Annotated in this window: 52 protein-coding genes (1 of these 52 running past the window's edge); 25 read left to right on the plus strand and 27 right to left on the minus strand. The window is 44.2% G+C overall.

All coding sequences use genetic code 11. The annotated features are described in order from the left end of the window. Positions 1-145: 145 nt before the first annotated feature. Genes G337_RS0103630 through G337_RS0103650 form a run of 5 tightly spaced genes read right to left on the minus strand, consistent with a single transcriptional unit; the run spans position 146 to position 4083 of the window. Entirely contained in the window at positions 146-1324 is a 1179-nt protein-coding gene (locus G337_RS0103630; protein ID WP_028862661.1) for an MFS transporter, read from the minus strand. Next, positions 1324-2235 (minus strand): cyanophycin synthetase, encoded by a 912-nt coding sequence (locus tag G337_RS0103635; protein ID WP_028862662.1) that lies wholly within the window; start codon positions 2233-2235, stop codon positions 1324-1326. The genes G337_RS0103630 and G337_RS0103635 overlap by 1 nt, the downstream gene beginning before the upstream one ends. Next, positions 2232-3068: a D-alanine--D-alanine ligase family protein gene (locus G337_RS25545; RefSeq protein WP_037027059.1), complete on the minus strand. Its 837-nt coding sequence runs from the start codon at positions 3066-3068 to the stop codon at positions 2232-2234. Before G337_RS25545 ends, G337_RS0103635 begins: the two co-directional genes overlap by 4 nt. A gap of 4 nt (positions 3069-3072) precedes the next feature. Further along, entirely contained in the window at positions 3073-3585 is a 513-nt protein-coding gene (locus tag G337_RS0103645) for a hypothetical protein (RefSeq protein ID WP_028862663.1), read from the minus strand. Positions 3586-3627: 42 nt separating this feature from the next. After that, positions 3628-4083 carry a YHS domain-containing (seleno)protein gene (locus G337_RS0103650; RefSeq protein ID WP_084605272.1) on the minus strand — a complete coding sequence of 152 codons (456 nt, stop codon included), beginning with the start codon at positions 4081-4083 and terminating at the stop codon, positions 3628-3630. Between the two features lie 227 nt (positions 4084-4310). On the opposite strand from G337_RS0103650, the gene G337_RS0103655 reads away from it, so the two are divergent. The 5 genes from G337_RS0103655 (at position 4311) to arsB (ending at position 8616) form a co-directional block, all read left to right on the plus strand. Further along, on the plus strand, positions 4311-4856 hold the full coding sequence (locus G337_RS0103655; RefSeq protein WP_028862665.1) for a PepSY domain-containing protein: 546 nt from the start codon (positions 4311-4313) through the stop codon (positions 4854-4856). 260 nt (positions 4857-5116) lie between these two features. Next, positions 5117-5794, plus strand: coding sequence for a winged helix-turn-helix domain-containing protein (locus tag G337_RS0103665; RefSeq protein WP_028862666.1), 678 nt, complete (start codon positions 5117-5119; stop codon positions 5792-5794). Further along, the gene (locus G337_RS0103670) at positions 5733-7127 is read left to right on the plus strand and encodes a sensor histidine kinase (RefSeq protein WP_028862667.1); all 1395 of its coding nucleotides are present in this window, start codon (positions 5733-5735) and stop codon (positions 7125-7127) included. The genes G337_RS0103665 and G337_RS0103670 overlap by 62 nt, the downstream gene beginning before the upstream one ends. Before the next feature lie 110 nt (positions 7128-7237). Beyond that, the gene (locus G337_RS0103675; RefSeq protein WP_245597627.1) at positions 7238-7570 is read left to right on the plus strand and encodes an ArsR/SmtB family transcription factor; all 333 of its coding nucleotides are present in this window, start codon (positions 7238-7240) and stop codon (positions 7568-7570) included. Between the two features lie 38 nt (positions 7571-7608). After that, entirely contained in the window at positions 7609-8616 is a 1008-nt protein-coding gene (gene arsB / locus G337_RS0103680) for an ACR3 family arsenite efflux transporter (RefSeq protein WP_028862669.1), read from the plus strand. Positions 8617-8630: 14 nt separating this feature from the next. Here the strand turns inward: arsB and G337_RS0103685 are convergent, their stop codons facing one another. After that, on the minus strand, positions 8631-9146 hold the full coding sequence (locus G337_RS0103685; RefSeq protein WP_028862670.1) for a GNAT family N-acetyltransferase: 516 nt from the start codon (positions 9144-9146) through the stop codon (positions 8631-8633). A gap of 67 nt (positions 9147-9213) precedes the next feature. On the opposite strand from G337_RS0103685, the gene G337_RS0103690 reads away from it, so the two are divergent. Next, positions 9214-9459 (plus strand): DUF3820 family protein, encoded by a 246-nt coding sequence (locus G337_RS0103690; RefSeq protein ID WP_028862671.1) that lies wholly within the window; start codon positions 9214-9216, stop codon positions 9457-9459. A gap of 53 nt (positions 9460-9512) precedes the next feature. Here the strand turns inward: G337_RS0103690 and G337_RS0103695 are convergent, their stop codons facing one another. Then, complete coding sequence (locus G337_RS0103695; RefSeq protein ID WP_028862672.1) at positions 9513-10016, minus strand: hypothetical protein; 504 nt, start codon at positions 10014-10016, stop codon at positions 9513-9515. A 397-nt stretch (positions 10017-10413) separates the two neighbouring features. Here G337_RS0103695 and G337_RS0103700 point away from each other — a divergent pair, with 397 nt between their 5' ends. From G337_RS0103700 to G337_RS0103730, 7 genes are all read left to right on the plus strand, one after another. After that, positions 10414-12528: an alpha-amylase family glycosyl hydrolase gene (locus G337_RS0103700; protein ID WP_028862673.1), complete on the plus strand. Its 2115-nt coding sequence runs from the start codon at positions 10414-10416 to the stop codon at positions 12526-12528. A gap of 429 nt (positions 12529-12957) precedes the next feature. Continuing rightward, complete coding sequence (locus G337_RS0103705; protein ID WP_028862674.1) at positions 12958-15666, plus strand: Ig-like domain-containing protein; 2709 nt, start codon at positions 12958-12960, stop codon at positions 15664-15666. Between the two features lie 298 nt (positions 15667-15964). Next, positions 15965-17719, plus strand: coding sequence for an acetate--CoA ligase (acsA, locus tag G337_RS0103710; RefSeq protein ID WP_028862675.1), 1755 nt, complete (start codon positions 15965-15967; stop codon positions 17717-17719). A 30-nt stretch (positions 17720-17749) separates the two neighbouring features. Then, complete coding sequence (gene pdhA, locus G337_RS28860) at positions 17750-18739, plus strand: pyruvate dehydrogenase (acetyl-transferring) E1 component subunit alpha (RefSeq protein WP_028862676.1); 990 nt, start codon at positions 17750-17752, stop codon at positions 18737-18739. Further along, the gene (locus tag G337_RS28865; protein WP_028862677.1) at positions 18732-19733 is read left to right on the plus strand and encodes an alpha-ketoacid dehydrogenase subunit beta; all 1002 of its coding nucleotides are present in this window, start codon (positions 18732-18734) and stop codon (positions 19731-19733) included. The genes pdhA and G337_RS28865 overlap by 8 nt, the downstream gene beginning before the upstream one ends. Beyond that, positions 19733-20962, plus strand: a complete 1230-nt coding sequence (locus G337_RS0103725; protein ID WP_051302935.1) for a 2-oxo acid dehydrogenase subunit E2 — start codon at positions 19733-19735, stop codon at positions 20960-20962. Before G337_RS28865 ends, G337_RS0103725 begins: the two co-directional genes overlap by 1 nt. After that, positions 20944-21189 carry an acyl carrier protein gene (locus G337_RS0103730; protein WP_028862679.1) on the plus strand — a complete coding sequence of 82 codons (246 nt, stop codon included), beginning with the start codon at positions 20944-20946 and terminating at the stop codon, positions 21187-21189. The genes G337_RS0103725 and G337_RS0103730 overlap by 19 nt, the downstream gene beginning before the upstream one ends. 43 nt (positions 21190-21232) lie before the next feature. Here the strand turns inward: G337_RS0103730 and fghA are convergent, their stop codons facing one another. Together fghA and G337_RS0103740 are read right to left on the minus strand one after the other, a co-directional pair. Continuing rightward, entirely contained in the window at positions 21233-22108 is an 876-nt protein-coding gene (gene fghA, locus G337_RS0103735; protein WP_028862680.1) for an S-formylglutathione hydrolase, read from the minus strand. Between the two features lie 67 nt (positions 22109-22175). Continuing rightward, a complete protein-coding gene (locus G337_RS0103740; protein WP_028862681.1) occupies positions 22176-23306 on the minus strand; it encodes an S-(hydroxymethyl)glutathione dehydrogenase/class III alcohol dehydrogenase in 1131 nt (376 codons plus the stop codon). 141 nt (positions 23307-23447) lie between these two features. Here G337_RS0103740 and G337_RS0103745 point away from each other — a divergent pair, with 141 nt between their 5' ends. From G337_RS0103745 to torD, 5 genes are all read left to right on the plus strand, one after another. Then, positions 23448-24317, plus strand: a complete 870-nt coding sequence (locus G337_RS0103745; RefSeq protein WP_028862682.1) for a LysR substrate-binding domain-containing protein — start codon at positions 23448-23450, stop codon at positions 24315-24317. Positions 24318-24949: 632 nt separating this feature from the next. Continuing rightward, positions 24950-25123, plus strand: coding sequence for a trimethylamine N-oxide reductase system protein TorE (torE, locus tag G337_RS0103750; RefSeq protein WP_028862683.1), 174 nt, complete (start codon positions 24950-24952; stop codon positions 25121-25123). Between the two features lie 60 nt (positions 25124-25183). Further along, a complete protein-coding gene (torC, locus tag G337_RS0103755; protein WP_425414423.1) occupies positions 25184-26362 on the plus strand; it encodes a pentaheme c-type cytochrome TorC in 1179 nt (392 codons plus the stop codon). Positions 26363-26375: 13 nt separating this feature from the next. Beyond that, positions 26376-28841, plus strand: a complete 2466-nt coding sequence (gene torA, locus G337_RS0103760; protein ID WP_028862685.1) for a trimethylamine-N-oxide reductase TorA — start codon at positions 26376-26378, stop codon at positions 28839-28841. Between the two features lie 82 nt (positions 28842-28923). After that, positions 28924-29553 carry a molecular chaperone TorD gene (gene torD / locus G337_RS0103765; RefSeq protein ID WP_028862686.1) on the plus strand — a complete coding sequence of 210 codons (630 nt, stop codon included), beginning with the start codon at positions 28924-28926 and terminating at the stop codon, positions 29551-29553. 68 nt (positions 29554-29621) lie between these two features. Here torD and G337_RS0103770 read toward each other — a convergent pair whose 3' ends face one another. Beyond that, entirely contained in the window at positions 29622-31085 is a 1464-nt protein-coding gene (locus tag G337_RS0103770) for an SEL1-like repeat protein (RefSeq protein ID WP_028862687.1), read from the minus strand. A 99-nt stretch (positions 31086-31184) separates the two neighbouring features. Next, complete coding sequence (locus tag G337_RS0103775; RefSeq protein WP_028862688.1) at positions 31185-32060, minus strand: LysR family transcriptional regulator; 876 nt, start codon at positions 32058-32060, stop codon at positions 31185-31187. A 95-nt stretch (positions 32061-32155) separates the two neighbouring features. On the opposite strand from G337_RS0103775, the gene G337_RS0103780 reads away from it, so the two are divergent. Both G337_RS0103780 and G337_RS0103785 read left to right on the plus strand, forming a co-directional pair. Then, positions 32156-32596: a PACE efflux transporter gene (locus G337_RS0103780; protein ID WP_028862689.1), complete on the plus strand. Its 441-nt coding sequence runs from the start codon at positions 32156-32158 to the stop codon at positions 32594-32596. A 135-nt stretch (positions 32597-32731) separates the two neighbouring features. Further along, positions 32732-33799 (plus strand): FUSC family protein, encoded by a 1068-nt coding sequence (locus G337_RS0103785; RefSeq protein WP_028862690.1) that lies wholly within the window; start codon positions 32732-32734, stop codon positions 33797-33799. A 74-nt stretch (positions 33800-33873) separates the two neighbouring features. Here G337_RS0103785 and G337_RS0103790 read toward each other — a convergent pair whose 3' ends face one another. From G337_RS0103790 to G337_RS0103800, 3 genes are all read right to left on the minus strand, one after another. Further along, positions 33874-34401 (minus strand): protein disulfide oxidoreductase, encoded by a 528-nt coding sequence (locus G337_RS0103790; protein WP_028862691.1) that lies wholly within the window; start codon positions 34399-34401, stop codon positions 33874-33876. Next, positions 34401-36593, minus strand: coding sequence for a protein-disulfide reductase DsbD family protein (locus tag G337_RS0103795; protein WP_028862692.1), 2193 nt, complete (start codon positions 36591-36593; stop codon positions 34401-34403). Before G337_RS0103795 ends, G337_RS0103790 begins: the two co-directional genes overlap by 1 nt. 147 nt (positions 36594-36740) lie before the next feature. Next, entirely contained in the window at positions 36741-37100 is a 360-nt protein-coding gene (locus G337_RS0103800) for a hypothetical protein (protein WP_028862693.1), read from the minus strand. 470 nt (positions 37101-37570) lie between these two features. Here G337_RS0103800 and G337_RS0103805 point away from each other — a divergent pair, with 470 nt between their 5' ends. Further along, positions 37571-39343: a putative bifunctional diguanylate cyclase/phosphodiesterase gene (locus G337_RS0103805; RefSeq protein WP_028862694.1), complete on the plus strand. Its 1773-nt coding sequence runs from the start codon at positions 37571-37573 to the stop codon at positions 39341-39343. Between the two features lie 7 nt (positions 39344-39350). Here G337_RS0103805 and G337_RS28125 read toward each other — a convergent pair whose 3' ends face one another. After that, positions 39351-40598 (minus strand): ion transporter, encoded by a 1248-nt coding sequence (locus G337_RS28125; RefSeq protein WP_084605273.1) that lies wholly within the window; start codon positions 40596-40598, stop codon positions 39351-39353. 221 nt (positions 40599-40819) lie between these two features. Here G337_RS28125 and G337_RS0103820 point away from each other — a divergent pair, with 221 nt between their 5' ends. Further along, a complete protein-coding gene (locus tag G337_RS0103820; RefSeq protein WP_028862696.1) occupies positions 40820-41833 on the plus strand; it encodes a manganese-dependent inorganic pyrophosphatase in 1014 nt (337 codons plus the stop codon). Between the two features lie 50 nt (positions 41834-41883). Here G337_RS0103820 and G337_RS25555 read toward each other — a convergent pair whose 3' ends face one another. Next, entirely contained in the window at positions 41884-42909 is a 1026-nt protein-coding gene (locus G337_RS25555; protein WP_051302936.1) for a M48 family metalloprotease, read from the minus strand. Between the two features lie 291 nt (positions 42910-43200). On the opposite strand from G337_RS25555, the gene G337_RS0103830 reads away from it, so the two are divergent. Further along, positions 43201-43857: an HAD family hydrolase gene (locus G337_RS0103830; protein WP_028862697.1), complete on the plus strand. Its 657-nt coding sequence runs from the start codon at positions 43201-43203 to the stop codon at positions 43855-43857. 12 nt (positions 43858-43869) lie between these two features. Here the strand turns inward: G337_RS0103830 and G337_RS0103835 are convergent, their stop codons facing one another. Continuing rightward, the gene (locus G337_RS0103835; protein ID WP_028862698.1) at positions 43870-45738 is read right to left on the minus strand and encodes an HD domain-containing phosphohydrolase; all 1869 of its coding nucleotides are present in this window, start codon (positions 45736-45738) and stop codon (positions 43870-43872) included. A gap of 394 nt (positions 45739-46132) precedes the next feature. Between G337_RS0103835 and G337_RS0103840 the strand changes: the two genes are divergently transcribed. Next, positions 46133-47584 carry an alpha-amylase family protein gene (locus G337_RS0103840; RefSeq protein WP_245597628.1) on the plus strand — a complete coding sequence of 484 codons (1452 nt, stop codon included), beginning with the start codon at positions 46133-46135 and terminating at the stop codon, positions 47582-47584. Positions 47585-47633: 49 nt separating this feature from the next. Here G337_RS0103840 and G337_RS0103845 read toward each other — a convergent pair whose 3' ends face one another. From G337_RS0103845 to G337_RS0103875, 7 genes are all read right to left on the minus strand, one after another. After that, the gene (locus tag G337_RS0103845; RefSeq protein WP_028862700.1) at positions 47634-48710 is read right to left on the minus strand and encodes a GTP pyrophosphokinase; all 1077 of its coding nucleotides are present in this window, start codon (positions 48708-48710) and stop codon (positions 47634-47636) included. Between the two features lie 61 nt (positions 48711-48771). After that, positions 48772-49425, minus strand: a complete 654-nt coding sequence (locus tag G337_RS0103850) for a hypothetical protein (RefSeq protein ID WP_028862701.1) — start codon at positions 49423-49425, stop codon at positions 48772-48774. 73 nt (positions 49426-49498) lie between these two features. Beyond that, a complete protein-coding gene (locus G337_RS0103855) occupies positions 49499-50698 on the minus strand; it encodes a hypothetical protein (RefSeq protein ID WP_028862702.1) in 1200 nt (399 codons plus the stop codon). After that, positions 50695-51393 (minus strand): ABC transporter ATP-binding protein, encoded by a 699-nt coding sequence (locus tag G337_RS0103860; protein WP_028862703.1) that lies wholly within the window; start codon positions 51391-51393, stop codon positions 50695-50697. Before G337_RS0103860 ends, G337_RS0103855 begins: the two co-directional genes overlap by 4 nt. A 62-nt stretch (positions 51394-51455) precedes the next feature. Next, on the minus strand, positions 51456-52673 hold the full coding sequence (locus G337_RS0103865) for an ABC transporter permease (RefSeq protein ID WP_028862704.1): 1218 nt from the start codon (positions 52671-52673) through the stop codon (positions 51456-51458). Further along, positions 52663-53907 (minus strand): ABC transporter permease, encoded by a 1245-nt coding sequence (locus G337_RS0103870; protein ID WP_028862705.1) that lies wholly within the window; start codon positions 53905-53907, stop codon positions 52663-52665. The genes G337_RS0103865 and G337_RS0103870 overlap by 11 nt, the downstream gene beginning before the upstream one ends. 93 nt (positions 53908-54000) lie before the next feature. Then, positions 54001-54756, minus strand: a complete 756-nt coding sequence (locus G337_RS0103875; RefSeq protein ID WP_028862706.1) for an outer membrane lipoprotein-sorting protein — start codon at positions 54754-54756, stop codon at positions 54001-54003. 731 nt (positions 54757-55487) lie between these two features. On the opposite strand from G337_RS0103875, the gene G337_RS0103885 reads away from it, so the two are divergent. Next, positions 55488-55967 carry a MarR family winged helix-turn-helix transcriptional regulator gene (locus tag G337_RS0103885; RefSeq protein WP_028862708.1) on the plus strand — a complete coding sequence of 160 codons (480 nt, stop codon included), beginning with the start codon at positions 55488-55490 and terminating at the stop codon, positions 55965-55967. Between the two features lie 79 nt (positions 55968-56046). Here the strand turns inward: G337_RS0103885 and G337_RS25560 are convergent, their stop codons facing one another. From G337_RS25560 to G337_RS0103900, 3 genes are all read right to left on the minus strand, one after another. Next, the gene (locus G337_RS25560; RefSeq protein WP_051302937.1) at positions 56047-56703 is read right to left on the minus strand and encodes a cation efflux transmembrane domain-containing protein; all 657 of its coding nucleotides are present in this window, start codon (positions 56701-56703) and stop codon (positions 56047-56049) included. 86 nt (positions 56704-56789) lie between these two features. Further along, positions 56790-57428, minus strand: coding sequence for a thioredoxin domain-containing protein (locus tag G337_RS0103895; protein WP_028862709.1), 639 nt, complete (start codon positions 57426-57428; stop codon positions 56790-56792). Between the two features lie 70 nt (positions 57429-57498). Next, a protein-coding gene (locus tag G337_RS0103900; protein WP_028862710.1) for an oligogalacturonate-specific porin KdgM family protein crosses the window boundary here: on the minus strand, positions 57499-57671 show its 3' portion. It continues 595 nt past the right edge of the window; 173 of the gene's 768 nt are visible here — the last part of the coding sequence; its start codon lies beyond the right edge, outside the window — the gene reads right to left on this strand; its stop codon occupies positions 57499-57501.

Genomic DNA, 57671 nt, shown 5'->3' on the forward strand with positions numbered 1-57671 from the left:
GCATATGACCTTCAACAGCATCGTGAATCATTTATGCCGGGTATCTGCTTAGCCTGCAAAGAAGTCGTTAAGCGTAATGAACTAGTTTACGTCCTGGAACACTTGATGGATTAAGGTTATTACTTTTAATAATCTTTGCGCCGGCTTATGCCGGCGTTTTTACCGGCTCTTTGTGAACACCATAGAGCAGGTAGACAAAAACTAACGGCAGCGCTAAATCATACAATATCTGCAGCTGTCTTAACGGATCCGCCCCCATTGAAGAAAGCAGTGCAATCAGGCTGAAAAAGCCCACCAGCATAAACTGCGAGTAGTAGCTTTTACAGAGAATATACCTAACCGGATTATCTCTCGATGCTAAATCATAAAAGCGTTTATTAAAGGCCAGACGGAAAAAACTGCTTAAGAACGCAATCAAGAGCATGCCGCTATATAAAATAATCGGCCCTTCCTGCGTAGTTAACTCACCACGTAAAAACCATGAAAAGGCATAACCGAATATCGAGATAATAAATATGCGTTGTGCATTCATATAATCGATGCGTTTTTTAATCACGAAAAAAATCAGTGCTAATAAGAGACTTAAACACACCACTAACACTCCCAGCTGCATAATGTTTTCCTGGGTAAGCAGATATAATGACAGCATCCAGAAGTAGCTTTCTAGAAACAAAAATAACCCATCGGTTAGAAAGATAAGTTTAGAGCGGTAGCTGTCTTTAAACTGCACTATATCCGTAAGTGTAAAGGCCTTAGGCTGAGTACTGTTCAACAACTCGCGGACATTTTTTAAACTGCGGTTTAATAACCAGTAACCGCCAAGCGAGATAGCTAATGAGATAAAAAGCAGGGTTTTAAGAAACTCAGCATCAAGCAGATAACTGCCGATTAAAATACCTGCTTTTAAAGCAAAAACCACCAGGATTTGAAAGTTTCCAAATGTGTCGCCGCTGTTGTTAGCCTGGGTTATAGACTGAAATAAAATACGCTGCGTTGACCAGTAAAAACAACCGGCGGCACCGTTAAGCAGTGCTCCTACGGACAATAACAACCACTGCGAATCCCACAACAACAGCATCACCAGCAATGCCTCAAAGAGAAAAGATAAAGCGATGATCACTGTCCAGTTAGACAAAGCACGTAACCTGTCCCAGAAACTTAGCGCAATAATAAAACCAACTGCAGTCAGGGCAATAAAATAAGAGATAGCGGATATGCTTAAACCTTTATCCCAGAGAATAACCGGGATAAAGATCGGCAGTAAACCGAGAAGAAATGAATGGATACCTGAAAACAGATAAAAAGTACGACTTAAACCGGCCATTAATAAGTATCTGACTGCTGGATATCCAGCTGCTCAAGCTGTTCAAAGTCACCGGAAAGATCTTCCGCTTTGCCGTAACGAGGATAAGCATGCATTTTCAGATAGGGACGGGAATTAACTTCTAAAAATATACATTTCTGCTCGCGAAAATCTGTTTCAATGCCTTTTTCTAAAATCACGTCAATGCCGAGGATATTAGCATCAAACAGTTTTAATACATCTTTAAACAGTGTCTGGTTGGCTTCCGGTAAGGTACTTTTATCTATTACCCTAACCACGCCGCCCGGCGCCAGTGATATGCGGTAAAACAGTGTCACCTGTTCATCTAACTGCGGGACAGTTGATAAGTTATAACCCTGCTTAGCTAAAAAAGACAAAGTCTGCGGGCCTTTCTGCAGCGGCGACATGCACGGATAAAGCCCCATAGACTCCCGAAGCGCATTTTCCTGATCAATTAACTGACTGATAGTGGCTTTACCATCACCATTTACAAAAGGTGCATAGCGCTGCAGCACCGACATAATTTTACCATTCGCTGCGACTACCCGATAATTATTGCCCTGCAGATACTGCTCAACAACGGTATAAGGCCACCATAACTTGGCAAAAAATATCGCTTTGCACAGCTCCTGATAGTTTTTAATAGGAAAGTGACTGCCGCGTGAAAAACCACTGACATTCGGTTTAATCACTAATGGAAAACCAAATTCTTTAGCAAACTGTACTGCTTTAAAAGGATTAAAAAAAATCAGTCCCTGTGCATGAGGAATATTTCCCGAAGCAAACACATCTCGAGCCTGCTCTTTACTGCGGCAGCTTTTACGCACCTGCAGGCTGTTATAATTACTGCACCCGTCCATAAATGTTTTGCTTATCCATTGATAAATAAGCTTTTTTAGCTGTTTAATCATGAAGCCTCGTTCTTAGTCAGCGCTTTTAAAGCACGTGAACATTTTAGTTTTTTAAAAAATACGGGTTTAACGACCTGTGACGATGGAATCGTTTTGGTCACAGCAGCAAGATGTTTCATGGCGCTTAATACAAATTTTATTTTCTGGTAAATACTCACCTGCTTAACCAGCAGCACTAAAGGCATAGGCAAAAACAGATTAATTTCAATAATATGAAACCGTCCGGCAGTCAAAGCTTCAATGGAATCTGCACGGATACCGTAGCGGGCAATACGAAACTTCCCTATCCGGCTCAGATGGCGCCAGATTGTATTTTTCTGATCTGCCGTTATATGCTCAGACAAATCCCGGTAAAACGTATTTTTATTGTATATACCGTTAACAGCTAAAGGCCCTTCACTTTTATTACAAGTTTCAGTAATCGATAAAACCGCGGGTTGTCCGCTGTTGCTGTCTGAAGGAATAACAAACACTTCAAATTCACGCTTACCCGGTGCCGCCTGCTGAATAAGGTAACGAGGATGCTCTGCTGTACGCCGTTTACGAATGACCTGCAGCTGTGCAGGATTATCGGCGCGGGATATACCCCGGGAATTCTGCCCCCATTCAGGTTTTACAAAAACCGGATAACTCTGCGGATTTTTCTGAGAAAAATCGACAAACTGCTCCAGACGCCACTGCTCCGGAATATTCTTATCCATATCTAATTTGGAAAATAGACTGCGCTGCTCGTTAAAATACGGCGCATTGAGCTGGAAATATTTCCAGGGGGCGGTACGCAGCCGGCAGCAGTGCGTTATATATGCAATAACCAGAAACGCTCTAATTAACAACGGCCTACTCCTCTTTGAGCTTGACTGACTGCAGCTGCATATAGTTGATAACAAATAAAAGAAAGCCAAAAATCAGAATTGAAACGGCCGCATAAAAGAGGCTGCCGTGATCACTCTGTCCTTCATGAATCACTTCAATACCTAAGGGGGTAAACAGATGAAAGAACACCGCACCGGCCATAACACCTGACGCCATCAAACCACCGACTGCATGCATCATTGACTGACTGGGAGCACCGGCAATAATCCGGATCTTAGTTAACATCCAGAACAGCACCGGAGAGAGTAAAATAAGCGCAGTGATTAATTCAAAAGCTCCCACCACATAGGAACCGTAGCTGCTGAACCAGGTACCGGCAGCATCACCTAAGATGCCGTTCATCCACTGCCCGATTGTGCCGAAAATATGCTGCGTATCCGGATGCAGGGTAAATTTATAGGGTAGTGAAAGTAAAAATACTTTGCTTGTCCATAAAACAATTAACCAGCTGATTGTACTTATCATCTTCTCTTTCATATTGTTATCCTTAATGTTTATAGACCGGCAATACCCGGATATTTATTCTTTTTCCATTTTTGCCCAGTGCTGATCGGCTTTTTTAATAAAGGCATCTTTATCGGCACGCCAGGTATCTACAACACTTTGATCATAATTGAGATACAGTTTGTTTTTATAAATTGTCCAGAAAGGCGCATTGCCCGGTGCAGTTTTATTACGCGCCATTGCCCAGGCGCAGTAGCCGCCGTATTGAGGAGCATATTTTTCAGGGCTTTCTTTAAACAGCATTAAGTTTTCCTGAGTCGAGAAATACCATTCAGCTCCTTTATATTCCAGAGTAAACTTAGAAGATCCCTCAACAGGTTTCTGCTCACTAAAATAAGCAACAACATCAAACCCGGAGGCCGCTTTATTATTAAAAAAACCGGTATAAATCTGCTCTTCAGCCTGAGCAGAACCGATCGCCGCAAAAAACAGAAGCACCAGAACACGGGCGGAAAATTTAACTAACCTCATCGTTTTCTCCTTGAAAACATTCAATAACTACATACTAGACCAAGGCAGTGCAGAAAATATTTCACAGGCTGCCTAATTATTTTTGTAACAGGCTGAATAAGATATGGATATTTGCAGACAGCGGCAGATTATTTTGCAAAGATTAACTTTTTGTAATGTTTCATCCACCTTTTTGACATGCATTCTTGGTTAAACTGTAGTTATCAAATAGACACAAGGATAAAAAAATGAAATTTACTAAACTAATCTGCGCAGCACTGGCTATTACCTCTTTCAGTGCGGTGGCAGACGATGATGCGCTTACAGTACTTGCATTAAAACGTGCGTCTTTCTCTCTGGAACAGGCTGTCGAAAAAGTAACTAATGACTATCAGGGGCAGATCATCGAATTTGAAGTGGATGACCATGACGGTCAGAGCTCTTATGAGATAGAAGTTATTAACCTGCAGAAAGAGGAGAAATATAAACTGCAGTTAAGCATGGCAGACGGTGCCGTACTGGAAGAAAAGAGCCGCAGTTTAAGCACCCTTGGATTTAGCCGCCTAGATGATGATGAATACCTGGCGCTAAAAGAATTAGAAACGTCACAATTCAGCCTGCCGGCAGCGATTGCTCAGCTTCGTGAACAATATAAGGCTGAATTAGTTGAATTTGAATTAGAAAATGAAAAAGGCATCACCTTCTACAAATTTAAATTAATGGATCAGCAGGGCCGTAAACGTGTCATTGTTGATGTTGAAACAGGTGAAATGATCCCGATAATGAAACATTAGCAGTCTTCCCGGTTTTGCCCTGATTTTTATTAAAAACAGGGCAGAATAAATCAGTTTTATATCAGGCCGGTGCAAAGTTATCACTTAAGGATAATATGATGAAAAATGTAACTATCATAAAGATTTGGGATCTGTTCATGCGACTATTTTACGGCTCTTTAGTAACATCAATTGCAGTAGCCTGTATCTGCCGACGCTGTCTGTTTAAAGACAGAGTCATTAAATAACAGTGCCTTAACTGTTCATATAAAGGAAGCTTTGTGCGTATATTAGTTGTTGAAGACAGTGCTGACACCCGTCAGTACCTGTTTAAAGCTCTGCAGGAGCAGGGTTATGAAGTTGATCTCGCAGAGAATGGTCAAGACGGACTATTCTTAGCCCTTGAACATGACTACCAGCTTATTTTATTAGACAGAATGCTGCCTAAACTAGACGGTTTGTCGGTATTAAGCACCTTAAGAAATGCCGGTAAACAAACTCCCGTGCTGATTCTAAGCGCATTAGACAGTGTCGCTGAGCGTGTTAAAGGACTGCGTGAAGGCGGAGATGATTATCTGGTAAAACCCTTTGCCCTCTCTGAGCTGCTGGTACGCATAGAAATATTAATCAAACGCAAAGGTGAAAGTACAGAGCTGTCAAATAAACTGCAGGTTGCTGATCTGCACATGGATCTGCTTTCTCATAAAGTGCATCGCGGGCAGACTGAAATTCAGCTGCAGCCCAAAGAGTTCAAATTATTACGTTATTTAATGGAACACGCGGGACAGGTAATATCACGCTCTTTACTGTTTGAAGCCGTATGGGATTATCATTTTGATCCGCAGACAAATGTTATAGATGTGCATGTTGCACGATTACGAAAAAAGGTAGAACTTGATGGTCATGTCCCGTTACTTGAAACCGTCCGCGGCGTGGGTTACCGAATGGTGGAAAAATAGCTGTCAAGCCAGCTCCGTATGGCGTTTAACACGTTTATATACCAGCCTGCTGCTGTTAGTTGTGGGCATTCTGCTGGTGGTGCTTTACCAGTTAAGCGTCGGTCAGATCAGCCGTAATCAAAGCACACAGATGAATCATCTGGCTTTGCAGCAGAAGCTGTTAGCTGAAGAACTTAACCAGAGCGACTTTATCAGACAGTTTGAACTGCAGGCCGGCAGCTCCCGGCAGTATATCCTCAGCTTGATCACAACAGACAATGTTTACGGACAGCTGAATTCAGTGCCTAAAAACATCAGCAGCTGCCCGGACACGGCACGTTTTCCTATCTGGCTGGACAGATACGATGAAATCCGCCTTATTTCCGGCTGCTCACAGGTTTTACCCCAGGGTACCATGGTTATTGCTACCGATGATGAGTCCCTATACGATCTGCAGCACCAGTTTATCAGCGCCTCTCTTATCGCTCTGTTATTAGCCCTTCTGCTGGGTATAAGCACAGGTTTACTATTCTCACACCGTGTTTTAAAACGTATTAACACCTTTAACTCCATTGCCCAGCGGGTTGAAGCCGGCGAAATGACCGCGCGTGTTCCCGTATCCAACAAAGCCGATGAATATGATCATATGGCCCTGCATATCAATACCATGCTGTCACGCTTAGAAGATTCCTTTCATGCGATTGCCGGAGTTACCGATGCTATTGCACATGACCTGCGCACACCGCTTGGACATTTAAGACAGCAGATTGAACAGGGGTTAATCGATGCGCATAACTCAGGCAGTGATACACAAAACCTGGAGCAGATGTTAAGCAGACTGGATGCGATACTATTCACCTTCAAAGCAATGCTCGAACTTACCCGCCTTGAACAGAAGCAGCAGAGCAGCAGCTTTAAAGACGTAGACCTGCAGATTGTTATTAACGATGCCGCCGATTTAATCCTGCCGGTTATAGAGGACAATCAGCAGCACCTGACTGTCAGCGGTAAAGCGGGCTGTGTTGTGACAGGAGATGCCACACTGCTGTTTCGCGCCGTTTATAATCTGCTGGAAAACGCCAGTAAATATGCCGGAGAGCACACTCAGATCGGCGTGGAAATTACCGATCACGGTTTTATTATCTGTGACAGCGGCCCGGGTATTCCCGACAATGAGAAAGATAAAGTCTTCCAGCGCTTATACCGTATTGAAGAGAGCCGCAGCATTGCCGGTTTTGGAATAGGCCTGCCGCTGGTCAGGGCTATTGTACGTCTGCACGATGCACAAATATCATTACAGGATAATCATCCGGGATTAAAAGTTGTAGTTAACTTTAACACTGCAGAGCAGTAAAACCCCGCCCCTTTTACAGTGGAAATAGATATTATCTGCAGATATTATCTATTTCCACTGGATCATTTCAATAGTTCTTGTATTATTGAATTAAATAGTCAGGAGGTAAAATGATGACCAGAGATAACGCAACGCAAATATTTGAATCACTGTCTTCCGGTGTCCGTCTGGATACCTGGCGTTTATTAATCAAAAGCGGACAGAACGGCATGGTAGCAGGTGAAATGGCTTCGACATTGGAGGTTGCACCAAATGCGCTGTCGTTTCACCTGAAAGCTATGCTGCATGCGGGATTAGTTTCCGTTGAACAGGAAGGAAGATTTAAACGCTACCGCGCTAATACCTCATTAATGAATGAGTTAATTGCTTATATGACCGAGCAGTGCTGTATAGAGCAGGATCAAGCACATTGTGAAGTAACTAACAGCAGCGGTATCTGCTGACCCATAACCGTTATATAAAAAAATTGAGGAATAATAAAATGGGAATATTTGAACGTTTTTTAAGTGTCTGGGTTGGGCTGGGCATGCTGATCGGCATCGGCTTCGGTACCCTGTTTCCAGAACTGTTTTCGACACTGGCAGAGATTCAGTATGCACAAATTAATTTAATTATCGCTGTACTGATCTGGTTAATGATCTACCCGATGATGATGCAGGTAGATTTTACCTCAATACGTAATATACATCAGCGCCCTAAAGGTCTGATTATCACTGTTGTAGTGAACTGGTTAATTAAACCCTTCACCATGGCACTGTTAGCGATGCTTTTTATCCGTTATCTGTTCGGCCCCTGGATATCACCGGAGTTAGGGGATCAGTATATCGCAGGAATGATTCTATTAGGCATAGCCCCTTGTACTGCAATGGTTTTTGTCTGGAGTCAGCTTACTAAGGGTGATGCAAATTATACCCTGGTGCAGGTATCCATTAACGATCTGATTATGGTGGTCGCATTTGCGCCGCTGGCTGCTTTCCTGTTAGGCGTTACCGATGTTTTTGTCCCCTGGGATACGCTGCTTCTATCTGTATCGTTATTTGTGGTTGTACCGCTGGCTGCCGGCGTATTAACCCGTCATTTAATTCATAATCAGGTTAAGCTGGATAAGCTAAGCGCAGCATTAAAGCCGCTGTCGATTATCGGTTTAGTGGGTACGGTGATTTTACTGTTTGGTTTTCAGGCGCAGACTATTTTAGATAATCCCGTCGATATTTTTCTGATTGCGGTTCCGCTGCTGATTCAGACCTACCTGATTTTTGCAGTCACCTACTGGTGGATGAAAAAGTGGAAACAGCCGCACTGTATAGCGGCACCAGGAGCCATGATCGGCGCATCGAACTTCTTTGAATTAGCGGTTGCTGTGGCAATCAGTTTATTCGGCACTTATTCCGGCGCGGCTTTAGCGACCATTGTTGGTGTATTGGTAGAAGTACCGGTAATGCTCACTCTGGTTGCCTATGCCAACCGCACACGCCAGCAGTTCGCCTAATTAATAATAAGTGTTTACAGCTCCTTTTTAAAAACCAGATCGGTTTGAATATCACCGCCCATATCAAAAGGGTGCGAACCGATCTGCCGAAAGCCCATGCTTTTATAAAAATGCAGTGCCGGGAAATTGCCTTCCCATACACCCAGCCACACATATTCTTTATCCGCTTGTTTCGCTAAATCACAAGCAAAATCCATTAACTCTCTACCGAGTCCTTTACGCAGAAACTGTTTACGAATATAAAAACGTTCAATTTCCAGCGATTTGTCATCATAAATATCCGTTTGCGCTTCTGTTTCATTAACCTTTAAAAAACCGGCGATCTGCCCCTGAAAATAAATAAAGTAGAAAAAGCTGTCCGGATTATTAAACTCAAAAAGCAGTTTTTCTTTAGTTAATGTTTCAGCAAAATACTTAAGCATCAGCTCCTCGCTGTTACTGTCCGAAAAGGTATCACGATAGGTTTCTATGGAAATATCACGTAATAGATCTAACTGCCCGTTTGTACAAAGCTTAATATTATTAGCCATCACTTTCCTGCTATTTCAATTCGTTGTAAGATTTAACTTTTATAACCTTAATAAGCAGGTAAATCCATTGTTAGATGATCCCAAAGCGCTGAGTGAAGCTGTCAACCAGACTATGCCCTTCGGCAAATATGCGGGCCGTAAACTGATCCACCTGCCGGAGCCCTACCTGGTCTGGTTCAACAGCAAGGGTTTTCCAGAAGGTAAATTAGGCCAGCAGCTGGCATTAATGTATGAAGTAAAATTAAATGGTTTGGAAAAAATGCTCGAGCCGTTAATAAAACAGGATGATGCGGATACGCAGAGATTTAAATAGATTATCTGCAGGCTCAGGTGAAACGTTAAAAATTTCCGCTAAAGTTAAATTATCTACTGCGCCTTTTGGCGCCCCTCACACATGGCCCAGTTCCAGTCAAAAACATTCGAACAAAGCGCTTCTAAATCATCATAATAAAATGCTTTCTTATGACAGAGACGCTTAAAATTACGCTTCTTTTCCTTTAAGCCAAGCTTTTCTTTCTCGTAGGGCTCAATGGCAGATTCATGCTCTGCGATAAGGGGCTTCTGCTCTGCAAACAGCGTTTTATATTGCTCCACCAGCATATTTGCCCGTTCACACTCCTCAACCTCCGTCCGGCAGCTTAATGCAGCTTCCCTGGCATCAGCTTCTGCTCCCGGTAAAGAAGAGACCAGCAGTTTAAACTGCTCTTCTATTTTTTCTATTTCGGCATATAAAACCCCAAGCGAGTCCTGTGACTCTTCAACCTCCTGCTTAAGATTAATGCATCTTTCAAGCTCAGATCGAGACAAATTCTCAGCCTGAACAGAGAAAATAAAACTTAGCAGTAAAAGTCCTAACAGCTTATGGCCCATGCTTCATCCAATTTAAAATAACTTATCAACCGCGGTTTATTCAACGATCTGCTGCAGAGCGACAAGGGATACAAAATCTGCACTACCTATTTTAATATTATAGCTAAGTGTGCAGTGAGCGGCGGTCAAACTATTCTCAATACCGCAGTTGGAATTTATTCTTTTTATTCTCTCAGGTTCAGCAGCCGATTTTAGACTGCAGCTGCGGCACTGTTCCCTGCAAACCTTGTGGTGTATACGTTTACAGACATTTTTGTGGAAATTATGCTGATACAATTTGTTACAAAAACAGATAAGTCAGGTGCGATCCTGCTCCCCTTAATAGTCCTCAAACTGTGATTAAATAATACTCTTTCTGCTTACACAGCCATTTATTAGCTTAACAAGGTGTCTTAACATGATGTTTCGAAAAACTCTGCTCGCCCTATCGGTATCTGCCCTGCTCACCGCTTGTTCAGGAAGTGATAACAGCACAGCCGCAGACTCGCAGACAACAAAAGTTGATATTCAAGTCAGTCAGGCTAAACGCGCTTTAGATGAACGCTTAGCCTGTAATAACCCGAGTAATATTCAAACCGCCTGTAACCTGCGCATGTATCAGGTGATGGTCGAATCATTTATTGATGCCGACAGTACTGCCGGTTACGGCACGGGTTACGGTACTAGCCATCACAACGGCGATATTGCCGGTATTACCGCTTCACTTGACTACATTAAATCTTTAGGCATGAATGCTGTCTGGCTGACCCCTATTTTTAAATCAACAGCTCGGGACGGGCAGGACCAATGGGCGGACCGCCTTGATGCAACGGGCTATTTCACTAGTGATTATTTCTCTATTGATCCTAATTTCGGTACCCTTGAACAAGCTCGTGAACTCGTTGAACAAGCCCATGCAAAAGGCATGTATGTCTTCTTTGACGGTGTCTTCGGCCATCACAAAGGCAATGTTGCCGCTTCACCTAGCGGCCTTAAACCAACAACAGGCAAAAAGCAGGGTAATGCCGGCTTTGAAGCCCAATACCCGCAGGATCTTGAGTTCTATAAAGAGGTTGCGACTTACTGGGTAAATGAATTAAAAATTGACGGCTGGCGTTTAGATCAGGCTTATCAGATACCTGTGGATAACTGGGAAGAGATCCGTACTGCAGTGGAAACCGCTTCAGCGGCACAGACCTACAGCTTAAACGGTCAAACAGTTAATCCTCTTGGTTATATGGTTGGTGAAATCTGGCGCGGTGCCAGCGATATAAGTGCTCAGGGGTACGGTAAAGAAGGCTCCCCGGCGCTGACTTCCGCTTTTGATTTTCCGATGCGTTATTCTATGGTGCAGACTTTTGCCGTTGAAGAGAACGGCAGCGGCAACCGTTATGCAACCAATCTGGATAACGGATTTGTTGCCCATATGGCTTACCCCGAGCACGCCATGCCTAACCTGATGCTGGGCAACCATGATTTATTACGTTTTGGTGATTTACTGCAGCGCGGCGTTATAGCCAGCCCAAACTCCCCTGAATACTGGGAGCGTCATAAAGCGGCAATAAGTTTTATGGCTGCTTACAGCGGTCCTATCACACTCTATTATGGCGATGAGATTGGTGATCAAGTTGAAGACTTTGTCAGTAAACTTGATCCCTGTTCCGGTGATACAGGCATGTGTGATGATCATGTCGCCCGTTCCAGTGCCAAAATTGAAGGCCTGGCCACAACAGTCGGCGGTGAAATTACAGTACTTAATGCACAGCAGGCGGACCTTAAAAATTATGTGTCGGCATTAATGGCAATGCGGGCGGCCCATCCGGCTCTCTATAACGGCAGTCGTACCCATATCCATTCGGATAAAGATATCTATATAGACCGTAAAGATGCTGGCGACGATCACATCCTTTATCTGGTTAATACTAAAGGACGGAATACGCGCATTACTATCGAGGCTGACGCAATAGGCAGTGAGGGAGATTTAATCAATCTGCTTGAGGATGACACGGTTACTCTGACTGACGGAAATTATACAATTAATCTGCCTCCTTATACGGCTGCATTTTATGAGATCAGCTCGCCGGCAGACCAGGGGCCTTTAGTAAGTACAGCAGCGGTGAGCCTGAGCGGTAAAGGAGATCTGGCCGACTGCACTAAAGCGGATGCAGACGGTTTCGGACCTATGGGACAAAGCATATGGATTCGAGGAACCTATGCTGGAGGTGACGGGTTTATGGCAACCCCGGACTCGCATAAATTTAGATACAAGGGTGACGACCTTTATCAAGTGGTAGTCAAACACCCTACTGCTACTGTTTTTACTTTTAAATTTGCCACTCAGTCCTGGAGCTCTGAATTTGCAGTTGAAAATTCAGATGCCGTCACTGTTGGTCAGCAGCAGTCAATGACCAGAGCCGTCGGCCCGGGGACAGAATCCTCAATTGTAGTACCTGAAGCCGGCAGCTATGTTTACAGCTTTAAAATTAATGGTTTCGGCGATGCCGGCACTATGATGGTCAGCCAGTGTAAATAGAGCAGCAGTAAAGTTTAAATCTAAATTAATCTCCCTTAAAACCGCGGTTATTATGCTGCGGTTTTTTTATAACCTCATAAAAAACCATGCTTTATTCACAGCAAACAAAAAGCACATACTATTAACCTTTAATACACAAAAAATTCTGCTCCCGAGTAATTGCCGAATCAATTTTCAGACCATAACTGCACAAAAAACATTCAACTTCGGACCTGCATCAAAATTAATTTTGATCTTATTAAGATTATTTCTCAAATCATGACCTGAGCAATATAAATAATAATTGATTGTGGCGCCGGAAAGAGCAGCGGCTAAACTCACTGCTCAACAAACAGCCACAAAAACAAAACTTTTTTCGACAAGCGATGAAAGCAGGGTTCATAAAGGGCGGGCAGGATACCCTTAAATATTAATCAAGGAGTAAAACAGATGAAAAAACAGATTAACTGTACATTGTTATCAGCAGCATTACTGGCGGCTCAAAGTGTATCGGCAGCCCCGCCGGCAGCACCTAGTTTGGGCTGGTTCGCCGATTCCTACGATGACGGCTCAGCAGTCACTGCGGCCTGGGATATGTGGTGGGGAGAAAACGGCAGCAGCTGGAAACTTATTGATAACGACGCTGAGGTCTGCTCCGGCACATTAACCATAAACGGACAAAATGCCCAGTCAGGCTCCTGCACCAGCAGTTATTCACCCGGATCACACAGCCTGACTGTTAAGTTATGCAATACTGACGGCTGTACCAGCAGCAGCGAAAGCCGTTTTTTTGTAGCTGGAGGCACGGCGAATATCGCGCCGACCGTCAGTTTATCACTTCCCGCTCAAGCAGACATTAATACGGTTGTTCAGCTTCAGGCCACAGCAGCTGACAACGACGGTTATATCAGCAGTGTTCTTTTTTATCAGGGTACAACTCTTCTTGGTTCAGATAACAGCGCCCCTTACAGTTATGAGTATACTCCGACAGCTATCGGTACCATCGATTTTAAAGCCGTCGCCAATGACAATTTATCTGCACAGGCGACAGCCGCCGCACAGCTGCAGGTAGTCGATCCCAGCGGCGGTGACACTGCTAATGGTGAAAACCTGACCCTGTCTAAACTGCCTTTACAAGTCGATCTGAATATTGATACGGATAAAACTTATCTGTTTGATGAAAAGATAAGCAGCCTTTCCTCACGTAAAAACGGTCAGATAAGCAGCTGGGTTATTGACGGTCAGGCCGTTACACTTAGCGGAAAGCTTGCCGGCCGTACCGGCTTGAAAATCACCACGGAATCAGGAAAAAGTTACTATATGGGTCTGCGTGTGAACCATAGTGACGGTTCTTTACCCGGCCTGCCGAAATACCTGTCTATCGGCTCTGTTTCCGAAGACAGCACTCCGGATCTGGATTTCTGGAAAGATATCGACACAGATCTGACCAATAAAAATATGGATATTCGTTACATCTATATTAACGGCGGCCCTTCCGGTGATAATTTCTGGCAGGGCTGGCAGAGCTGGAGTGAAAAACGTGCCGGGCGTTTTGCTAAAGAAAGTCTACGTCTCGGGCTGATCCCGTTCTTTGTATATTACAACATAGCCGACGGCGGTGAGAGTTTTGAAACTGATTTAAACCACACTCGTGATCCGCTCTATATGCACGACTATTTTCAAGATTTAAACGTGTTTATGGATCAGGTACAGGAAGAGCTGCAGGGTGAGCTTTACGGTATTATTTTAGAACCTGATTATTTAGGTTATATGCAGCAGGGTGGAGAACTGCACTTAGGTACTAATGATCCGACACAAATTAGTACAGCAGTTGCAGCTGACGCTATTTCTGCCGAGGCGGGTACAATCCGCAGTATGGTCGAACGGATCAACAAAACCATTAATGAGAAGCGCCTTGAAGGACATAATATCTTTTACGGCTGGCAGCTAAACCTATGGGCTTATTCGCCGACATCTGGCAGTAAAGGCGTATTACGACGCACTGATGAAAACGATTTAGGCTGGGCTGCTGGACGGGCCGCCATTGATGAAGGCGCGCGAAAAACCACGCAGTACGGTATTGATGCGGGAATACTGACTCACGGAGCTGATTTTGTATCCATCGACAAGTATGGTTTAGATGCGATGATTCATCAGAATCGCCAAGATCCCTCTGATTCAACCTGGTTCTGGAACAATGATCACTGGCAGAACTACCTGCAGTTTGTCAGCATTATGAAACAAACTGCAGATAAGCCGATTATACTCTGGCAGCTTCCCGTCGGTCATATTAACGGCTCAACCTCAGTCAGTGCTTATACCGGGCAGGCATTTCCGATTCTAGACAACAGTGATACCAAAGGTGAAGACAGCACCACCAGTTACTTTTTTGGAGATACCTTTGAAAGCGGTGACAGCTTACGCTTACCCTACTTCAGCAGAAACAATACAAACGACAGTAAACTTTCAGTTTCAGGAACACAGATCACCTGGGGAAGTCATATGCAGGAAGTGCGTGATGCCGGTGTTATCGCAGCCCTTTTTGGTGCCGGTGTCGGTGCTTCAACTGACGGGGTAGGCTCTCCTGCGACCGACAGCTACTTCTGGATTCAAAAAGTGCAGAGCTATTATGCTGACGGGACTGTTCCTTTAGATAAAGAATACGGCACCGGCGGTTACGTCTGCGGTTTAAGCTGCGGCCCCTATGCTGCTTTTACAGATCTGATTAACGGCAGTGAAATACGTTTACCTGCATTAACAAAGGTAACTATTAATGCGCAGGCAAGCGATGCCGACGGCAGCGTAGTCAGCTTAAACCTTGAAGTTAACGGTCAGGTTGTCAGTCAGTTAACTCGTACAGGTACAACTGATAATTTCAGCGGCAGCTGGCTGCCCGACGCTTTTACAACCTATACCCTTACCTTACACGCCACGGATAACGACGGCCTAAGCTCAACCAGGCAGGTCAGTGTGGATATTGTCAAAGAGGGAACTTGTACCGTGCAGCCTTGGGATGCAGACACAATCTATGCGTCCGCCGGTACGCAGGTATCATTTGCAGGGTTTATCTATGAAAACAAATATTATATAACCGGTGAGGCACCAGATCCGGCTGGGCCGGCCTGGGGTGTATGGACAGCAGTCGGTCCGTGTAATTAATATTTATGGTATTAATCTATCCGCAGCCAGGTGCTTAAATTAACTATTGCAAGAGGGGAGAGAGTCACAACTCCTCCCCTTTTTTATCCGCCATAACTTTAGCGGATCACTATACAGAAAACGCATAGCGGTTCATTTCCTCCTAGTTAAAACGGTTTTTAATCAAACACTTTTTATATTGTTTGTTTATTGAACAGAATGTGATCTAAATCACAACACACACAACATAATCATCAGCTTTCATCTAATCTTCACTATGCAGTTAACTGTTTTTTAGGATAAATCCAAGGGGATTAATATGCATTTTCCGGAGATTGAGAAAGATCCGTTACAGGCAGCAGATCACAATTTAGTTTGTTACAAAGATACCTATGAACACTTTATCTGGCAGCTTGCGCAGCGGCGTATAAAGGGCGGAAAAACCGGATTAAATATCGCATTTGAAACAGTAGACCGCCATGTAGATGAAGGTTTTGGAGCGCAGACAGCAATCCGCTGGTTAAGTAAGCAGGGTCTGCAGAAAGAGATCAGCTATGCCGACCTGAAAGATCAAAGCGCTCGTTTTGCCAGCATCCTGCAGGACTTAGGTCTGCAGCCTCAGGAGACTGTCTTCGGTTTATGCACACGCGTACCGCAGCTTTATCAAGCCCTGTTAGGAACGCTTAAATTCGGAGCCGTATTTTCCCCGCTGTTTTCCGCATTCGGTCCGGAGCCGATACGCTCGCGCATGGAAATAGGCAACGCCAGGGTACTGGTCACCAGCGAGGCCCTTTACCGCAAAAAAGTACAGCCCTGGCGGCATGAACTGCCCGGTTTACAATGGGTGTTGTTATACAATGTCACCCAGCCCCTTCCTGAGAACTGTTATGACCTTGATGCTTTATTAGAGCAGAGCAGCCCGGATTTTCCGGCCCGTATGTGCCATCCGGAGCAGCTCGCGCTGCTGCATTTTACCTCAGGTACAACGGGTAAACCTAAAGGTGCGATGCATGTTCATCAGGCGGTTATTTATCACTGTATTTCCGGTTATTACGCGCTGGATCTGCGCCCGGGAGATAATTACTGGTGCACCGCAGATCCCGGCTGGGTAACGGGCACATCCTATGGAATTATTTCTCCCTTATGCAACCGGGTAACTTTGATCATCGATGAAGCCGAGTTTGATGCAAAGCACTGGTATCAGCTGCTCAGTGAACAGAAGATTAATATCTGGTATACCGCCCCGACCGCTATCCGCATGCTTATGAAAGCCGGCGCAGAACTGGCAGAAGAGTACGACCTCAGTGCATTACGTTTTATCTCCAGTGTTGGAGAACCCCTTAACCCGGAGGCGGTAGTCTGGGGACAAAAAGTATTTAATATCCCCTTTCACGACAACTGGTGGCAGAGTGAAACCGGGGGCATTATGATCGCTAACTTTGCAACCACAGCTGTACGTCCCGGCTCCATGGGGCAGCCGCTGCCCGGCATCAAAGCGGCTCTTATGAAACATCACAAAGACGGCACGACAACCCGGATAACAGAAGCCAATCAGGTAGGCGAACTTGCCCTGCATAAAGGCTGGCCGTCCATGTTTCGCGGTTACCTGCATGAAGATGAACGTTACCAGAAATGTTTTGTTGATGACTGGTATTTAACCGGAGACTTAGCGCTCTGTGATGAGGACGGTTTCTACTGGTTTGTGGGCCGGGCTGATGATGTGATTAAAAGCTCCGGACATTTAATCGGCCCCTTTGAAGTGGAAAGTGTGCTGATGGAGCAGCAGGCAGTTGCTGAAGTCGGCGTGATCGGCCTGCCCGATGAAGTTGCCGGTGAAACAGTTAAAGCCTTTGTGGCGCTTAAACCCGGTTACGAAGGGGACGAAAGCCTGCGTAAAACTTTATTAGGCCATGCCCGTAAACGTCTGGGGCCGGCCGTCGCTCCAAGAGAAATTGTGTTTCGCCAGAATTTACCTAAAACGCGCAGCGGCAAAATCATGCGCCGCCTGTTAAAAGCACGCGAACTCGGCCTGCCTGAAGGGGATATATCCACTCTTGAAAGTGATGAATCCTGAGGTATAGGACTCTGCTTAGGAGGTTAAATCATGTCCAGTAACAAATTACATGTCAGCCGCGAACATCTGCATTTTTTACTTAAACAGATGATCCGTATACGCCGTTTTGAAGAGCGCTGCGTGACCCTGTACAGCGAAGAAAAAATACGCGGATTTCTGCACCTGTATAACGGTGAGGAGGCGATCTCTGTAGGCGTAATGCAGGCATTAAATTCTCAAGATGCGGTATTAGCCACTTATCGGGAACATGGCCATGCCCTGGCACGCGGTGTTCCAATGAACGATATTATGGCGGAAATGTTCGGCAAACAGACAGGCTGCAGCGGCGGCCGCGGCGGATCAATGCACCTCTTTGATATCAGCCGGCGTTTCTTCGGCGGCAATGCTATTGTCGCAGGCGCACTGCCTCTGGCGGTCGGCCTGGCACTGGCCGATAAAATGCAGCAGCGTCCGGTTGTCACCTGCTGTTTTTTCGGTGAAGGCGCCGTAGCTGAAGGCGAATTTCATGAAAGCCTGAATCTTGCAAAATTATGGCAGCTGCCGATTCTATTTATCTGTGAAAATAATCGTTATGCAATGGGTAATGCCCTGGAACTCGAAGAATCTAATCAGAATATCTATTTAAAAGCGGCCAATTACGGTTTAGCGTCGCAGGTCGTTGACGGTATGAATGTAGTGGATGTGGAAGCGGCCTCGCAGCTGGCTTGTACGGCAATACGTAACGGCGCCGGTCCGCATTTTATCGAATGTCAGACCTATCGCTTTCGCGGTCATTCAATGTTTGACACACAGCTTTACCGAAGCAGCAGTGAAATCGACGAATGGAAGAAAATGGGACCTATCATACAGCTTACCCACTGGCTTAAAAGCAACCACCAGATTGAAGCAGAAGAACTGCAGGCTATGGAGCAGGCTGTTGACAGGGAGATTGATGCGGCTGTTGCTGATGCTGAAAATGCCGCTGTTGAACCGCTCGAAGGTTTATTAACACATGTCTATGCGGAGGCTCCCCATGAGTGAAATAAGTTTCAGAGATGCTTTTAAAGCCGCTATGGTTGAGGCTTTAACGGAAGATTCCCGGGTTTTTCTGATGGGTGAAGATGTCGGTCATTACGGCGGCTGCTACGCAGTATCTAAAGGCCTGCTTGATGACTTCGGCGCACAGCGGATTATCGATACGCCGCTTTCTGAATCTGGATTTGTCGGTGCCGGCATCGGCGCGGCTATCGGCGGTATGCGCCCGATTGTAGAGATTATGACAGTCAATTTCAGTCTGCTCGCTCTGGATCAGATTATCAATAACGCCGCTACTCTGCGTCATATGTCGGGCGGACAGGTATCTGTACCGCTGGTGATCCGTATGGCCTGCGGTGCCGGTAAACAGTTAGCGGCGCAGCATTCGCATAGCTTTGAAGGGTTATACGCTCATGTTCCCGGCCTTAAAGTACTTTATCCGGGTACCATAGGCGATGCACGATATATGTTAAAAATGGCGCTTGCCGATCCGGATCCGGTAATTATATTTGAACATGTAATGCTTTATAACCAAACCGGGACTTTGCCTGAAACAGATAATATCGCCCCCATGGAAAAAGCGGTGATCCGTAAAACCGGTACGGATCTCAGCATTATCACCTGGGGAGGATGCTTATATAAAGCCATGCAGGCGGCCGAGCAGCTTGAGGAGCAGGGATATAATATTGAAGTTGTAGATTTACGCTGTTTACGCCCCTTAGACAGAGACACGATTATTGATTCAGTACGCCGTACTCATAAAGCATTAATCGTCGATGAATCATGGAAAAGTGTCGGTATGTCGGCAGAAATAAGCGCCACGCTGGCGGAGCAGGCTCTGTGGTATTTAGATGCCCCGGTTCGTCGAATATGCGGCATCGAGGTACCCACTCCCTATGCGGATCATTTAGAAAAAGCCAGCCTGCCTCAAGTTCCCCAAATCGTAGAGGCGGCCGTGCAGATGCTGCAAAGCACTATCCCGACACCGGAGGTTAAGTGATGAGTGACAGTGTGCATGATTTAAACATGCCCTCCTTTGGAGCTGATATGGCGCAGGGCACCTTGGTGCAGTGGTTAGTAAAACAAGGTGACAGTATAAAACGAGGCTCGGTGATTGCAGTTATCGACACACATAAAGGGGCCATTGACCTGGATCTCTTCGAAGATGCTGTTATTGAACAACTGTTAGTGTCAGAAGGTCAGAAAGTCAAAGTCGGCACTGCGATTGCGCGGCTGCGTTCGCTTAGCGGTACTCCGCCTCAGGCAGCCGTGCCGGCTCAGTCTTCAACGGCCCCAGACACAGCACCGCTAAGTAAACAAACAGATAAGAGAGTCACAGCAGACGGCACTGATTTTATTCCTGCAACTCCGGCCGCCCGCGCTTTTGCCGCACAGCATCAGTTGACTCTGTCGAATTTAGCGACAGAAAAAGGCAATGAGGTAATCACCCTGGCAGACGCTCAAAAAGCACTCACAAAACTTCCTGACGCAGCTCCGTCACAAGCACCTGAAGCTGAAGAAAAAATTCCGCCGAAACAGAGCGGATTTGATAAACAAGCCATGCGTCTGGCTATCAGTGATACTGTAACCCGCTCCAAGCAGGAAATCCCCCATTATTACCTCAACCATCGCTTAGATATAACAGCACTGGAACAATACCTGCAGACACACAATGCCGCACAGCCCGTAGAATCACGCTTGTTACTTGCCGCGCCGCTGTTATGTGCAGCTGCCCGCACCTTAATGAACAACAAGCAGCTCAACGGCTTATATCAAGAACAGCAGTTTTTTCCCGGCGATACAGTTAACCTGGCTAATGCGATTAATTTACGCGGAGGCGGGCTGGTGATGCCGGTTATACGCGATGCTCAAAATCTCACTGCACAATCAATGATGCAGATACTTAAAGAGCAGGTAAGCCGCGCCCGGAGCGGCAGTTTACTCGTTTCAGAATTAACTCAAAGCAGCTGCACAGTAACCAGCATTGGAGAGCGCGGTGCTGAGCAGATGTCTGCGGTTATTTATCCGCCGCAGGTTGCTGTTATCGCTTTGGGTTCACCTCATAAACAGGCATTGGTGGTCAACGGCAGTATTAAGATACGAACTGTTATTATCGCCGGTCTGGCAGCGGATCACCGCGTAAGTGACGGTCATATCGGCGCGCGTTTTCTTTATCAGCTCAATCAGCAGTTACAAAAACCGGAGGAATTATGGACAGTCTCGAACTAAAAACATTAATCCTGGAAGAATTAAACAATATCGCCCCTGAAATAGAACCCCATGAAGTACCCGATGACCAGGATATGCGCGATGCCTTAGAGCTGGATTCAATGGACTTTCTTAATTTAGTAACTGCAGTATCTAAGCGCACTCAAGCCGCGATTCCCGAAGCAGACTACCCTAAGGTATTAACAGTGAACGGCATGGTAGAATATCTGCTGAATGTGCTCAATTAGCAGAAATCAGCTGATAAAGAGACTATTTATCAGCTGAACGAACTTATTGAGCCCTGCTAAGCCCTAAATTAAGCGCATGAAAGTGAAGGTGTTTCTCAATAAATGCACTGATAAAATAATAACTATGATCATAACCTTCTGCCATATTAAAAGTCAGCGGATAGTTATTTACCTCAGCAGCTTTCAATAATGTATGCGGTTTCAACTGCTCTTCTAAAAACTCATCATTTGACCCCTGCTCAACCATTGCCGGAATCTGCGCTGTTGTTTTACGCATTAATTCACTGGCATCATAAGCAGACCAGTCGTTATACTGTTTCCATGCATCGGCATCTTCTCCAAGATAAGCACTAAATGCTTTTCTTCCCCAGGCACAGTTGATCGGATTACTGATCGGACTGAATGCTGTTACCGACGAATATAATTTCGGATTACGCAGTGCAATCACCAAAGCACCATGCCCGCCCATTGAATGACCGCTGATCACCCGCTGCGAGTTCACTGGAAAATGTGTTTCAATCAGTTTCGGCAGTTCATCAACCACATAATCATACATCTGATAATGCCTGTTCCAGGGGGCCTGGGTAGCATTAACATAAAATCCCGCACCTAAACCTAAATCATAAGCCTGTTTTTCATCATCGGGCACATTTTCACCGCGCGGGCTGGTATCCGGCGCAACAATTGCAATCCCCAGCTCAGCGGCGGCAGCCAGAGCACCGCCTTTCTGCATAAAGTTTTCATCACTGCAGGTCAGGCCGGATAACCAGTACATAACCGGCACAGGGTTTTTACTGCTTGCCTGCGGCGGCAGATAAACAGCAAAGCGCATAGCACAGTTAAGCACTGCTGACTGATGTGTATATTGTTTGTGCCAGCCGTCAAAGGCTTTGTTACAGCTGATATTTTCGATTGTCATAATTCTTTCCGGATCGACAGAAACAGACCGTCTGCTCAACAGCATGACGGCCAGTTTGTACTAGAGGTTATTTATCAAAATGGATAACAGTGCGGATACTTTCACCGCTGTGCATCAGGTCAAACGCACCGTTAATACTGTCAAGATCCATAGTATGGGTGATGAAATCACTCAGTTTGAATTCACCAGCCATATAACGTTCAACCAGCTCAGGAAGTTCAGAGCGGCCTTTAACACCGCCAAATGCGCTGCCGCGCCATACACGACCGGTTACCAGCTGAAACGGACGGGTTGAGATCTCCTGACCAGCACCGGCTACACCAATAACAACTGACTCGCCCCAGCCTTTATGACAGCACTCCAGCGCGCTGCGCATCACATCAACGTTACCGATACACTCAAATGAGTATTCAACACCGCCGTCAGTCATCTCTACAATCACATCCTGAATCGGTTTATCGTAATCTTTCGGATTGATGCAGTCAGTTGCGCCAAGCTGGCGTGCTAATTCGAATTTACTTTCATTAATATCAACACCGATAATACGATCTGCCCCGGCCATTTTTGCGCCGATAATTGCTGAAAGTCCGATACCGCCAAGACCGAAAATAGCAACGTTATCGCCCTTTTCAACTTTTGCAGTATTCAGTACTGCGCCCATACCGGTTGTCACACCGCAGCCTAACAGACAAACTTCTTCTAAGGGCGCTTCTTTGCTTACTTTAGCCAGCGATATTTCCGGCAGAACTGTGTATTCGGAGAAAGTAGAACAGCCCATATAATGGAAAATCGGCTGGCCGTTTTTATAAAAACGTGTTGTGCCGTCCGGCATCAGACCTTTACCCTGGGTTTCACGTACTGCACTGCACAGGTTAGTTTTGCCTGATTTACAGAACTTACACTCACCGCATTCAGCCGTGTAAAGCGGAATCACATGGTCGCCTACAGCAACACTAGTCACACCTTCGCCGATCTGTTCAACAATGCCACCGCCTTCGTGACCTAAGATAACTGGAAAGATTCCTTCCGGATCCTGACCAGACATAGTGAAGGCATCGGTATGACAGACACCGGAAGCGATGATTTTAACTAATACTTCACCTTTACGCGGCAGCATCACATCCACTTCTTCAATTGAAAGTGGTTGATTAGGGCCCCAGGCAATGGCGGCTTTTGATTTGATAAATTGATCAGTCATATGAACTCCAGTTAATGCTCAACACGATTTTATTAAGTTCATGCTGGTGCTTGTTTGTTTTAAGTGCTGCTATTATATTTATTTCTGAAGAGATGATAATATGGCAAAATTGCAAATTACTTTTACGAGATGGTAACAATCATGAAATGGGAAGGTATTAACGAATTTGTCGCGGTAGCTGAAACAGAAAGTTTTACCCTGGCGTCAAAAAGCCTGAAAATTTCCACCGCACAGGTCAGCCGGCAGGTTAGTGCGTTAGAAAAACGCCTGAATATAAAACTGTTTTACCGTACAACTCGTAAAGTGACTCTGACTCAGGAAGCACAGGTGTTTTACCGCCACTGCCGCGATGTATTAGACGGTTTAGAGGCGGCAGAACAGGCCGTTACTAACTTACAGAGCAGTCCGCAGGGATCCATAAAACTTTCGGCACCGGTAACCTATGGTGAACAAAAAATATTACCTTTAATTAACGATTTTGTGCAGTTATACAGCGAGATTGAAGTGATCAGTGACCTGACCAATAACCGTGTCGATTTAGTCGACGGAGGATTTGATTTAGCGATACGTCTCGGGCAGTTAAAAGATTCCAGCTTAATTGCCAAAAAATTAGCTGTTCGCTCCAACTTCGTCTGCGCTTCTCCCGAATATATTAACAAGTTTGGCGAACCGCATTCGTTATCTGAATTAAAACATCATAACTGCCTGCTGGGTACGCGGGATTACTGGCGTTTTAACGAACAAGGCAGAGAAAAAAATATCCGCGTAAAAGGTAATATCCGCTGCAACAGCGGTATCGGCCTAGTTGATGCTGCGCTGAAACATTTAGGCATTATTCAGCTGCCTGATTATTATCTGCAGCAGCACTTAGATTCAGGAAAATTAATCACCCTGCTGGATAATATGCGCGAAGCACCGGAGGGGATCTGGGCAGTTTATCCGCAAAACCGTTATCTTTCTCCCAAGATACGTCTGCTGGTTGACTATCTACGCGAACATTTACAAGAATAAGGGACTGGTTATACCAATCCGCATAATTAAATGGTCTGAAATTACGCAGGAAAAATTAATGAGAGCAAGGCGTTTGATTGAGCAATAGTTAGCTATTGGGATTGAAAACAACGAGGTTATCGTTAATTTTAACCAGTAAGACTGATCAGATATTTATGCGGAATGGTATTTATTATCTGCTCAGTGGAATTTCAACAATAAAACTCTATACTGATCAAGATAAAAATACCGACATAAGAAACTTATTTGTAGAAAGATAACTGACTCAAACCACACAAAAATAATAACCACATATTTTACATGTAAGTGATCTTTATTTGCTTAACATTTAAGTGAATACCATTCTCATTTCACTACAGAATAATAAAATGATGTTAATCAATTTCGTAAATATCAGATCATAGAAATAAACAAATAGACCTGGATCAAGTAACCTTTACACTATTACAGGCAATAACATCATAAATAAAGCACCTTTATTAAATCATTGTGAATTATTGTAAAACAATTGAACACATTAGGTTTCAAAACTACAATTCTTCACAAGAACTTCACAATTAAGTTACGACCTAAGCAACACAACTAAAAACTAAGCTAAAGTTCACCTAAATTTACAAAAAAACGGAATTGTTATGTCAGATATAAAAACTGAATCAGAAGAAACAACACGCGCGGGCGAATGGAAAACATTCTTGTTTATCACCGTCTGCTTATTTCCAATTTTAAGCGTCATGCTGGTCGGCGGTTATGGTTTTACCGTCTGGTTTTTACAGATGTTTATGATGGGCCCTCCCGGTCATGGTTAAACTCAAAAATCCTGTATTTACTTTTTCCCCTTTACCTTTTATTACAAAGGCCTAGTTATGATGAAATTAATAAAACGTTTCTGGCAGATTGTCAGTAAACCAAGTGTACATTTAAGTTTTGGACTGCTCACTATGGGGGGGTTCTTAGCTGGTATTATTTTCTGGGGTGGTTTTAATACTGCACTGGAAGCCACCAATACAGAAGAGTTCTGTATCGGATGTCATGAAATGTCTGACAATGTTTATGTTGAACTGCAGGAAACGGTGCACTGGCAGAACCGTTCCGGTGTACGCGCAACATGTCCGGACTGCCATGTTCCGCATAACTGGACAGATAAAATAGCCCGTAAAATGCAGGCGTCCAAAGAGGTGTGGAGCGCAGTATTCGGCAATATCGATACTCGTGAGAAATTCTTAGCCAAACGCGGCGAGTTAGCCCAGCATGAATGGGACCGTTTCACCGCAAATAATTCTCTAGAATGTAAAAACTGTCACAACTACAACAGCATGGATTTTTCTATCATGTCTGAACGTGCCCAGGTACAGATGAAAATGGCCGCCGAGCGCGATCAAAGCTGTATTGACTGTCATAAAGGTATTGCCCATAACCTGCCTGATAATATGGATTCAGGCGAAGGTACACTGGCAAAACTTGAAGCATTAGCAACATCGGGTTACGACAAAGGGCAAAGTTATTACAGCGTTCGTCAGCTGCCTCTGTTTACCGATAAAACCTTAACAACTGAAGCCGGACAGTTAAATGCTGCAACCAAAGTAACCGTACTAACGGTTGAAGGTGATGCTGTTCAGGTTGAAATTGACGCATGGCGTAAAACTAAAGGTTTCGGCCGGGTAATGTTCGAAGACTTTGCGATGAATATTAATGACGGCTTCTTAACTAAAGAAGTTGCACAAAGTGATGATTACATGGAAAAAGGTGAATCTAAAGTTGATGATTTAACCGGTCTTCCATGGCAGAAAGTAAGTGTTAAATTATGGATGCGTAACAGCTCATTAACAGAGTCCCGTGATACTTTATGGACCTTTGCTAAAACAACCTACGACAGCAGCTGCAGTGTTTGTCACACTCAGCCGGCAGAAAATCATTTTGACACCAATACGTGGCCGGGCATGTTCAACGGTATGTTATCTTTCGTGAATTTAGACGGGGATACACAGGCGTTAGTGCTTAAATATCTACAAAAACATTCATCTGATTTTTCAGACGAAGCGCATTAATTAGGAGGTCACAATGTCAATTTCAAGACGTAGTTTTTTAAAAGGTTTGATGGCCACTAGTACTGCAGCATTAGTCGGCCCGGGTTTAATTCAAGCAGCGAATGCGGCGGCCTCCGATACAGCAGGTCAATGGAAAGTGACCGGTTCACACTGGGGCGCATTCCGTGCCCGTGTTTACGCCGGTAAAGTACAGGAAATAAAAGCATTTGAAGCAGATAAATACCCGACCGATATGCTTAAAGGCATTAAGGGTATTATCTACAGTCCGTCACGTATTCGTTACCCTATGGTGCGTTACGACTGGTATCTGAACCGTGAAAAGAGCGATACCACACAGCGTGGTGATAACCGCTTTATCCGTGTGACCTGGGATGAAGCAATAACCCTGTTCCATGATGAATTAGAACGCATGCAGACTCAGTACGGTCCCTGGGCAATTCATGCCGGAAGTACCGGCTGGCGCTCAACGGGTCAGGTACACTCCTGCGGTAATCATATGGCGCGCGCAATCGGCATGCACGGCTACACAGTCAATAAAGTAGGCGACTACTCTACGGGTGCGGGCCAGACGATCATGCCCTATGTTCTGGGCACAACCGAAGTTTATGCACAGGGCACCTCCTGGCCGCTGATCCTTAAAAACAGTAAAACCATTGTACTCTGGGGAACTGACTTAGCTAAAAACCTGCAGGTCGGCTGGAACTGTGAAACCCACGAGTCCTTTGAATATCTTGAACAGCTGAAAGAAAAAATAGCCAGAAAAGAGATCCGCGTGATCAGTGTGGATCCGGTTAAAAGCAAAACGCAGAACTACTTAAACTCAGAGCAGCAGTACATCAACCCGCAGACCGATGTACCCTTTATGTTAGCGATTGCGCATACACTTTATAAAGAGAATTTATACGATAAGAAGTTTATCGATACCTATGCATTAGGTTTTGAAGACTTTGTGCCCTACCTGCTGGGCACAACTAAAGATAAAATTGAAAAGACGCCGGAATGGGCTGAACAGATCTGCGGCATAAAAGCCGATGATATTCGTGAATTTGCACGTATGCTGGTCAAAGAACGTACCCAGATTATGGTCGGCTGGAGCATCCAGCGTCAGCAGCATGGTGAACAGCCGTACTGGATGGCGGCGGTACTTGCGACTATGTTAGGGCAGATAGGTTTACCCGGCGGCGGTATCAGCTACGCGCATCATTACAGCTCGGTAGGTGTTTCTTCAACGGGGGCAGCCGGTCCGGGAGCATTCCCGCGTAATCCGGATAAGCCTGAAAAACGTATTCACAAAAACAAAGACTACAAAGGTTACAGCAGCACGATTCCCGTGGCACGCTGGGTTGATGCGATTTTACAACCGGGTAAAAAGATTCAGGCAAACGGTGCGACCATTACCCTGCCGGATCTTAAGATGATGGTTTTCTCGGGCTGTAACCCGTGGCACCATCACCAGGACCGCAACAACATGAAAAAAGCTTTCCATAAGCTGGAAACGGTTGTGACGGTTGATTTCACCTGGACGGCAACCTGCCGTTTCTCGGATATCGTTCTTCCGGCTTGTACGCAGTGGGAACGTAACGATTTAGATCTTTACGGTTCATACAGCGGGCGCGGTATTATCGCAATGCACAAACTGGTTGATCCTTTATTCCAGTCGAAAACTGACTTTGAAATATTTACCCTGCTGGCACGCAAACTCGGCCAGGAGAAAGACTACACTCAGGGTAAGAGTGAGATGCAGTGGGTAAAAGAGCTGTATGACGGCTGTGTGGAAGCTAATAAAGCCAGTTTCCCTATGCCTGATTTTGAGACATTCTGGAAAGAGGGGTTTGTTGATTTCGGTAAAGGCAAAGACTGGACACGTCAGGCGGCTTTCCGCGAAGATCCGGAAATCAATTCATTAGGAACTCCGTCCGGTTTTATCGAAATATTCAGCCGTAAAATAGACCGTTACGGATACAAAGAGTGTCAGGGTCATCCGATGTGGTTTGAAAAAACTGAGCGTTCACACGGCGGTCCAGGATCGGATAAGCACCCTATCTGGCTGCAGTCTTGTCACCCGAACAAACGCCTGCACTCACAAATGTGTGATTCAGAACAGTTCCGTGCGACTTATGCCGTTAAAGGCCGAGAGCCGATTTACCTTAACCCGCAGGATGCAAAATCACGCGGTATTAAAGATGGTGATATAGTGCGTGTATTTAATGATCGCGGCCAGTTATTAGCAGGTGCTGTTGTATCCGATAACTACCCTGCCGGTGTTGCCCGTATTGAAGAAGGGGCATGGTACGGCCCGGTTGATGAGAAGATAGGTTCATTAGATACCTACGGCGATCCGAACACACTGACTTTGGATCTGGCAACTTCTGAGCTGTCACAGGCAACCAGTGCCAATACCTGTCAGGTTCAATATGAAAAATTTGTCGGTAAAGCACCAGCGGTAACTGCATTCGGCGGTCCGAAAGAGATAAGCTAAATACAACTGCACAACAAAATCAGGTATTCGCGGCGTCAGCTGCGGATACCTGTGTGCAGGTATCAAGAAAGTGAGCAGGAAAATGACAGAAACAACAGTATCTGAAATAAATGAAACACGTGCGAGCCTCTACTGGTGGTTCGCAACCTTACTCACCAAAGAGTTAGATAAAGAGCAGCTTGCTATGTATTTCTGCGGTGAAGGGGTAACCCTGTTAGATCAGCTTGAACAGGAGCCTGACTTTACTGCTTCTGTACAGAAAATAAAATCAGCGTTAACCACTATTTTAGCTATGAATAAACCGGAGCTGGAATTAGCGGCTGACTTCAGCCAGATTTTTTTAACCGATACAAAAGCGGGTGCACCGCCCTATGCATCTGTTTACCTGTCTAAGTCAGGGCAGCTGTTTGAACAGCCTCATCAGGATATGATTGATCTGTTCAAAGCACAAGGGTTAACGGTTGATCCCGAGTTTAACGAGCCGGCGGATCATATTGCCGTCCAGCTTGATTATCTAGGCAACCTGATTATTCAGGATGTTAACGGTGTCAGTGAAGCGCAGATCAACTTTATCGAAGTGCATATTCTCTCCTGGCTAGAGCAGTTTGTAAAAGCTGCCGATAAGGTTAACAACTCCGGTTTTTATCAGGGAGTTTGTCAGCTGCTGCAGGCTTATATCAAGCAGGATATCGTCGCGATTATGCCCGATTAACAAATTTAAGCCCTGTCAATCATTACACTGTGACTGGGCTTATTTGTAAAATATTCAATAACCCATATCTATTTCCCGGCAGCTTCATTTTTATATTTTTCTATAATATCAAACAGCGGATCGCCGCTGCGGTTAGCTGACGATTTTGCCTGATAATAGACAGCAGACCATTCAGATTCAGAGAGAGCTTGTGATGCGGACAAAGGCGCTAAGCTTTTCTCAAAAATACTTTTTAAGAGCGCCTGATACTCAGTTTTATGCTCACTAAGCGGCTGCTCGCGCGTATTTATCATAGTATTAATACGCAGCAGATGGGCAAAGAAAGGGGTCAAACGCTTCAGTTCATGAATACTTAACTTATCTGCTGCCGTTATTTCCTGTGCATTACGCACTAAACCAATCACCTCCCCCTGCTCTTCCTGATAATTCAGCAGCGCTAAATGGAGCATAGCCTGTGCAGACTTTTCAGCGGCCTTATGCAGCCAGAGTACCTCTTCAGTCAACTGGTATTTAATATACAAAGCATTAGCGTTACCTTTTGTTACCGCCTGCTCAACAAGCTCCAGCGCCGGCTTATAACCTTTAGAAGCGGCCTGTGCAATTAGCTGATCCGTATCCGGCCCGCTGCTGTCAACAAGCTCAGGATTCGCATGATAAAGCAGTGCCAGCGCATACATAGCGTCAGCTAAATGCCAGGGGGCAGCAATCGCCTTGTGCAGATAGTTTTCTGCCTGCTGCGGTTTCCCGGTATTGGTAAGATATTCAGCAATTGCCGTATTTGCCTGCGGATCACCAAAATCCGCAACATATTGTAAGTTTGTAATAAACTGTCCGGCCTGCTCAGCTGTGGATATATTCTCAGCCTGTTTGTAGATGGCGCCTATTTTTTTAACCACCTGTATGGTGCTTTTATTTATATTCTGCTTAAACAGCAGAGCATCGGGATCATAATCACCGCTGCCGAAAACACTGAAAGCTAAACTGACATGATTACTAAGCTGATAAAAACGTACTGTTTTTGTATAAGCAAAAGCTTTACCAGACCGCCCTATCGAGTCACGCTCCAGCACCATCACTGTTCTGCCGTCAGCGGTTTTACGGCTGCAGTCAATGTCATAGGGCTCACGGTTAGTTTTACACCATGCGCTTACCTGCTTTTCATTCTGAGGCAGATGTTTATGCTCCAGGCTAAGCCAGACGACCGAATAAGCTTCTTTCTTTTTAAGCAGGCCGATAATATCAACGGGCATAAATACAGTATCGGTGCTGCTTTCCACTACGCTGAAAAGCTCTCTGAACTCAAGAAACTGCGCCTTGCTTATTTTCTTTTTTTTAAATAAAGACAACGCCTGAGCGTAAATAGACTGTGCACTTTCCTGATCTAATTTTATCCAGCGCTCCGGCAGTTCCAGCTCAAAACCCAGCTCACTGTCCACAACGGCCGCTCTACTAACCGCACAGTTCAGTGACAGCATTAACAGGGTAAATATCAAGATGATAAAGCTTTTAAGCTGAGCAGTAATATAATCCATCAACGGCTTCCATTATGTAAATTTATCTAAGCTCCAATTATCTATCTAACAGGCCTTATTCAGATTGATTTGAAACAAATCCGGCACAAACGTTTTTTATCAGAAGGCCTGCTTTAATAATTTAATTAATCCCTGCAGAGCCGGGCCCTGCTGAGAACGCCTGCTGACAATATAATCAATGGTATTCATCCAGCCGTAGGGCTCGTAAGTCACATCCAGCAGGATGACTTTACCCTGCGCCAAAGAGTCTAAAGCAAGATCTTCAGGCAGCATAGTCCAGCCTATGCCCTGCTCTGCTAATTCAAGCAGCAGATGATGATTACTGGCGTACCAGATCTGCGTACTGATAGCGTGGCTGAACCATAACTCTTTGCCGTGATAAGTACGTAAAACCAGCTGCCGGTAAGCACGTAAAATCTGATCATTAATTTCCTGCAGACCGGCAAGCGGGTGCGAAGCGCCCGCTACAGTAATAAACTTGTTATAACCAAGCGTTCCAAAATCAACATCATCGGGAATTTCCCCTTTGCTGTAAATCAGGCCGATATGCACATCACCGTTACGTACGTATTCTTCAATATCGTAGGTTGAAGCGGTTACCACTTCCAGATTGGTCATGGGAAACTGCTCGGCAAATTTTTTTATTTTGCTGAAAATAGGCCCGTAGGAAAGGCTTTCTTCTATTCCAATAATTAATTCGTGTTCCTGCTGCTGTGATAATGCTGCTACTTTCTGATCAAACTGGCGCTGCTGCTGCAGTAGAGATTTCGCAACGGGTAATAGCGCCTTACCGTCATCACTTAAGGTCGGTGTATTACTGCCTCGGTCAAACAATTGTTTATCAAGAGAAATTTCAAGATTAGAGATGGACTGACTGATACCGGACTGAGCTCTTTTAAGCTTACGCGCAGTCGCGGAAAAGGATCCGTTTTCAGAAACGGCAACAAATATTTTTAACTGTTCAAGACTATACATATCACGACCTGTGATGGCTTCTAACTTTCTCTCATCTTAGTTTAAAGCCACAATAGTTCCAACATTTAGTTACAAAGGTTACCAGGAGAAAATTTATGTCAGCACGCGAACGTCTATTACATATGCTTTTATTTGAAGTCATTGCATTATCTTTAACAATTATCGGTTTAATTATATTTTCAGATATCGCACTTTATTCGGCATTAAAAACTATGATCGTCATATCGTTAATAGCGATGGTGTGGAATTATCTTTTCAACCTGGCTTTTGACCAGATTTATCGCGGTGCCCGTGAAAAAAGAAGTTTAAAATTACGGGTTTTGTATGTTTTAGTTTTTGAATCCGGGCTGGTAATTTTAACCACTCCGGTGATGGCTTATATTTTACAGATCAGTCTGATGGAAGCATTTATTCTGGATATAGGCATCACCCTGTTTATTATGCTTTACACTCTGGTATTTAATTACTGTTACGATCATCTGCGTCTTAAAGTTATTAATTCTAGAGAAACACAGTCACCGCTTTCACAGGCGTAAACAACAAGACAAGTCAGTCTCCTGAGTAAATTCGGGAGACTACTGATAATCAAAGCCGAAAAATAAGCTATTCTTTATTGGTTTTCTGTATAAAAAAGAATATTCTCATTTTTTTAATTAGATTAAGTCTGCATAATGCTGCTGTCAGATCGTTTTGTAATTCGCCACCAGCGAATGCTTCATGCTTTACGGGTTGTTATCGCCTGCGCGATTGCACTTGTTGTGATTCGAGTTTTCGAATTCCCGCACTCCAGCTGGGCACTGATCACTATTATTGTGGTGATGGGGCCGGTTTCATATTTAGGTTCAGTTTTAACTAAAGCCAATCAGCGCTTAAGCGGCACGATTATCGGCGCACTTCTTGGTTTAGCCGTCTACCTGCTGCCTGGCGGCTACGTTGTTCTGCACGATTTAATTCTTCTGCTGATCTTAGCTGTAGCTATGTATGCAGTCGTGGGGAAATACTCCTATGCGGCTGTCTTAGTAGCACTCACTCTATTTTTAGTTGCCGGGCCCGGCGGGGCTGACAATATTGTGGTTGCAGAATGGCGGGCAATTAATGTTATCTGGGCAACATTATTAACCATCCTGTGCAGCCGCCTGTTTTTCCCCTCACGGGCATTAGTCCACTTTCAGCTCCTGGTAACAGAGTTTTTACTGCTCAGCAGCGATTATTACCTTCTGCATAACAAAGGTTTAAACAGCGATGACGGCGCGGCTGACTACAATCTGAAACTGCTCAGCACCAATTTAGATAAACAGCGCTCATTAACGGCACATATATATAAAGAGTGGAAAGGCGATGAGCAGGATATTACCGATATCATTTTTTTAGAGCGCCGTATTTTAAGTGTATTAGAAACGCTGATTAACCGGCAGTGGCGCAGCCAGAATGCTTTTCAAAAGATAAAAACTAATTCAGATTTAATGCAGGGAGCATCAGATCTGTTTGAACATATGAACCAGATCAGCCTGCAGGTTGATCTAGGCGATGTGCAGCAGATATTAGCCGACGATATCAGCCTGTTCACAATCACCAGTGAAACGGTTAGTGCCGTTGACAGCAGCTGCCATCTGAGCAATATTAATTTCTTTGGGTATTTATGGCTGAATCATGAATTAGCCCGGCATGTCTGCGCAGCCTCCTTCAGCCTGAGTAAAGTTTTTAATCGAGAACATTTTCGAAAGAATAAAGAAGAATAAGCACTATAACTTATCACTATGATAAAAAGCAGCGCCGCAAGAGCGCTGCTTTTATGCTTCACGCCAGGCGTAATCTAAGCCAGCTTAAGACGCATCCACATGCCCATAGGAGATGTAAAGCCGCTTGTTACTGACTTTATTTCACCTTTATCGATAATAAAAATAGTCGGCGTTACAGAGATCCCCCAAGCCTGACTTATCTGCCCTTTCGGATCGTTAATCGTGCTGAAATCATATTCTTTTGCCTGCTGGTATTTATTCACCCGCTCTGCCTCTCCGGAAGTTAAAGCCACTGTCAGAACCTGATAATCATCCGAGAAGAAATCCACTGAAGGAGAAACATAACTGCACACCGGACACCAGGTCGCCCAGAAATAAAGCAGTACAGGTTTATCCTGACTCATAGCACCTAAATCAATCTGCTCTCCCTGCACAGAAACAGCAGTTAATGCGGGAGCCTGTCCAGAGGCCATGGAGCCGCTGCGCCAGAAATCGACAGCCCAGCTGATAAGAGTCAACAAAAGCACTAAAACAAGCGCTTCTTTCAGCCAGCCCCGCCAGCCTTTATGTTTTTCTACAAGATCAGAAATCTGCTTTGTCATTATTGAGCTCCTCTAGCCTGCTGAATAGCGCTAAGCACTTCATCGGTAGTCAAAATAGTGGCTAAGGGTACTCCCTGCGGTGCGCCGGGACCGTAAACAATATTAAAAGGTACACCAAAGCGGCCGTAGGACTGCAGATAAGCGGTGACATCTTGAGAGGGGACAGTCCAGTCTCCTTTCATGGTCATTACTTGTTCATCCTGAAGCGCACTATAAACAGGCTCCTGCAGCAGTACGCCGATTTTATTGGCTTTACAGGTAATGCACCAGTCTGCAGTGACATCAACAAAAACGATATTTCCCTGCTTAACCTGCTGCTCTATCAGATTTGTATCTAACTTTGTCCAGTCCAGCTGAGCCATAGGCTGTACCCATTTACTGGTTGTTAAACTGGCAATGACCATGCCGGAGACACTGGCGACTAACAAGCTGGCTAAAACAGTGATTAATATTTTTTTACCGCGTTTTCTGGCAATTAAAACTAATAAGAGAACTGTTAAAGTAAGGCCGGTTAACAGGGTAATACCAGTACCGATAAAAACGGTTAATAAACTTAGCAGCCAGTAACTGGTAATTAAAATCATCAGCGCAAATACCGTTTTAACAGTGCCCATCCATTTTCCGGGTTTAGGCAGACGTAAGGCTATTGCCGGAAACAGCGCAATTAATATCCACGGAAATGCCATACCCAGCCCGAGTGCGCTGAATATAGTCAGCAGCTCCAGGTTAGATGCACCTAATGCAAACGCAACAGCGGTACCTAGAAACGGTGCACTGCAGGGCGTTGCTAACAGGGTTGCAAACATGCCCTGTAAATAATGACCGAGATAAGAGTGACCGCCTTTAGTCGCTAGCCAGGTCTGCATGCTGCTTGGCAGCTGAATTTCAAATAACCCCAGCATATTAGCCGCAAATAAAGCGGTGATCACCACCATCACGGTAATAAAATAAGGACTTTGGAACTGAATACCCCAGCCTAATGCCTGTCCGGAAAATTTAAGGATCAGCAAAAAGCCGGCTAATAACCAGAATGAAGTTAAAATGCCGGCAGCTGATGCAAAGAACTGTCTGCGGATCTGGCGGCGTTTTATACCATGTGCTGATAGAACCGAACTTAACTTCATGCCTAATACCGGTAAAACACAGGGCATAATATTTAAAATCAAACCGCCTAACAGGGCAATTAAAAACATAGTAATAATACTGCTCGACTCGAAAGCAATAACCTGTCGAGAAGGTGTAGTACTTAACTCTACCGCTAAGTCTTTATCAACCACGGTAATATTGACAGCACGATCCGCTAAATCTACCGGACCTGTCCAGCTTGAAGCTGTGATGCGGGCCGTTAACTGCTTATCGGAAATTTTTATATCCGGGGCAGAATAACTGACTTCGGCCAGCTCGGAATCCTGTGAGTCAATAAACAGATCTGGAGATAACCAGCCGCTTTGATTGTCAATCTGTACCATCAGAGCCTGGCTTTCAGCGTCCCAGTAAGAACGGTAAGCAGAAACTGTTGAGCTGGTTTTTTTGTCTTTTATCGCCTGCTGATCAAGTTTCATCGGCACCGCACCGATGCCTTGATTGAAAGCAAAAAAAGCATCGTTATCGATATGCAGATCTGCGGCGTCGAAGTTTAATTCAACATCATAATCAGTCAGCACACAAATATTGGTACATGACGACATAGTCATAATACCTTTTAAGCGAACAGGCTCTGAGAAATCCTGCACCTGCACAGTAATAGGAAAATTAATCTCATGCTTGTAACCTAATGTTTCAACACCTAATACCGGATAACGCTTGGGTGCCGGCCAGACCCAGCTGACATCAGATACATTCTCTGACTGTGAAAAATCAAAACTAGGTGCGACACCTCCCTCACCCGGGGAACGCCAGTAGGTTTTCCAGTCACCCTCAAGCTTAACCTGCAGTACCGCATTAACAGTTTTTAATGACGGATCACTTTGTCCGGTCAGCTGCATCTGTACAGAAACCGGAGGATGATTAGGATTAACTAACCAGCCGGTTGATGTCTGGTTGAGCGGCGAAAAACCAGCTGAAACACTGCTGAATTCAGCTGGAGCAATATTACTTAGCTCAGGAACACTGCCGAATTTAACGGCGGCATGAGTGAGCAATGACACACTCAGTAGAAAAGTAAAAAAAATAGAACGAAATAATGAATTCAATTGGAAATCTCCAAGTAATAATAAAATGCAGTCAGCAAAACTTAACCGCTGACTTGGGCCTGTTTATCCTTGTTCTTTGCTCCTGCTGGAGGCAATTTTCAAAAATAAACAGGCACTAATAAAGAGCCGGAATTTGCACAAAAAATTTCATTCACGAAAAACACAAAAAACAAGATGCCGCCGCAGCGGAGGTGCGCGAGGTGCAGTAAAAGGAACAAATTGAACCGCATAGGAGCTGAAACAGACCACCAGCAGCAGAGTTAACAGCAAAGTAAAGAGCGCTGCATCTAAGCTGGCGGCAAACCACTGCAGCAGATGCACAGCCGAGTCACATTCATCCAGTGTAAGCACAGGCAGCTCCTGCTGTGCTTGTTGAGAGGCATTTATTGAACAGGATGTTACAAAACCAGCGCGCTGGCTGAGACAAAATGTCATGATCATTACAACCAGCAGCATAGTCCAGCGTGCATACTTTTGTTTTTTCGTCTGACTACTTATAAGAACCATAAACTCATCGAGGTGTTAAATTTGTGTAACAATTATCCACTATACCCGTTATCATTCAAGATGCAAAAATCAGCAAGTCGTGAGGTGAATAATTTCTAGGCGTGAAGGTGAAGATCTAACTGGTTAAATCGAAACTTCACAACAACGAAAGTGTTTGCCTCACGGCTTGCCCTGTGGGGCGCTAGCTAGAAAACCAATACAGCGTTGCAGTATTCGATAAGGACTAGCCATTGTCATCATGCTGCGCCTTGTCTTGGTGTCCGAGCTAGCGCCTGATAAATGCATTTTGATTGGTAACGGGTATATGAGTTCATTAATCTAAAAAAGTTCATCAAACAGCAGAACTGCTTTCAGTTCTGCATTTAAATGAAACAGGAGCTTCACACTACCGGCACATTTCGCTACCAGAAAAGACTAATCCCCCTTATTATAAAAAATACGCCGTCACCTTAAGACTCAGGGCCCTTAATATGCCGCCGCTTCACATCAGTATTAGTATTACTGTTTTTTTATTAGTCGCTTTATCTATCACTGCTTTTCATTTAATAAACATGAAACGAAAGTATCGAGATCTCAGGCAGACCCACCGCCATCTTCACTCTCTGATAAGCCATATTCCGGATCTAATCTGGCTTAAAGATAAACAGTCACGCTTTTTATTAGTCAATAAACAATTTTCCAGAGCATTTTCTATACCTGAACAACAGATTTTAGGCAAAACTGACTTTGATATCTGTGACGACCAAACGCAGGCAATGGCTTATTATGAGGATGATCTGAAAACCCTGAGAGAAAAACAGATGGTCCGTACCGAGGAGCTGATAACAGGCTCCGACGGCTGCGCGGCCTGGTCTGAAACCATCAAGGTACCGATTTTTGATGAACACAATCAGGTCGTCGGCACCGCAGGAATAGCCAGAGATATCAGTAAACGCAAAAAAGCCGAACGACAGATGCTCTACCTTGCCTACCACGACGACTTAACCGACCTGCCTAATCGAATCTCTTTTACCCGCCAGATAAGCAAAGCGCTGCAGCAGCCGGAGTCTCATGTAGCAGTAATTCTGCTCGGCCTGAACCATTTTAAAACCCTCAATGACAGCTTAGGCCATGCATGCGGCGATCAGGTACTTATTGAAATCTCCAGGCGCTTAAAAACATTAATTGACGAGCATACTATTGTCGCCCGCTACAGCGGTGATGAATTTATTATATCGCATCAGTATTACAAGCAGGATAACTCTCTAGAAAGGTTACAAACCTTACTGCTGCAGCAGTTTGAAAGCCCGGTAATTCTTGAAGAACTAAATTATAACCTCAGCGCCAGCTTCGGGATTGCAGTCGCTCCCGATGACGGCCACAGTTGTGAAACACTGTTAAAAAATGCAGACCTGGCCATGTATCAAAGCAAAATAAATAAACATAAACATTGTGTTTATTTTGTACAGGAATTTGCCGATCAGCTGCTGTATAAAATGAAACTGGGCAATCAGCTCCATCAGGCAATGAAAAACCAGGAGTTCAGTCTGGTTTATCAGCCGAAAATGAATTCAAAAACAAATACCTTAGTTGGACTAGAATCCCTTCTGCGCTGGAAAACAGCTGATCATAGCTGGATTTCTCCTGCTGACTTTATTCCTGTAGCAGAGCAGAATGGTTTTATTATTGAGCTGGGAGGCTGGATAATTAAAAGCGTACTGCGTCAGATCCGCATATGGCTGGATCAAGGTTTACAGGTACCTCCAGTATCAATTAACGTATCAGCTGTGCAGCTCAAGCAGCCGCATTTTACTGATTACCTGTTTCAGCAGCTGCAGCGCTACCAGATCCCCGGTGATTTATTAGAGATAGAACTCACCGAAGGCGTACTTATGGAAAATATAGAAGAAACCATCGAACTGCTTAATAAAATGCGCCGCAGAGCTATCCGGATCAGTATTGATGACTTCGGTACAGGTTATTCAAGCTTGTCTTATCTGCCGCAGCTGCCGATCGACACCTTAAAAATAGACAGGACATTTATTACCAACCTGCACCTTAACTCAGATAATCAGAAAATTGTAAAAACAATTGTTCATCTCGCCGCCAACTTTAATTTATCGGTTATAGCAGAAGGAGTTGAAACAAAAGAGGAACTGGAAGAGACAATAAACTGCCAGATAGACCATATTCAGGGGTACTTTTATTCACGTCCGTTAACGACGGCTGAATTAGAGGAAAAATATTTAACACCGCGGCCATAAAAGAAACTTAAGCTGATTCAGGCTTTTCTGTTAACGGAGCCTTAGCAGCAACAACAATAAATCTTGCTCCCTGGCCGCCCGCCTGAATAAAATGGCTTTCTCCAGCTAGTATCAGGTGGGTATCTCCCGGGTTTATTGTCTGCTTAGTAATTTCCCCATTATTACCAATAAGTTCAATAAACAACTGCCCCTGGAGCAGATAATAGATCTCTTCCGTATCCAGATGCGCATGTAAACCAACACTGGCATTAGGCTCTAAACTGGAATCCATAAACAGTTCAATACTGCTCTGCAGCAGCTGTTCCTGTTTATCCGGCTGCTCGTTATACAGCCACCTGCCGATTAACTTACCAGCCCCCTGCCGTCCCGATGATGCCTGTGGATTATTATGAGCCGGCTCATAGAGTACATTTGCAATGCCCTCTTTTATCTTAAAGCGCCGCCAGTTTTCATCTGCCTGAGCTTTATAAACCGGGAAGTTACCATGATGGAATTCCTCTTCTGTTAAAACAGCTGCATGTTCACCATCAGGTTTCGCCTGCTCGAGAGGCTCCTGTAAACGTGTCTGTGACAATGCCGTCGCAATTAACCCCGTTGGTACCGCCACTATTCCGAGCCCGACCAGCAGAACAAAGAAAGTAAAAATTTTACCGCCCATAGTAACCGGGAACATATCACCGTAACCAACCGTGGTCAGCGTAGTCAGCGCCCACCATAAGCTGTGGAATATCGACTTAAACAACTCCGGCTGCTGTTTATGTTCAAAATAATAAATCCCCACAGCAGACAGATAAAACATAATCAGTGCAACAAAAGCAAACAGCAGCAGCTCCTCTTTTACCAGTATAAATGCGCGGTACAACCGGTTTAACGCTTTACTGTATTTAAACAGCTTTAAAATACGCAGCAGCCTTAACAAACGTACAATCCGCACTGAACGCAGATCCACACCGGGAATGAAATAGAAGGGGACAATAGCAGCCAGATCCACCATGCCGTAAAAACTAAAAATATAAGATGATTTTTTATCGGCGGCATAAATACGTAAAGCATATTCAAGCGTAAAAATAAGCACGGTAATTATTTCAATGCGCTTTAAAACAACAAGCGTTGTCTGCGATAAATCCGGCAGAGTATCCATTGAGAAGGTCACTAAAGAAACCAGGATTAACCCTTGAATAACAAAAGCAAAAATTCTGCCGTAACGGGAATCTGTATCGTGCAGTAAAGAGCTGAGAAATGCTTTATGAGACAAGTTAAACTCCTTTTATTATCACCCTGAAGAATAAAAACAGAGTATAAAGCAGCTCAGATTCAATTGTTAAAATCTTTCTGAAGCAGTGATCTGTAACAATGAAGATCAGGGTGTTTATATAAAGAAAATATTCATTTATATGCGCTGTCATAAAATATTCACAGTTTATCCCTATTCTTAAAATCTTTAAAAACCTTAAAAACCTTAAAAACGGATAAACCATGAAATTTTCTTATGCATTATTATCTCTAGCATTTATCAGCACAAGCAGCAGTGCTTTTGAATTAAATGACCCGCAAAAAAACAATACACAGAATTTAATATGGACAGGTCATCTCAGCCCCGATACAGACAGCATGACAGCTGCAATAGCGGCGGCTCATATCTACGGTGGTACAGCGGTAGTGCCGCAGAAAATTAATCCGGAAAGTCGTTTTGTACTTGAATACTGCCAGGCTGAAACACCACTGCAGTTAGATGACTTTACGGGTAAACAAGTCGGTCTAGTTGATTTTAATCAGAAAACCCAGCTCCACAAAACGATTGATCCGAGCAGTATTACAGCAATTATTGATCATCATGCGATCGGCGGCAGCCCGGTAAATTTAGCACAGGTCGCGGCTGTTGATATCCGCCCCTGGGGATCAGCCGCGACAATTCTTGCAGACCGGGCTGCATCATTAAGTATCAGCCTGCCGCAGCAGGCTGCCTGTACAACCTTAGCCGGTATTTTATCGGATACCCTAGTCTTACAGTCAGCAACAACAACCCGGTATGATCGCGATTATGCACTTAAATTAGCCGAACAAGCCGGCATTAGTGATTTTCACTCCTTCGGCGAACAGATGCTGATCGCTAAATCGGATTTAAGTGGAACGGATGCTGCTGCTATTCTGACTATGGACTACAAAACTTTTGAATATGCAGGTAAAAAAGTCGGTATCGGCGTCGCAGAAACATTAACTGCTGAGCAGTTAACAGACAGAAAAGATGAATTTATAACTGCTATGCAGGTTTATAAAAAAGCCAATAACCTAGACCATCTATTCTTTTCAGTTACCGATACCAAGAATAAACAAGCCAACCTGCTGTGGATTGATAAGGCAGATGCCGCTCTTGCCCGGGCTGCTTTTCAAGGCCAGGATGCAGACGGCTGGTTAGTGCTTAAGAATGTAACATCACGCAAGCGTCAAATAGGTCCGGCAATACAACGGGCTGTTGAGGCAGCTAATTAACAGCAGGAACAAAAAGGAGACTTAACTGTCTCCTTTTCAACCGTTAACAGTTAACTATTAATAATAAGCACAGCGGCTTTGTTATCTGAGACTCTCTGCACAGAGGCCCCGTTACGACTGTCGACATAATCAACTACCTGTTCATTCACCGGATTCATCGGCGCGTACGCCTGAACGTCATCAGCATATTTCTGGTAAGCAGGTATTGCAACGGCGGCCAGTATGCCGATAATAGCGGCAACTATAATTAAACCGCCGGCTCCCGAGGCCCCCATCCCGAAACGTGGAATAAACAAAGAAAGCAGCCAGGCAGCGGCATGGCGAGAAGGATGTTTAATCTCTTCGCCTTTACTTAAAGCAAGGGCTGCAGCCATACGTTTAGTAAGCCACGGGTAATCACTGTTTAATTCATTAAATGACATCCAAAAACCGCTGGTTTCATTTATCTGGCTAAGATAAGCCTGCAGATTAATCGACTGCCACCTTGTATCACCAGCAGCCATAGCTGCGATCGCCGCCTTAATATCATCTTCACACTGACAGCAGGCAACACCATAACGATCACAGGTGTATTCCTGTGCACGGTAAAGTGCCGAACCGATAACAGGTAATATAGAAGCCGGCATAATAAATGCGCGTCGTGATAAATGCTTTCTGTGGATATGACCTAATTCATGGCCGATATAAAAATCTAATGCTCCCGGCTGCTGCTCTAATGCGTCAATAACATCGGTAAATAAAACCACAAAATGACGGCCTAAAAATTTAGTTGCTAAGGCATTAAAATAACCTGTTCTTAACAGATAGGCTTCCGGAATTTCACTTAAGCCGACTTTTGTACATCCCTCAACTAACTTTTTATATAAATCAGGATACTGCTGTTCACTTATTTTTACACCGGCCCCCTTAAGATGTGAAATAAATGCAGAGTGGGCAAATAAGAAAAACAGATACGCTGTCAGCAGGTAAATAAATACCAGGCCGAAGGTACCTATGGTCAGCATAAGCCAGAATACTGCAGATAAAACAGCTGCAGTAATAAAAAGAGGTTTTTCATGCTTATAAATTAGTTCCATTAATTTATCCTTAAGTAATTTTACTGGTTATAAACATAAGGGCCGAATCAAACCAATAACGACTAGGCTCCTTAAATAGAAAGTCACATCACTATAATATCAATAAAACAGCTTTTATTAAGCACTGCAAATCACATTAATAAACAAAGTCTTAAGGAAGATATTTACCCTCATAATATTCAAGCAAGTAATTGATTAACAGCATTGCATGAAATTGTTATTATCAGCAGTCAAACTGTGCTTAAAACTATACCGTGCCTACTAAATAGAAATTTAACTCAAGGAAATACAATGAATTACCAAGCAGCCGTTTTTGATATGGACGGCCTTCTTTTAGATACCGAAAAAGTCTGCATGCAGGCGTTTCGGGAAGCCTGTGAGTTTTTATCGCTGCCTATGTTAGAAGATGTATATTTAGGCATTATCGGCAGCAATGCGGCAGGTATTGAACAAGTGCTGCGAAACGGTTACGGCCCTGAACTTGATTATGAAACACTGCGTCACGAATGGATGAAACGTTATCATCCTATTGTTGAACATCAGGCTATTCCGGTAAAAGCCGGCGTAATTGATTTATTAACCTGGTTAAAATCACAATCTATTCCTGCTGCAGTGGCAACATCAACCCCAAGAGAGCTGGCTAAAACCAAGCTGAAGCTAGCGGGTTTACTGGATTACTTTGAACACCTTAGTACCGGCTGTGAAGTTAAAAACGGCAAGCCCGATCCGGAAATATTTCTGCTGGCGGCCGAGCGCTTAAATGTTCGACCGGAAAATTGTTTAGCTTTTGAAGATTCAAGCAACGGAGTACGCTCAGGGGTCGCGGCCGGCATGCAGGTTTATCAGGTGCCTGATCTGGTAAAACCTTGTGCAGATGTAATTGCACTGGGCCATAATATCAGCGGTTCTTTATCAGATGTTTTAACTCAGCTGCAGGCGGCAGAATAAAATGCGAGTTTTTTATGCCACGGAACCAGCGCACTTAACTGTGCGTTCCGCTGTTAATTTATGCACTGGGCAGGCTGGCTCAGAGAACTGATTATTAATCTGCCAGAATGACTCTTTAACAGACATAAAAGCATCAATAATACGCGGATCAAAATGACTGCCCCGCCCTGCTGAAATAATTTTTTCGGTCTCCTGTCGGCCAAACGCTTTTTTATAAACACGGCGGCTGGAGAGCGCATCAAAAACATCTGCCACTGCCATGATCCGTGCGGCAATGGGGATCTGATCGGCTGCCAGACCTTCAGGATAGCCGCTTCCATCCCACTTTTCATGATGATAATGAGCAATATCACGAGCAAACTGTAAAAAAGTCGGCCCGTTAACCTGCTGAAGCTCTGAGGTAAGGGTCAGGATAGAAGACTCAATTGCTTTGCTGCCGTAAACGGTATGCTGCTGCATAATTTCAAATTCTTTATTACTCAACTTTCCTGGTTTCAAAAGTATTTCATCGGGGATACCAACTTTACCGATATCATGCAGCGGGGCTGATTTATACAATAATTCGATCGCATCATTGTTTAGAAATTCTGAAAAATCCGGGTGGCTGCGCAGCTCAGCAGCCAGCAGACGCACATAATTCTGCGTCCGCCTCAAATGCAGACCCGTTTCGTTATCACGTGTCTCGGCCAGCGCTGCCATACTCAGGATAGTGACACTTTTAGTCACCTCCAGCTCTCTGGTACGCTCCTTGACCCGGCGCTCTAAAGAGTGATTAAGTTTTTTGAGTTTCAATTCTGCGGCTTTTCTGCCGGTCGATGCTCTCGCCCATATATAAATAAGGATTAAACCCAGCGGGTAAATCACTAAAATTGGATAAAGAAATTTAACCTTAGTAAACAGAAAGGCGGGAGTATAATCCCAAACGGTATTAACGATCACAATCTTCCATTCATCCAGGAAATGATCTCTATTTGCAACCTTTTCATGAACATTAACAACCGGATGTACGCTTGCAAAAGAAAATCGTCCATTCTTCCAGTTGATAATCCCCTGCTCCATAAGCTTTATCTGCCGCCAGACCTCCGGATACAGTGCGCTGAAACTCTGCTGATGATCCAGTATAAATCCCCATTCACGTGAGGCATCTTCACTGGACAGCCAGAAACCTTCATTGTTAAGCAGAGCAGCCTCTCCCGGCGCAACAGCCATCTGTTTACGAAATGTATCAAGAAACAGGCGTCCGAAATAATTTAAAACTACCACTCCTTTAAGTTCTCCGGCCTGATTACGCACGGGTTTAGCAAATCGAATCATCGGCTTGCGGGGCATTTCAACTCTGCCCTGCTCAATATTGAGATCCAAAGGCGAAATATACAGTTTGTCATTGTTTATAGAGGCGCTCTTCAGGAAATAATAACGATTAGACTTATCCTGCAGCTGCTCTGCAGGAACAACCAAAGGTTCACCGTTTTTATAATCGATCCGCACCAGCTCCCTGCCGCCTGGACCAAGCAGGCGGACCTGATCATAAAGGTGCGCAGTATCTGCTAAATTAAAAAATTCCAGTTTAAGGCGTTCGCGTGTATCGGCATTATTTTCACCAATAAACGCCTTCATAGACTCACTATTTACCAAAAACTCCAACTGAGAAATAACCGTATCAAAATCGCGCTGCGCCAGACGAGAACCGACCTCAATAGCAGCCTGAACTCTACTCTGCTGCTGCACCTGCTCAACATTCATAAACAGTATATTAACCAGTATAAAAGCGAGAATATTGATAACAGTAAAAGGAATAAACAGAATAATAAATGACTTCCACACCTGCTTTTTATGAGCACCTGAAAGCTCTTTATTATTTTTTTTATGAAAAATAGCCACGGGTTTTCTCCAAATAATGATCAATGTACATATATACATACACAGCCAACTGACAATTACTTGATCACATTTTGAACTTTAGTTCAGAGACATGTTTTTATCCAATACGACTTAGTTATGAAGACAAATACCTATCAATAATTACAGCATAAGCATAACGACAGATTCTGCCGGATCAGAGAAAAGTTGAGCCGTACACCATTATTATCCCCGCGAAAACCTGCGGCATCTTCAATGTGATCAATGTCATTGATATTACCTTCAGTTATAGATAGTTTGTGATTTCGTTATATCTGCAGCAGATAACAGCATAAAACGCGGCTCCTGACTAACCGTCTGGAGTTCTTGTTAGACCCGTCGGTAAGATGATTTTTTATGGTTAGAGGGATGAATTATGAGTGAAGAGAAAATGGAATTTACACTTAGCAGCAGCTCCACTTTAGTCAGAAAAGTTAAACAACTGTGCAGCACTGCAGTGATAACAGCCGGGTTGTTAACAGCTCACGGAGCTTCTGCCGATGCTATTCTGCATGCTTTTAACTGGACATACGATGATGTCGCATCTAAAGCACAGGAGATAGCGGATCTAGGTTACAAAAAAGTTCTTGTTTCACCGGCTTACAAATCTAGCGGCAGTGAATGGTGGGCACGCTACCAGCCGCAGGATTTACGTATAATCCACAGCCCTCTTGGTGATACCACTGACTTTAAAGAGATGATCCGGGCCCTGAAAAGTAAAGGCATTGAAACCTATGCCGATATTGTTTTTAATCATATGGCTAACGAATCATGGAAGCACCCGGATCTGGATTACCCGGGTGAAGCTGTATTAGCAGACTATGAGGCAGATCTCCCCTACTACAACTCGATCAAACTTTTCGGTGATCTGAGCAATGGTTTTGTAAGCGGCGGAGACTTCCATCCTGCCGGCTGCATCAGCGACTGGAGTAACCCCGGTGACGTACAGTACTGGCGTTTATGCGGCGGAAGCGGCGACAGCGGCCTGCCGGATCTGGAGCCGAACAACTGGGTTGTTTCTCAGCAGCAGGAATATCTGCGCGCACTTAAAAATTTAGGTGTAACGGGTTTCCGTGTTGATGCTGCAAAACATATGAACAATTACCATATTAATTCTGTGTTCAGCGATGAAATCAAAACTGCTGTTCATGTATTTGGGGAGATTATAACCTCAGGCGGAGCCGGTGACACGAGTTACGACAGTTTCCTGGCGCCGTATCTGAACGGTACCAGTCATTCGGCCTATGATTTTCCATTATTTGCCTCTATGCGCAGTGCATTCGCCATCGGCGGCTCAATGAATAAACTCGTTGATCCGGGCGCCTACGGCCAGGCATTACCCGGCTCACGAGCGGTTACTTTCTCCATCACACACGATATTCCCACTAATCAGGGGTTTCGCTATCAGATAATGGCAGAAACTGATGAATACCTGGCTAACGCCTATATTATGGGCCGTGACGGCGGATTACCTATGATTTACTCGGATCATAATGAGAGTAATGACGGCAGCCGCTGGGTGGATTTATACAAACGCTCAGATGTTAAGGGCATGCTTAAATTCCACAATGCAGCACAGGGCAGCGGGATGCAGGTAATGGCTAATAATGACTGTATCATCCTGTTTAAACGTGATCATATAGGAGTTGTCGGTATTAACAAATGCACTGATGGTCAGGATATCTGGGTAGATACCTCGGTCAACAATCTCTGGTGGTATAAAAACTACCGCGATACGCTGGACAGTAGTGACGTGCAGAATATCAGCAGCCGATGGCATAAATTCTATCTGCCCGGCCGCCAGGCTAAAATGTGGTTAATGGAATAGAACTGCAGAAAAAAACAAAAAGGGACAGTTTGTCCCTTTTTATCAGCCGTTATTTTTCTCCGCAATAATTTACATAATAGGGATTATCCAGCAGCCATTTTTCAAATGATTTCTTTGCGGAAGCGGTAAGCATGCTGGAAAAAACTTCTTTGTCACCTAAATACAGACAATGGCGGATAATGGTATAAGGATTCATGGAGCCCGCCGGGCTTGATCCTGCAAAAAATGCTTTGTATTTTTTTACTGCAGTAATAGTTTCACGAATATAAAAGTTAAATTTTCCCCTGGTTATCTGCGGCTTCAGTGAAACAATTTCCTGAGTAAAACCATCCACCTTATAGGACTCAAATTCAAAACCACTGAAAAAATGACCGGCAATTTTTAAGAAACTGAACGCATTGAATTCATTGCCTTTTAAATCGCTGCTGTCGGGTATGCTGGTGCCCGCAGCAGAATCAGCAATATCCTGGGTTTTTTCTAATTCGGCATCGGTGGCAATTCTTATCTCTTTAAATTCTCTGTCGGCTAACTCAAAAAGAGCCGCTAAGGTATTAATACGTCTTTTCAGCTGCTTGGGAATCACTTTTTTATATTTTATTTTATGATCCAGAATACTCCAGGAATCCTGAATAATCGTTCTTATCTGCACTTCAAAGCTTAAATCTTTACACACCTCGTATTCAGGCAGATTACGGCGAATATCATTTAACTTTAAATCCAGATGAATTCCTTTATAACCGAAAGAATCTTCCGTATCTTCAATCTGTGAGGTTTTATCCGTCACATCAATCACCAGAAAATGCTCTGCAAGTTTGCTTTTCAGTTTTTCGACATCATCTTCATATAAGCACACCACTCTTAATCCAATCAGATCGCTAATATGATCCTTAATCGTATAATGCTGGAAAGCTTCTTCCAGGGCATTACGGTATTTAAGATTGAATTTTTTTATGCACTCTTCTCTATTTTTTACTCTTCCCTCAATTTTTGAAATTGAGATACTGCCCTTAGTCAGTGATTCAACTAAAGCCACAAAAGAGTTCTTGGCTGTTTCTAATGAGCCAATATTTGCATCGTAATAATCTCTAAAAGAATTTTTTTCTTTATCAAAGTCAATTGATGACACTCGACATTTTCTCCTTAAATCTTTATCTATAATTATATCTTAAGTAATTCTAACTGCCGGTTTACAGACCGATACTGTCTAAAATTTCCACAAACACCAGTTCCCGGTTTTTACTGGTCAGCATAGGATATAAGCGGCATAAACGAATTGCCTGACCGAACTTATCTTTACCAATTACACTTAAAACCCGGGTAAACAGCTGTTCGTCTAAGTGAAAGGTTTTAACCGCATGTGTTACTGCACTGTCCAGGTTTACATAAGTTGTACCGTCAAACTCGAAAGCTTGATCTTCCTGCTCTATATATAACTTCTCATTATTGATCCGCAGCTCCCAGCCCTGATAATTAATACGCCCCTGGATCATCTCAAACATAAACCAGGCACTGCGTTTAAAGCCCTCAAAGGCACTGCCTTCTAATTCAGACTCTTCCAGCTCTTTTTTAGTCCAGTTAGAGCCTATGCTTAAAGTTTTCTGATGTTTAACAGTCAAGGCCTTTTTAACTGCATCACGGTAAGCAAATAATGAGCTGAATGCGGTGCGCTTAACTATATTAGAGCACTCATTACAGCTCGGCAGGCAGAGCGGTATATGATCCATTAAACTTTCTTCACTGCTGTGCTTAGGAAAATTAATCTCTTTGTCCTTAGGCTCGCCGCAGAACCAGCAGCTATTACGGTTATTAAAGGGAATTTCAATCAGGGGATAACGATTCATGGGTTTCCATAAGAGTTAAAATAAGACATTAAAACAGGGTTAAAAATTCAGCAGACAAGATACACCACAGCTTTTAAAAACTCCACTTCAACTGCGCAAAAGCCAGAAGACTTGGAGTTTCACCGAATAGACTGCCGGACGCCCCGTCAAAACGCTGCACAACCATCAGCAGCTGCCAGTTATCGGCCAGCGAATAACTATTGCTTAAGCCGAGATAATAAGAGCCGTCGCTATAATAACTGCCGGAAAAGGTTAAACGGCTTAAGGAGCTGATATCAAAGCTAAGATCCGCATAATAGGTCATTTTACTAAAACTTAAGGTGCGAGCAGTCAGCGGTAGATTAAGAAATTCTAATGCACTGTTCTGGTCCTGCGGCTCAGAGATATACAAAGCGGCCAGCCTCCCCATCCAGTTGCGCCGTCCGCCGAAACTATAATCACTTTCAAGACTGGAGACCAAAGCTGACTGCAGATCAATATTTTCAACTCCGTTAAACCAGCTGTCCTGAGTCGGTTCAAACCAGGTAACTTCCCCGCGCAGACCAGCACCGCTGATATCACCGGCAAAGCCGCCGCCGAGAACATGATCTAACTGTGATTTTCCAGCCAGCAGCTGCATATCCCAGCCCCGCTTGTTAAACAGATAACGCGCGGCATAACTGTTTAACTCACTGTCCTGATTCGGGTTATAAACCACTTCAAGTGAACTGGCAAAATCCAGTTTACGTTTTAATAAAACAGAATCGCTTCCCGCCCGCTCTTCATAATCAAAATCATAAATTGAATAGGAATTAAAAATATCATTAGGATTCCACAGGGTAGTCATCGCCCAGTTAATACGGGAGCGGCCTAACCGCGCCTGCCACTCTTTATTTGACCAGTCGAGGTAAAGACGATCAAACTGGGTATTACCCAGCAGCCCGTTTTTGTCTAACCAGTTTGCAGATAAATCCAGATAACCTGGATCGTTGCCGATAAACTCAGCATATCCTGGCAGTTCAGCGCTGTCGCCTGCCGTAAGACGGTTACGCATAGCAGCGTTAAAACGCAGCTGACTGTTAAAACGATATTCAAAATTAAAACGCTGGTGAAGCAGATGATCATAACTGTGTGCATAATCATCGGGCAGATTAGCAGACCCCATATATTTGATATAACCGGAAAGATCCCAGTTTTTCTGCGGGGCCAGTCCGGGTATCTGTGCCGCACAAGCTGTACAGATAAAATAAGCGGCTAAGGCTGCATAGTATTTAAGTATACCGACCTGTCTCACTGTGAAACCTCAGTCTGTACCGTATCTTCTTTTTTCAAACCGTCTTCAAAAACAATAACCCGTTTAGCACGACTGATAACCCGCGGATCATGAGTGGAGAAGATAAAGGTGGTCCCCTCCTGTTCATTCAACTGCTGCATTATATCAAGCAGTTCCGCGGTACTTTTGGCATCTAAATTTGCCGTAGGCTCATCCGCCATCACAAACTTCGGGCTGGGCGCAAGCGCTCTCGCTACTGCAACCCGCTGCTGCTGTCCGCCGGAAAGCTTAGCAGGCCGTTTATGCAGATGTTCAGCAAGTCCCACCCTAATTAACAGATCTGTGGCGCGTTTACGGCATTCTTGCTCACTATGCCCCTGCAGCTGCATAACAAACTCCACGTTTTCAAGCGCCGTTAATACCGGCAGCAGGCTGTAATCCTGAAAGATAAAACCAATATTATCGCGCCGAAAAGCAATTAACTGTTTATCATGCAGCTGCAGAATATTATTACCATCAATCAGTACCTTACCTGAAGTGGGAGTATCAATACCGCCGAGCATATTCAGCAGCGTAGTTTTACCTGAACCGGAAGGTCCCATCACAGCAACAAACTCCCCCTGTTTGATTTCTAAATCCAGGTGATTAACCGCATGCACCGGAAAATCCGTATCGGCATTATAGATTTTGCACAACTGCTCTAATTTAATGCTCATTTACTGTTTCTCCGACAATTGAATTATTAATGCTTTTCCGACATAGCTTGTACTGAGTATTATCAATGCTTCTCCGACATGGCCTGTACTGGCTCTTGTTTTAATATCTGCCGGGCAGGATATAAACCAGCTAAGAAACTAGCCAGTACCACAGTAATAAAAATAACAGCAAAATCACTTGCGGGGACTTGAGGATATAACAAAGTATCCAGCCCCATGGCGCTTAAACCATCCGCCATCGCGGTTAAGGAGATCCCGGTAACATTTAATATTGAAAGAGCGGCCAGTGATAAAAGTAGACCGAGTGTTGCACCAACTAACCCTAAGAAAGTAGATTCCAGTAAAATCAGCTGCAGTATTTTGTGCTTCTGCATACCGACGGCCATCAATACACCAAATTCGCAGGTGCGTTCAAATACCGACATTAAAAGGATATTAACAATACCAAAACCCATCGCCAGCACAAATATCACCAGAATAATAATATTGCTTGATGCCATGCTTGCCGACATAGCGGCCAGCATAGGCTGCAGCTCTTCCCAGTTCTGTACACTGTTAGACTGCGCCATCGCGCCGCGGACCTTCTCTTTAACTGACTCTAGCTGCTTAATATCGTTTACTAAAAGCGCAATTTCATGGTCGCCTTCAATACCGCTCAGCAGCTGCAGATCCGCTTTACGCACAAACACATTCATTTCATCAAAAGCACTGGACGGAGTTTCAAACAAACCGCGTACCCTAAATGCGGCCCCGCTGACATCACCGTTTTTATCAGTAAAAGTCAGCACAACTTTCGATCCTGCCCGCAGTTTTAAACGCTGCGCTATTTTTTTTGAAACCAGTATTGGATTACGGCCCTTATCATCCAGCCAGACACCGTCATATATATTCTGCGCAAGCGGCGTAATTAAGGCTTCCTTTTGTAAATCAATGCCGTTGATAGTAATACCGCGAGTACTGCGTGCGGAAGCAATCATACCCTGCGCCAGGTGACGGGAAGTCCATACTTTTATCTGCGCAGTCTTATCAAGCAGAAGTTCTAAGCCGCGGCTGCTTTCTATGGTTTTATGAATCTCCGGATCTGCACTGTAGCCTTTTTTATGCACCTGAAGATGGCTGGTCTGCCAGTTAACGGTATTACTGATCATATTATCCATCATACCGTTCATAAAACCGATCATCAGGGTGACTCCGACCAGACCAAAAACCATGGCGCCTAATACTATGCTGGTTCTGAGCTTGTTTCTCCATAAATTACGCCAGGCAAGTTTAAGCAGCATGTGCACCTCCTTTTAATGCACAAACCAGATCGATTTTATAAAGGCGCCGCAGCGGGTAAATTAAACACAGAGCCAGTAAAGCCAGCACCACCACAATCTGATTAATAAATAACTGCGGGGCTAATAATACCGGGATAACCGGGTCATAGCCCATTTCCAGCATCAGTTGTGCCGTTTCACCGGTTAGTGTAATAGGGTTAAACAATAACCAGATAAGGATAGGAAAGGAGATAAGCAGTCCGATAATAATGCCCAGCAGAGCAATAAATGCGGACTCAATACAGATCAGTTTTAATAACTTAATCCGTAATAAGCCGGTGGCCAGCATCACTGCAAATTCACGCTGCCGTTCCAGCGTCATCATCAGCAGGGTGGCAAATAAACCAAAACCGACAATACCGTAGAGCAGGTACATTAATATCAGCCCGCTGCTGCGGTCCATAAGAATCTGCTGCGCTAAATCAGGGGAAAGATCCAGCCAGTCCCGTACATTTACTGCCTGCGTGTAATGATTTTTTAAAGCACTGACCGCCTGTTCAACATCAGCCAGTGAGTCGGTATGCAGAACCCATGAAGTCACTAAATCCCCGGTACTGTACAAACGCTGCGCTGCCTCCAGAGGCATATACACAAGCTGGTTATTCAGCTGCGGCATGGGGAAATGCACAATTCCCTGAATGATAAACAAACCGGCGGCCGTCTGGCCGCGGTACCCCTGCCCGTACAGAACCAGTTCATCACCTGCCTTTAAGTTCAGCTGCTGTGCCAGGCCTTCGGCTATCAATACCTGCGGTTTATCTGACTTGTTGTTCGGATCACCAAAGTAACTGCCGCTTATCACTTTTCTGGAAAGGCTGGAGTAATCATCCTCCGGCTGCGGATCAATACCTAAAACCAGGATCCCTTTGGATTTATCACCGGAGGCGGCCAGTGCAAAGGACTCTATGCGCGGTAAAACAGTTTCGACAGTTGAGACCTGCCGGGCAAAATCGATAAAGGAGGGCTCCGCAGAAAGCAGATCATCGATACTCTGGCTCTCTTTAAATTCCGGATGCTGCAGCTGAATTAAACCAGTAGACAGACGCGCTATATTTTCAATATTCGCGCTGTAGCTGCCCTCTTGAATGCAGCGCATCACTAACGACAGAATCAGTGCTAACGCCAGCGCAGAAGCAGTTAAAATGGTGCGGCGCTTTTGACGCCAGAGATTTCGCCAGGCAAGTTTCACTAACATAACAGTCCTGTTTTATATACGCAGCCGCGGCCGCTTTTGATCATCTGTTTACCCGCTAAAATCAGATTAATTGAACAGTCTCAAGAACTGCGGCTAATCCCGCAGGGCTTTCATCTGGCTCTGAGAGAAAAACTGTTCGTTTATTTCAAAATTAAACTGCGCCTGATGGGTGATCATTTCTGTTTTCTGCCCGGGTTTATCCGCAGGGATCATCTCCATACGTGCAGCAACAGATCGTCCGCCCATCTCCCGGATATCATAGGTACTCATGGTGTTCACCAGCTCATCAAACTCATCATAAAACTCAACCTTACGCTGCAGATAGGTATCCTTCGATATCCATAAGCGCACCTTGCTCCAGACTACCGGCGCATCTGCTTTAGCCACAGCATCAATCACGTAACTGTCATCATTATCAAAAACTTCGCTGGAAATCATTTTATGATGGTAGTCCACCACAATAGAGGACTGGTTAATCAGATCATCATTAGTGAAATCCGATCCCATCCAGGACTGCCCTAACATTGACGGGGCTATTTTAATCACCCGTTCAATACCGGGTACCCAGTTCCACATCTCTGTTTTACGTTTTAATGAAGAACTGCCCTTATCTTTCGCCGGCGCAGTAATTAACACCAACGACAAATCCAGCCCTTTCGTCCAGCTTTTCATGCTCATACTGCGGGTCCAGTCAGGGCGAATAATATTCATAGTAATTTCACTGTAACTCGATTCACCGCGCATCTGCTGATCAGATTTTTCAATAATTTTAAATGCACTATCCTGCGCAAAAAGACAGTTAGAAAACAGAAGGCTGACAGTTATTAACAGACTTGATAAGTAAGGCATAGCTATTTCCTATCGTATAAATTCAGGACGCAGAGTTATACCCAAACCACTTGAAGATACAGATTCAGAGCTTAGCTCGGAAATCAGAACAAGGCACAATATGCAGAGAATGGTAATTCCCTTTTCAAATATTGTAACGCCGTGCTGATTTTCGAGCTAGACTCCCGCAGGGCAAGGCGAGAGCCAACCATCTTCAGCGTTATAAAACCTTGATGTAGAATGCTAGACCTGCGGCTTTATGCCCTGAATCTAATCATCTCTCGACTTGCTGATTCCTGCATCTTCAAGTGGCTTGGGTATATTATGTTAGTCGACTTTTCAATATAAAAATAAAGCCAGCCTCTTGTTTTGGTTAATTATTATCTGATTTTTGATAGGCAAATTCTGATCAGTTGAACCGAGCGGGCGCGTTTTATTATGTATCGGCAGGCAGTGAACTGTTTTATAAAAATGAGCGGATAAAAAACCTCCCGCAAAAAATATTGAGGGAGGAAAATGGGTAAACTGTTTTAACAGGTTAATCGTAACAGATACCCAATAAAAAGCACGCAAAAGATTTAATACCAAACCTCAAGTACAGATTTTCACTTTTTATAATTATCTAATAAGCCTAAGCTCATTCAACAGCAGCTGTAATAATCAAAGAATAAAGGTGTGATATAGAACATAAATTATGCATTTACTGCTAACAAGGGTATGATTCCAGCACATACAAAATAAAGGGTTCTTATATGTCAGCGTCGTCAAATGCCTATCGTGATACAGCAGGTCTTACCTGGATCGCAATGCGCTTACTGCACAATAATCTGCAGCTGGAAATAAATAAGGTTAACGATACAATAAATGTTGAACAATTATTCTTGTTAATGGAATTAGATTATGAAGACGGCCTAAGGCCTTCTGTGCTTGCTAAACGCATGGTACGCAGTAAAGGTACGCTTTCCAGTTTGATTCGCCACGCGAAAAGAAACGAGTATATTGCTGTAACCGATGACCCTAAAAACAGAAATGCCAAGCGTGTCTTTTTAACCATATACGGTAAAAAAATTCATGATCAGCTTAAACCGATTATCACCGAGGCAGTTGCTAATTCGATGAGCCATGTTGCGCCGGAGAATCTAGCGATAGTTGAAGAAGCTATGAGCGGCATTATCAGAACCTTCAGCCCGGAGTGGTTTGATTTCGAAGATAAAGAACAACAGCAGGATTAACTTAATGATAAAGAAGGCGTTCACATGAGCGCCTTTTTTATATAGCTCGGCAATTCATGTAAACCGCCCGCCTGCCCGCTTATATAACCGTTTTGACGAAAATCCTGCGGTATGATTCAACAATCATACTCACAGGTGTTCTGATCATAAACACTGCCAGAATAAGAATCGCAAGAGCATCGCCGATATACAGCATAAAGACAAACGGTGAGGAAGAGTCAATCATAGCAATTACGATTAAGGCCAGACCGGCGGCCGAAGAGACCAGGCCGTCAATCATAGATGCAGCTGCTTCGGTTTTTAATACCCCGCTGCTGTAACCCGTTCTTTTATTCTGATAGTTATAAAAAACAGCCAAAGCAGAACAAATACAAACAACAAGCGCAACATAATAAGCAATAATCCCCGTTTCAATGGGTTTTGTACAACAGCCGTTTATGTAATAGTAAATTTTGTCCAGGCTGCCGCTAAGAGCGATTAAGAGCACGCTAAAAATAAGAAGGCTTTTAAATAAACAGTAGACGTGATCCAGATAATCACGATCAGCTTTACACGACTTTAAATAGTTAAGAATTAAGGTAAATATTCCCGTCAAAAACAAAACAAATGAAAAATTACCATCTAACAGCAGCGCTTCAGATCCAGAAAAGTAAAAAGCGGCCCAGCCGGCAGCCGCCATAATAAGATTAGCGAAACATCCAACGATTAAAGATTGTTTTTCAATATTCCGCTTCATATTATTAGCCGGTTGATTCCTGAATAAAGCAAATTATATAGTGAAAAACAAAAGGCTCAACATCAAACCACAGCACAATTAAAGCGCTAACTATTAAGCAGGTAGCTAATGGTTTTCTGTAAATCATCAAGGCTGCGGTGAGCCCCTAAATTAATTATATATTTACCTTTTATGATAAGTGTCGGCACAGCAGAAAGGCGCACTGCATTTACCAGATCCTGCGACTGGCGGCTTAAACTGATGATTTTCTCGTGCTGTTCCTGAGTTAACTGCTCAGGGTTGGTAATATCGTACAGCTGAAACAGCTCTTTAAGGTATAACTCCCGTCCATTTGAGAACTGCGCAGATGCAGGAGACTGTATTAAATCAAAAAGATGTTCAGTGAATTCAGCACGCTGCTTTTGTACAGGCGGCAGCTGTATATCAGCGCTGTAATATAAGTATGCTTCATTAGCCGTGCGTTCATTAAAAACCGCATGCATTTTATGAATTGAAATACCGGCTTTCTGCTCTAACTCTCTTAACATCTTTTCAATATTTCGGCAGTGACCGCAGGACAAAGCAAAAATCTCAACAACGTCCGGCAGCGGCATTTCAATACTGTCAACAGTGGTAAATTTGCTGCTGTCTATTGTCTGCTCATTACAGGCACTGGTTAAAAATGGAATAACAGCGGCAATAAGCAGAATCAGATAAGTACTGAATTGTGATGTTATTTTTCTCATAAATAGTCTCGCATAAAAATCAGGTAAAAAAATGCCCGGTCAAAAACCAGGCATAAAAGCAGGACATAGATTAGAATGAAGCCATTACACCTAATTTGAATTCATTACTGCGCGCACCTTTAAAGCCTTCAAAACCTGATACAGAGCTTTTAGCTGTGTACTGAACGTAAGGAACGACAGTTTTGTATTGTGTATATGCCACTTTAAATTCGTAATCATTGTTTCTCCAGCGCTCACCTTCTG

This window comes from Psychromonas aquimarina ATCC BAA-1526 (genome assembly GCF_000428725.1).
Lineage (GTDB): Bacteria > Pseudomonadota > Gammaproteobacteria > Enterobacterales > Psychromonadaceae > Psychromonas > Psychromonas aquimarina.

Bases quoted from the DNA above. Each gene is read 5' to 3' on its own strand.
- G337_RS0103700 (WP_028862673.1), top strand. From the start codon at position 10,414: ATGATGTTTCGAAAAACTCTGCTCGCCCTATCGGTATCTGCCCTGCTC.
- G337_RS0103895 (WP_028862709.1), bottom strand. From the start codon at position 57,428: ATGAGAAAAATAACATCACAATTCAGTACTTATCTGATTCTGCTTATT.
- G337_RS0103840 (WP_245597628.1), top strand. From the start codon at position 46,133: ATGAGTGAAGAGAAAATGGAATTTACACTTAGCAGCAGCTCCACTTTA.
- G337_RS25560 (WP_051302937.1), bottom strand. From the start codon at position 56,703: ATGAAGCGGAATATTGAAAAACAATCTTTAATCGTTGGATGTTTCGCT.
- G337_RS0103790 (WP_028862691.1), bottom strand. From the start codon at position 34,401: ATGACAAAGCAGATTTCTGATCTTGTAGAAAAACATAAAGGCTGGCGG.
- G337_RS0103870 (WP_028862705.1), bottom strand. From the start codon at position 53,907: ATGTTAGTGAAACTTGCCTGGCGAAATCTCTGGCGTCAAAAGCGCCGC.
- G337_RS0103650 (WP_084605272.1), bottom strand. From the start codon at position 4,083: ATGAGGTTAGTTAAATTTTCCGCCCGTGTTCTGGTGCTTCTGTTTTTT.
- G337_RS0103820 (WP_028862696.1), top strand. From the start codon at position 40,820: ATGAAATTTTCTTATGCATTATTATCTCTAGCATTTATCAGCACAAGC.
- torE (WP_028862683.1), top strand. From the start codon at position 24,950: ATGTCAGATATAAAAACTGAATCAGAAGAAACAACACGCGCGGGCGAA.
- G337_RS0103705 (WP_028862674.1), top strand. From the start codon at position 12,958: ATGAAAAAACAGATTAACTGTACATTGTTATCAGCAGCATTACTGGCG.
- G337_RS0103875 (WP_028862706.1), bottom strand. From the start codon at position 54,756: ATGCCTTACTTATCAAGTCTGTTAATAACTGTCAGCCTTCTGTTTTCT.
- acsA (WP_028862675.1), top strand. From the start codon at position 15,965: ATGCATTTTCCGGAGATTGAGAAAGATCCGTTACAGGCAGCAGATCAC.
- G337_RS0103685 (WP_028862670.1), bottom strand. From the start codon at position 9,146: ATGGCTAATAATATTAAGCTTTGTACAAACGGGCAGTTAGATCTATTA.
- G337_RS0103865 (WP_028862704.1), bottom strand. From the start codon at position 52,673: ATGCTGCTTAAACTTGCCTGGCGTAATTTATGGAGAAACAAGCTCAGA.
- G337_RS0103725 (WP_051302935.1), top strand. From the start codon at position 19,733: ATGAGTGACAGTGTGCATGATTTAAACATGCCCTCCTTTGGAGCTGAT.
- G337_RS0103770 (WP_028862687.1), bottom strand. From the start codon at position 31,085: ATGGATTATATTACTGCTCAGCTTAAAAGCTTTATCATCTTGATATTT.
- G337_RS0103740 (WP_028862681.1), bottom strand. From the start codon at position 23,306: ATGACTGATCAATTTATCAAATCAAAAGCCGCCATTGCCTGGGGCCCT.
- torC (WP_425414423.1), top strand. From the start codon at position 25,184: ATGAAATTAATAAAACGTTTCTGGCAGATTGTCAGTAAACCAAGTGTA.
- G337_RS0103860 (WP_028862703.1), bottom strand. From the start codon at position 51,393: ATGAGCATTAAATTAGAGCAGTTGTGCAAAATCTATAATGCCGATACG.
- G337_RS0103670 (WP_028862667.1), top strand. From the start codon at position 5,733: ATGGTCATGTCCCGTTACTTGAAACCGTCCGCGGCGTGGGTTACCGAA.
- torD (WP_028862686.1), top strand. From the start codon at position 28,924: ATGACAGAAACAACAGTATCTGAAATAAATGAAACACGTGCGAGCCTC.
- G337_RS0103785 (WP_028862690.1), top strand. From the start codon at position 32,732: ATGCTGCTGTCAGATCGTTTTGTAATTCGCCACCAGCGAATGCTTCAT.
- G337_RS0103780 (WP_028862689.1), top strand. From the start codon at position 32,156: ATGTCAGCACGCGAACGTCTATTACATATGCTTTTATTTGAAGTCATT.
- pdhA (WP_028862676.1), top strand. From the start codon at position 17,750: ATGTCCAGTAACAAATTACATGTCAGCCGCGAACATCTGCATTTTTTA.
- torA (WP_028862685.1), top strand. From the start codon at position 26,376: ATGTCAATTTCAAGACGTAGTTTTTTAAAAGGTTTGATGGCCACTAGT.
- G337_RS0103655 (WP_028862665.1), top strand. From the start codon at position 4,311: ATGAAATTTACTAAACTAATCTGCGCAGCACTGGCTATTACCTCTTTC.
- G337_RS0103830 (WP_028862697.1), top strand. From the start codon at position 43,201: ATGAATTACCAAGCAGCCGTTTTTGATATGGACGGCCTTCTTTTAGAT.
- G337_RS0103630 (WP_028862661.1), bottom strand. From the start codon at position 1,324: ATGGCCGGTTTAAGTCGTACTTTTTATCTGTTTTCAGGTATCCATTCA.
- G337_RS0103645 (WP_028862663.1), bottom strand. From the start codon at position 3,585: ATGAAAGAGAAGATGATAAGTACAATCAGCTGGTTAATTGTTTTATGG.
- arsB (WP_028862669.1), top strand. From the start codon at position 7,609: ATGGGAATATTTGAACGTTTTTTAAGTGTCTGGGTTGGGCTGGGCATG.
- G337_RS0103675 (WP_245597627.1), top strand. From the start codon at position 7,238: ATGATGACCAGAGATAACGCAACGCAAATATTTGAATCACTGTCTTCC.
- G337_RS0103885 (WP_028862708.1), top strand. From the start codon at position 55,488: ATGTCAGCGTCGTCAAATGCCTATCGTGATACAGCAGGTCTTACCTGG.
- fghA (WP_028862680.1), bottom strand. From the start codon at position 22,108: ATGACAATCGAAAATATCAGCTGTAACAAAGCCTTTGACGGCTGGCAC.
- G337_RS25555 (WP_051302936.1), bottom strand. From the start codon at position 42,909: ATGGAACTAATTTATAAGCATGAAAAACCTCTTTTTATTACTGCAGCT.
- G337_RS0103745 (WP_028862682.1), top strand. From the start codon at position 23,448: ATGAAATGGGAAGGTATTAACGAATTTGTCGCGGTAGCTGAAACAGAA.
- G337_RS0103850 (WP_028862701.1), bottom strand. From the start codon at position 49,425: ATGAATCGTTATCCCCTGATTGAAATTCCCTTTAATAACCGTAATAGC.
- G337_RS0103775 (WP_028862688.1), bottom strand. From the start codon at position 32,060: ATGTATAGTCTTGAACAGTTAAAAATATTTGTTGCCGTTTCTGAAAAC.
- G337_RS0103635 (WP_028862662.1), bottom strand. From the start codon at position 2,235: ATGATTAAACAGCTAAAAAAGCTTATTTATCAATGGATAAGCAAAACA.
- G337_RS0103805 (WP_028862694.1), top strand. From the start codon at position 37,571: ATGCCGCCGCTTCACATCAGTATTAGTATTACTGTTTTTTTATTAGTC.
- G337_RS0103730 (WP_028862679.1), top strand. From the start codon at position 20,944: ATGGACAGTCTCGAACTAAAAACATTAATCCTGGAAGAATTAAACAAT.
- G337_RS0103800 (WP_028862693.1), bottom strand. From the start codon at position 37,100: ATGGTTCTTATAAGTAGTCAGACGAAAAAACAAAAGTATGCACGCTGG.
- G337_RS0103695 (WP_028862672.1), bottom strand. From the start codon at position 10,016: ATGGGCCATAAGCTGTTAGGACTTTTACTGCTAAGTTTTATTTTCTCT.
- G337_RS28865 (WP_028862677.1), top strand. From the start codon at position 18,732: ATGAGTGAAATAAGTTTCAGAGATGCTTTTAAAGCCGCTATGGTTGAG.